Annotated in this window: 57 protein-coding genes (1 of these 57 running past the window's edge); 13 read left to right on the top strand and 44 right to left on the bottom strand. The window is 44.5% G+C overall.

Annotated elements, in window-relative coordinates; genetic code table 11:
• The 3 genes from gpmM to H595_RS0105275 all read left to right on the top strand — a co-directional run.
• A protein-coding gene (gene gpmM / locus H595_RS0105285; RefSeq protein ID WP_027670267.1) for a 2,3-bisphosphoglycerate-independent phosphoglycerate mutase crosses the window boundary here: on the top strand, window positions 1-538 show its 3' portion. Its footprint begins 1007 nt before the window's first position; the window shows 538 of its 1545 coding nt (coding positions 1008-1545); its start codon lies beyond the left edge, outside the window; the stop codon is at window positions 536-538.
• Window positions 539-1678: a murein hydrolase activator EnvC family protein gene (locus tag H595_RS0105280; RefSeq protein WP_027670266.1), complete on the top strand. Its 1140-nt coding sequence runs from the start codon at window positions 539-541 to the stop codon at window positions 1676-1678.
• A gap of 87 nt (window positions 1679-1765) precedes the next feature.
• A complete protein-coding gene (locus H595_RS0105275) occupies window positions 1766-2539 on the top strand; it encodes a divergent polysaccharide deacetylase family protein (RefSeq protein ID WP_027670265.1) in 774 nt (257 codons plus the stop codon).
• Window positions 2540-2564: 25 nt separating this feature from the next.
• Here the strand turns inward: H595_RS0105275 and H595_RS0105270 are convergent, their stop codons facing one another.
• A complete protein-coding gene (locus tag H595_RS0105270) occupies window positions 2565-4790 on the bottom strand; it encodes an EAL domain-containing response regulator (RefSeq protein ID WP_027670264.1) in 2226 nt (741 codons plus the stop codon).
• A 164-nt stretch (window positions 4791-4954) separates the two neighbouring features.
• On the opposite strand from H595_RS0105270, the gene H595_RS0105265 reads away from it, so the two are divergent.
• A complete protein-coding gene (locus tag H595_RS0105265) occupies window positions 4955-5851 on the top strand; it encodes a TIGR03899 family protein (protein ID WP_027670263.1) in 897 nt (298 codons plus the stop codon).
• Here H595_RS0105265 and H595_RS0105260 read toward each other — a convergent pair.
• The 18 genes from H595_RS0105260 to rpe form a co-directional block, all read right to left on the bottom strand.
• The gene (locus H595_RS0105260; protein WP_027670262.1) at window positions 5819-7936 is read right to left on the bottom strand and encodes a response regulator; all 2118 of its coding nucleotides are present in this window, start codon (window positions 7934-7936) and stop codon (window positions 5819-5821) included. The genes H595_RS0105265 and H595_RS0105260 overlap by 33 nt on opposite strands.
• Before the next feature lie 172 nt (window positions 7937-8108).
• Window positions 8109-8867, bottom strand: a complete 759-nt coding sequence (locus H595_RS0105255; protein WP_027670261.1) for a TIGR04219 family outer membrane beta-barrel protein — start codon at window positions 8865-8867, stop codon at window positions 8109-8111.
• 8 nt (window positions 8868-8875) lie between these two features.
• Complete coding sequence (locus H595_RS0105250) at window positions 8876-9853, bottom strand: DUF2333 family protein (protein ID WP_027670260.1); 978 nt, start codon at window positions 9851-9853, stop codon at window positions 8876-8878.
• 11 nt (window positions 9854-9864) lie between these two features.
• Entirely contained in the window at window positions 9865-10296 is a 432-nt protein-coding gene (locus H595_RS0105245) for a copper chaperone PCu(A)C (RefSeq protein WP_027670259.1), read from the bottom strand.
• A 90-nt stretch (window positions 10297-10386) separates the two neighbouring features.
• Complete coding sequence (locus H595_RS0105240) at window positions 10387-10584, bottom strand: PspC domain-containing protein (RefSeq protein WP_027670258.1); 198 nt, start codon at window positions 10582-10584, stop codon at window positions 10387-10389.
• A gap of 118 nt (window positions 10585-10702) precedes the next feature.
• A complete protein-coding gene (locus H595_RS24675; RefSeq protein WP_276202257.1) occupies window positions 10703-10828 on the bottom strand; it encodes a hypothetical protein in 126 nt (41 codons plus the stop codon).
• Window positions 10829-10831: 3 nt separating this feature from the next.
• On the bottom strand, window positions 10832-11101 hold the full coding sequence (locus tag H595_RS0105225; protein ID WP_027670257.1) for a hypothetical protein: 270 nt from the start codon (window positions 11099-11101) through the stop codon (window positions 10832-10834).
• Window positions 11102-11283: 182 nt separating this feature from the next.
• Complete coding sequence (dusA, locus tag H595_RS0105220; RefSeq protein WP_027670256.1) at window positions 11284-12279, bottom strand: tRNA dihydrouridine(20/20a) synthase DusA; 996 nt, start codon at window positions 12277-12279, stop codon at window positions 11284-11286.
• Window positions 12280-13089 carry an adenosylmethionine decarboxylase gene (gene speD / locus H595_RS0105215; RefSeq protein WP_027670255.1) on the bottom strand — a complete coding sequence of 270 codons (810 nt, stop codon included), beginning with the start codon at window positions 13087-13089 and terminating at the stop codon, window positions 12280-12282. It abuts the gene before it with no gap.
• A gap of 54 nt (window positions 13090-13143) precedes the next feature.
• Window positions 13144-13572 (bottom strand): OsmC family protein, encoded by a 429-nt coding sequence (locus H595_RS0105210; protein WP_027670254.1) that lies wholly within the window; start codon window positions 13570-13572, stop codon window positions 13144-13146.
• A gap of 83 nt (window positions 13573-13655) precedes the next feature.
• Window positions 13656-14000 (bottom strand): DUF3802 family protein, encoded by a 345-nt coding sequence (locus tag H595_RS0105205; protein WP_027670253.1) that lies wholly within the window; start codon window positions 13998-14000, stop codon window positions 13656-13658.
• A gap of 120 nt (window positions 14001-14120) precedes the next feature.
• Window positions 14121-15590 (bottom strand): succinylglutamate-semialdehyde dehydrogenase, encoded by a 1470-nt coding sequence (gene astD / locus H595_RS0105200; RefSeq protein WP_027670252.1) that lies wholly within the window; start codon window positions 15588-15590, stop codon window positions 14121-14123.
• A 30-nt stretch (window positions 15591-15620) separates the two neighbouring features.
• A complete protein-coding gene (gene astA, locus H595_RS0105195) occupies window positions 15621-16637 on the bottom strand; it encodes an arginine N-succinyltransferase (RefSeq protein WP_027670251.1) in 1017 nt (338 codons plus the stop codon).
• A gap of 86 nt (window positions 16638-16723) precedes the next feature.
• Complete coding sequence (locus H595_RS0105190) at window positions 16724-17947, bottom strand: aspartate aminotransferase family protein (RefSeq protein WP_037053738.1); 1224 nt, start codon at window positions 17945-17947, stop codon at window positions 16724-16726.
• Between the two features lie 307 nt (window positions 17948-18254).
• Window positions 18255-19385 (bottom strand): HDOD domain-containing protein, encoded by a 1131-nt coding sequence (locus tag H595_RS0105185; RefSeq protein WP_240474832.1) that lies wholly within the window; start codon window positions 19383-19385, stop codon window positions 18255-18257.
• A gap of 73 nt (window positions 19386-19458) precedes the next feature.
• Window positions 19459-20052, bottom strand: a complete 594-nt coding sequence (locus H595_RS0105180) for an anthranilate synthase component II (protein WP_027670248.1) — start codon at window positions 20050-20052, stop codon at window positions 19459-19461.
• A gap of 22 nt (window positions 20053-20074) precedes the next feature.
• Window positions 20075-21079, bottom strand: a complete 1005-nt coding sequence (gene trpS / locus H595_RS0105175) for a tryptophan--tRNA ligase (RefSeq protein WP_027670247.1) — start codon at window positions 21077-21079, stop codon at window positions 20075-20077.
• A gap of 106 nt (window positions 21080-21185) precedes the next feature.
• Window positions 21186-21860, bottom strand: coding sequence for a ribulose-phosphate 3-epimerase (gene rpe / locus H595_RS0105170; RefSeq protein WP_027670246.1), 675 nt, complete (start codon window positions 21858-21860; stop codon window positions 21186-21188).
• Window positions 21861-22094: 234 nt separating this feature from the next.
• On the opposite strand from rpe, the gene H595_RS0105160 reads away from it, so the two are divergent.
• The 3 genes from H595_RS0105160 to H595_RS0105150 all read left to right on the top strand — a co-directional run bounded on the left by H595_RS0105160 (window position 22095) and on the right by H595_RS0105150 (window position 23385).
• Window positions 22095-22775 (top strand): TorF family putative porin, encoded by a 681-nt coding sequence (locus tag H595_RS0105160; RefSeq protein WP_027670244.1) that lies wholly within the window; start codon window positions 22095-22097, stop codon window positions 22773-22775.
• Between the two features lie 158 nt (window positions 22776-22933).
• Window positions 22934-23191 carry a hypothetical protein gene (locus H595_RS0105155; protein WP_027670243.1) on the top strand — a complete coding sequence of 86 codons (258 nt, stop codon included), beginning with the start codon at window positions 22934-22936 and terminating at the stop codon, window positions 23189-23191.
• Window positions 23191-23385 carry a DUF2970 domain-containing protein gene (locus tag H595_RS0105150; protein ID WP_027670242.1) on the top strand — a complete coding sequence of 65 codons (195 nt, stop codon included), beginning with the start codon at window positions 23191-23193 and terminating at the stop codon, window positions 23383-23385. The genes H595_RS0105155 and H595_RS0105150 overlap by 1 nt, the downstream gene beginning before the upstream one ends.
• On the opposite strand, the gene H595_RS0105145 is transcribed toward H595_RS0105150, so the two are convergent.
• The 9 genes from H595_RS0105145 to H595_RS0105105 all read right to left on the bottom strand — a co-directional run bounded on the left by H595_RS0105145 (window position 23360) and on the right by H595_RS0105105 (window position 32223).
• Window positions 23360-24202 carry a Dam family site-specific DNA-(adenine-N6)-methyltransferase gene (locus H595_RS0105145; RefSeq protein ID WP_051219738.1) on the bottom strand — a complete coding sequence of 281 codons (843 nt, stop codon included), beginning with the start codon at window positions 24200-24202 and terminating at the stop codon, window positions 23360-23362. The two genes, H595_RS0105150 and H595_RS0105145, sit on opposite strands and share 26 nt — an antisense overlap.
• A complete protein-coding gene (locus H595_RS0105140; protein WP_027670240.1) occupies window positions 24202-25572 on the bottom strand; it encodes an AAA family ATPase in 1371 nt (456 codons plus the stop codon). The genes H595_RS0105145 and H595_RS0105140 overlap by 1 nt, the downstream gene beginning before the upstream one ends.
• Window positions 25572-26630, bottom strand: coding sequence for a 3-dehydroquinate synthase (gene aroB, locus H595_RS0105135; RefSeq protein ID WP_027670239.1), 1059 nt, complete (start codon window positions 26628-26630; stop codon window positions 25572-25574). Before aroB ends, H595_RS0105140 begins: the two co-directional genes overlap by 1 nt.
• Before the next feature lie 23 nt (window positions 26631-26653).
• Window positions 26654-27172, bottom strand: coding sequence for a shikimate kinase AroK (gene aroK, locus H595_RS0105130; RefSeq protein WP_027670238.1), 519 nt, complete (start codon window positions 27170-27172; stop codon window positions 26654-26656).
• 167 nt (window positions 27173-27339) lie between these two features.
• Entirely contained in the window at window positions 27340-29403 is a 2064-nt protein-coding gene (locus tag H595_RS0105125) for a type IV pilus secretin PilQ (RefSeq protein ID WP_027670237.1), read from the bottom strand.
• A gap of 18 nt (window positions 29404-29421) precedes the next feature.
• On the bottom strand, window positions 29422-29958 hold the full coding sequence (locus H595_RS0105120; protein WP_027670236.1) for a pilus assembly protein PilP: 537 nt from the start codon (window positions 29956-29958) through the stop codon (window positions 29422-29424).
• Window positions 29955-30554, bottom strand: coding sequence for a type IV pilus inner membrane component PilO (locus H595_RS0105115; RefSeq protein ID WP_027670235.1), 600 nt, complete (start codon window positions 30552-30554; stop codon window positions 29955-29957). The genes H595_RS0105120 and H595_RS0105115 overlap by 4 nt, the downstream gene beginning before the upstream one ends.
• Window positions 30551-31156, bottom strand: coding sequence for a PilN domain-containing protein (locus H595_RS0105110; RefSeq protein ID WP_027670234.1), 606 nt, complete (start codon window positions 31154-31156; stop codon window positions 30551-30553). The genes H595_RS0105115 and H595_RS0105110 overlap by 4 nt, the downstream gene beginning before the upstream one ends.
• The gene (locus tag H595_RS0105105; RefSeq protein ID WP_027670233.1) at window positions 31144-32223 is read right to left on the bottom strand and encodes a pilus assembly protein PilM; all 1080 of its coding nucleotides are present in this window, start codon (window positions 32221-32223) and stop codon (window positions 31144-31146) included. Before H595_RS0105105 ends, H595_RS0105110 begins: the two co-directional genes overlap by 13 nt.
• Before the next feature lie 291 nt (window positions 32224-32514).
• On the opposite strand from H595_RS0105105, the gene H595_RS0105100 reads away from it, so the two are divergent.
• Window positions 32515-35013: a penicillin-binding protein 1A gene (locus H595_RS0105100; protein ID WP_240474831.1), complete on the top strand. Its 2499-nt coding sequence runs from the start codon at window positions 32515-32517 to the stop codon at window positions 35011-35013.
• Between the two features lie 50 nt (window positions 35014-35063).
• Here H595_RS0105100 and argH read toward each other — a convergent pair whose 3' ends face one another.
• The 9 genes from argH to metB form a co-directional block, all read right to left on the bottom strand.
• The gene (argH, locus tag H595_RS0105095; RefSeq protein WP_027670231.1) at window positions 35064-36443 is read right to left on the bottom strand and encodes an argininosuccinate lyase; all 1380 of its coding nucleotides are present in this window, start codon (window positions 36441-36443) and stop codon (window positions 35064-35066) included.
• A 5-nt stretch (window positions 36444-36448) separates the two neighbouring features.
• The gene (locus tag H595_RS0105090) at window positions 36449-37657 is read right to left on the bottom strand and encodes an argininosuccinate synthase (RefSeq protein ID WP_027670230.1); all 1209 of its coding nucleotides are present in this window, start codon (window positions 37655-37657) and stop codon (window positions 36449-36451) included.
• A 7-nt stretch (window positions 37658-37664) separates the two neighbouring features.
• Complete coding sequence (locus H595_RS0105085; RefSeq protein ID WP_027670229.1) at window positions 37665-38579, bottom strand: ornithine carbamoyltransferase; 915 nt, start codon at window positions 38577-38579, stop codon at window positions 37665-37667.
• Between the two features lie 42 nt (window positions 38580-38621).
• Window positions 38622-39392 carry an acetylglutamate kinase gene (gene argB / locus H595_RS0105080; protein ID WP_027670228.1) on the bottom strand — a complete coding sequence of 257 codons (771 nt, stop codon included), beginning with the start codon at window positions 39390-39392 and terminating at the stop codon, window positions 38622-38624.
• Window positions 39385-40425, bottom strand: a complete 1041-nt coding sequence (argC, locus tag H595_RS0105075) for an N-acetyl-gamma-glutamyl-phosphate reductase (RefSeq protein WP_051219737.1) — start codon at window positions 40423-40425, stop codon at window positions 39385-39387. Before argC ends, argB begins: the two co-directional genes overlap by 8 nt.
• Before the next feature lie 145 nt (window positions 40426-40570).
• Window positions 40571-43564 carry a ligand-binding sensor domain-containing diguanylate cyclase gene (locus H595_RS0105070; RefSeq protein WP_084153474.1) on the bottom strand — a complete coding sequence of 998 codons (2994 nt, stop codon included), beginning with the start codon at window positions 43562-43564 and terminating at the stop codon, window positions 40571-40573.
• Between the two features lie 142 nt (window positions 43565-43706).
• Window positions 43707-44606: a methylenetetrahydrofolate reductase gene (gene metF, locus H595_RS0105065; RefSeq protein WP_027670225.1), complete on the bottom strand. Its 900-nt coding sequence runs from the start codon at window positions 44604-44606 to the stop codon at window positions 43707-43709.
• A gap of 16 nt (window positions 44607-44622) precedes the next feature.
• The gene (gene metL / locus H595_RS21640; protein WP_051219736.1) at window positions 44623-47013 is read right to left on the bottom strand and encodes a bifunctional aspartate kinase/homoserine dehydrogenase II; all 2391 of its coding nucleotides are present in this window, start codon (window positions 47011-47013) and stop codon (window positions 44623-44625) included.
• 6 nt (window positions 47014-47019) lie between these two features.
• Window positions 47020-48285 carry a cystathionine gamma-synthase gene (gene metB / locus H595_RS0105055; RefSeq protein ID WP_027670224.1) on the bottom strand — a complete coding sequence of 422 codons (1266 nt, stop codon included), beginning with the start codon at window positions 48283-48285 and terminating at the stop codon, window positions 47020-47022.
• Window positions 48286-48466: 181 nt separating this feature from the next.
• On the opposite strand from metB, the gene metJ reads away from it, so the two are divergent.
• The gene (metJ, locus tag H595_RS0105050; protein ID WP_027670223.1) at window positions 48467-48802 is read left to right on the top strand and encodes a met regulon transcriptional regulator MetJ; all 336 of its coding nucleotides are present in this window, start codon (window positions 48467-48469) and stop codon (window positions 48800-48802) included.
• A 66-nt stretch (window positions 48803-48868) separates the two neighbouring features.
• Here metJ and rpoH read toward each other — a convergent pair whose 3' ends face one another.
• The 4 genes from rpoH to ftsY all read right to left on the bottom strand — a co-directional run bounded on the left by rpoH (window position 48869) and on the right by ftsY (window position 52802).
• On the bottom strand, window positions 48869-49720 hold the full coding sequence (rpoH, locus tag H595_RS0105045; RefSeq protein WP_027670222.1) for an RNA polymerase sigma factor RpoH: 852 nt from the start codon (window positions 49718-49720) through the stop codon (window positions 48869-48871).
• Between the two features lie 123 nt (window positions 49721-49843).
• On the bottom strand, window positions 49844-50827 hold the full coding sequence (gene ftsX, locus H595_RS0105040) for a permease-like cell division protein FtsX (RefSeq protein ID WP_027670221.1): 984 nt from the start codon (window positions 50825-50827) through the stop codon (window positions 49844-49846).
• Window positions 50824-51510 (bottom strand): cell division ATP-binding protein FtsE, encoded by a 687-nt coding sequence (gene ftsE / locus H595_RS0105035; RefSeq protein ID WP_027670220.1) that lies wholly within the window; start codon window positions 51508-51510, stop codon window positions 50824-50826. The genes ftsX and ftsE overlap by 4 nt, the downstream gene beginning before the upstream one ends.
• Before the next feature lie 2 nt (window positions 51511-51512).
• Window positions 51513-52802, bottom strand: coding sequence for a signal recognition particle-docking protein FtsY (gene ftsY, locus H595_RS0105030; protein ID WP_084153473.1), 1290 nt, complete (start codon window positions 52800-52802; stop codon window positions 51513-51515).
• 82 nt (window positions 52803-52884) lie between these two features.
• Here ftsY and rsmD point away from each other — a divergent pair, with 82 nt between their 5' ends.
• On the top strand, window positions 52885-53508 hold the full coding sequence (gene rsmD / locus H595_RS0105025; protein WP_027670218.1) for a 16S rRNA (guanine(966)-N(2))-methyltransferase RsmD: 624 nt from the start codon (window positions 52885-52887) through the stop codon (window positions 53506-53508).
• A 13-nt stretch (window positions 53509-53521) separates the two neighbouring features.
• Here the strand turns inward: rsmD and H595_RS0105020 are convergent, their stop codons facing one another.
• From H595_RS0105020 to H595_RS0105010, 3 genes are read right to left on the bottom strand one after another with little or no spacing between them, the layout of a single operon-like run.
• Entirely contained in the window at window positions 53522-54136 is a 615-nt protein-coding gene (locus tag H595_RS0105020) for a YjaG family protein (RefSeq protein ID WP_027670217.1), read from the bottom strand.
• Window positions 54117-54470, bottom strand: coding sequence for a putative signal transducing protein (locus tag H595_RS0105015; RefSeq protein ID WP_027670216.1), 354 nt, complete (start codon window positions 54468-54470; stop codon window positions 54117-54119). Before H595_RS0105015 ends, H595_RS0105020 begins: the two co-directional genes overlap by 20 nt.
• 1 nt (window position 54471) lies before the next feature.
• Window positions 54472-55842 carry a coiled-coil domain-containing protein gene (locus H595_RS0105010; protein ID WP_027670215.1) on the bottom strand — a complete coding sequence of 457 codons (1371 nt, stop codon included), beginning with the start codon at window positions 55840-55842 and terminating at the stop codon, window positions 54472-54474.
• 213 nt (window positions 55843-56055) lie between these two features.
• Here H595_RS0105010 and H595_RS0105005 point away from each other — a divergent pair, with 213 nt between their 5' ends.
• The 3 genes from H595_RS0105005 to H595_RS0104995 form a co-directional block, all read left to right on the top strand.
• A complete protein-coding gene (locus H595_RS0105005) occupies window positions 56056-56445 on the top strand; it encodes a DUF2721 domain-containing protein (protein ID WP_240474830.1) in 390 nt (129 codons plus the stop codon).
• A 22-nt stretch (window positions 56446-56467) separates the two neighbouring features.
• The gene (locus H595_RS21635; protein ID WP_084153471.1) at window positions 56468-57424 is read left to right on the top strand and encodes a DUF3369 domain-containing protein; all 957 of its coding nucleotides are present in this window, start codon (window positions 56468-56470) and stop codon (window positions 57422-57424) included.
• On the top strand, window positions 57406-57671 hold a 266-nt coding region (locus tag H595_RS0104995), incomplete at its 3' end, for a transposase (protein ID WP_037053751.1). The genes H595_RS21635 and H595_RS0104995, both read left to right, overlap by 19 nt.

Raw genomic sequence — 57671 nt, 5'->3', positions numbered from 1 at the left:
AAAATATGCTCACGTCACATTCTTTTTTAGCGGGGGGCGTGAACAATTGTTTGAAGGTGAACAACGTATTTTAGTTGACTCTCCTAAAGTCGCAACTTACGACTTACAACCGGAAATGAACTCAACAGAACTGACTGATAAACTGGTTGACGCTATTCACGGCGGTAGTTTTGACGTGATTATCTGTAACTACCCTAACGGTGATATGGTTGGTCATACCGGCGTAATGAGTGCAGCCATTCGGGCAGTTGAGGCAGTAGATCATTGTATTGGTCGTGTCGTTGACGCATTACAGCAGGTAGGTGGTGAATGCCTTATTACTGCAGATCATGGCAATGCTGAAATGATGCAAGATCCTACATCAGGCCAAGCTCATACTGCACATACTAGCGGCCCTGTACCCTTGATTTATGTTGGCCGGCCGGTAACAGTAAAAGATGGCGGTATTTTAAGTGATATTGCACCAACCATGTTACATCTGATGGGATTGCCCATTCCCGATGAAATGACGGGTAAAATCTTAATGCAGTGCCAATAAATGCATCTAATATCAACTACGTCGCTGCTGGCGCTCGTTTTGGGTGCATTGCTAATGCCACTAGAGACAAATGCACAGCAGCGCGATAAAGAGTTAGCTGATATTAAGCAACAAATTCAGTTAACCGAACAACAGGTCCAAACACAAAAAAAACAGCTGCTCAAAGCAGAGCAACAACTTCAGCAATCAGACAAGGCGTTCGCTGAAGCATCAGCTAATACCCTCCGTACAGAGCAAGAGCGACAAGCGCTCACAGCTCGAGAGCAGCAATTACTTAATCAACAGAAAACACTTGAATCGCAATTATTTCAACAGCAGAAGTTACTCGGGTCGCAATTAAAAAGTGCCTACAGCCTTGGTCAGCATGATTACAGTAGAATGCTGCTCAACCAGCAAGATGCTGGCAAACTAGAGCGGGTATTAAGCTATTACCAGTACTTCAACCGAGCCAGAATGCAACAACTGACAGAGCTCAATAGTACCATCTCGCAACTGGAATTAGTGCTGGCCGAACTTTCGGATAAACAGCAGCAACTGGCCGTGCTTCTGCTGACGTTACAACAACAACAGCAACAGTTAACTGCGGCAAAGAATGAGCAAAAACTCGCCGTGTCACGCCTACAAGATACCTTGCAGCAACAAGGGCGCCAGCTCGACTACTTGCGCCAAAATGAAGCGAGCTTGCAAGCTACGCTGGACAAGCTGAAAAAATTGGCAGAAAAAACCCGAGAGTTAGCAGGGTTAGACCGACAAAAAGGCCAGTTAGCCTGGCCGGTGACCGGTAGCTTGTTACAGCGATTTGGAGAGAACCGACAAGGCGGTATTTCTTCACGCGGCATTTTGATTCAGGCAAAAGAAGGCGGAGACGTTACCGCTATTGCTGATGGTCAGGTTATCTATGCTGACTGGCTCAAAGGCTACGGTTGGGTTATCGTCCTTGACCATGGTGCAGGTTTTATGAGTTTGTATGGTCATAACCAAAACCTGCTTAAACAGCCAGGAACAACCATTACTGCGGGTGAAACAATCGCTTTGGCTGGTATGAGTGGAGGACAGGCGTCAGCCGGTTTGTATTTTGAAATCAGAAATAAAGGCGAAGCGGTAAATCCGTTACAATGGCTGGCACAGATAAAGCGTTAAAAAATTAATGTAATGCAGCGCTGTTGCGCATATAATTTTTCAATAATTTTCGAAATCCAATTTGGCACACAAGAGAATAATAATAACGTGCGACAATTACTTACACTTAGTCTTAGTCTGCTAATATTGGCTACACAAGCGATGGCAGACACACCACGCATCGCCATTATTATCGATGACATTGGCTATCAAAAAGCTGATTTAGAGCTTATAGACTTGCCATTTGCCCTTACATTTGCAGTACTACCACACACTCCTTATGGCCAACGTGCGGCCCGTCACGCGTTTCAGTTGCATAAAGATGTAATGTTACATATGCCGATGCAACCCGCCAATGACAGAAAGCCCGGACTTGGGGCATTAACTAGTGACATGTCTAAGCAACAGGTACATAAAACGCTGCAATTAGCTTTGGCAGATATTCCGTATGCGGTGGGGATAAATAATCATATGGGCAGCTTTTACACCGAGCAAGAACAACCCATGGCCTGGACGATGGAGTATTTAAGCAAAAGACATTTATTTTTCGTTGATAGCCTCACAACCGCACATAGCAAAGCGGGAAAATATGCCCGTCAATTTGGTGTGACAAATTTAAGTCGTCAAGTATTTCTAGACAACGTTCAAGATGAAACGGCTATAGCTAAGCAGTTTGACACTTTACTGCGTATCGCAAAAAAACGTCAAAGTGCTATAGCAATTGCCCACCCGTATCCGGAAACCTATAAGTTCCTACGAAAAAATCTGCCGAAGCTTAAAGAGCAAGGTATTGTGCTGGTAGGCATTACCCAATTGCTGCCGCAACATCATGATGTTGTGGCTGCAGGGTTCACAGCACCAGCGGTATCTGCACCGCAATAAAAAACCTGCCAACGGCAGGTTTTTTCTAGTCTCTTTTCTGTTGTTGCAGAAATAATAGTAGCTCATCAGGCGGCATAGGCTTGGCATACATAAAGCCTTGAACTTCATCACACCCCATCGCTTTTACTGCCTGCTCTTGCTCTTTTGTCTCAACACCTTCTGCAATAGTAGAGAGATGTAAACGCTTGCCCAGACTTATAATGGTTTCAGCAATAACTTCTCCAGCAGCCTGATTAATATCTCGTATAAACGCCCGATCAACTTTAATCCGGTCTAATGGCAGTTGTTGCAGGTAACTGAGCGATGAAAAACCAATGCCAAAATCATCTATAGCCACTTTAATACCAAAGCTTTTCAATTTTTGCAGTGCTTCAATAACAATCTTAGGTTCATCCATCACAACAGACTCTGTAATTTCCAGTTCAAGTGATGCAGGCCTGACTTGATAACGATTTACACAGTCAATTACCGACTGTACAAAGCCATGATTCCTAAACTGCGGCATGGAAACATTGACGGCAATACGAAGCTCGCTAAAACCTTGCTGTTCAAGTTTTTTAACTTGTATACAGGCTTGCTCAAGCACCCAGCTACCGATCTCAACAATCAGACCTGAGTATTCTGCAAGAGGAATAAACACTGCTGGCGAAATAAACTGCCCATTTGCTTGCGGCCATCGAAGTAAGGCTTCCATACCAACGACCTGATGATTTTTCAACGACACCTGAGGCTGATACCATAACTCAAGCCGATCATTCGAAAAATCCTGACGTAACATGCGCAGTAACGCCAAGCGCTCCGCCATCTCCTCTTCCATATCCGCTATATAATACTGATAATTAGTGCCAATCTGTTTTTTAGCCTTATTCAGTGCAATGTAAACATGCTTTAATATAGTCAGCCCCTGCGTCGCTGTGTCGATTAACCGACACAGACCAAAAGTGGCGTCCACCTGCAAAGCATGCTCTGAAGCATGAAAGGGTTGATTAAAAACGGCTTGCAAACGTTCGGGTGTAAGTTCACTTTCGGGCCCGACCAAACCAAAAACATCAGCGCCAATTCGTCCCAATTGCGCGGTAACACCAAAATGCTCTATCAGCCGAAATGTGACTGCAATCAGTAATTCATTACCCACATCTTGACCTAAACCATCGTTCACATCAGAGAAATGGTTTATATCAATCAAAACTGCGACGTTATTTTCAGCCTCATACCGTTTTGTGTCCTGCAAGATCTGAATAAACTCGTTTCTGTTAGGCGTCTTTGTCAGAGGGTCAATATAGGCTGCATGTTTAAGTTGCTGAAACAATGTAACGTTTTCATAACCTATTGAAATATTGCTGAGAAACACCTCTATTAATTGACGATCAAGCGCGTCAATTGGACGGTTTGTCTCAATATAGACCGCAGCAGAATGCGTTTCATTGCCAAGATACAACACCGTATCTTTGTCGGTAAACAAATGCTGACGTGTCGTTAAACATTTTGAAATCTGTTCAACAATACGTTCATTATCTAGCCGGTCAAGCTGGCACTTAATGTAAGGGGCATAATTACCAGCAGCACCTAATACATAAATATTCTCACTGGCACTACCATCATCCTCAATCTGAGCACATAGCACGCCTTCGGCGTGCAAGCCAATGAGTGACGATATCTGTGTTACAACGCCTTCAGAGAACTCGTGTAACGAGTGCTGCTCAAGCAGATTCGCTCCGGCATTAATAATTTTCTGTAAGCCTCTGCGGCTTTGGTTGATCGTACGGATCTGCTGATAAGACCGCAATGACGCAATAATTGAGGTCACCAACTTACTTCGGGTAAGTTCAGTTTTAGTTTTGTAATCATTAATGTCATATTCTTTGATGACATTTTCTTCCGGCGCATATCCCGGTTGGCCAGTACGTAGTACGATGCGTAACTCGTCCATCATCAGTTCGTCACGAATTCGCTGCACCACACGAAGTCCAGCATCATCTGTTTCCATCACTACATCGAGCAATACTAAGGCTGTTTCTGGGTTATGCCGCAAAAACTCGACCGCTTCCTTACCACTATATGCATGATGAAACACCAGCCGTCTGCCCAAAACAGTCAGGTCACTCAATGCCAGTTTAGTCACGGTATGAATTTCTTCATCATCGTCAACGATAAGCAAATGCCATTCACCCAGTGTCTGTTCATTTACTGGTGCAGCTGGTTCGTCTTCTGCTAAAAACAGAAAATCGTCATCTGTTTCTTTTGACACCATTATTCAGCCTTATTAAATGATTCCGCTTAAATATACATGCATCTTTTACATAAGAGTAAGTTATAACAGATTTTATTTTGAACAAAGTGTATCTGTATAACTTGCTGCAAGATTTCTGAGATGCCAAGATAGCGTTAAACTATTCTGGCGAAGTGAATATTGTCATGGTTAAAGTCAATTCATTAAGCGCGCAACAACGCTTATTGCAGCTTGCCAAAACTCAGTTTGGTGCAGGAATATCAACATCAAAAGACATTGAAAGTACCAATAACACACAAGATCAGAGCCAATTTAGCGACAAACACCAACAACTTGCTGCACGCTCGGGTGCGATTTTCAATTCTGCCAGCTTAAATATCAATCAGCGTGCAGAGCGACGCTTACAGATGCAACGTGAACGCCAACAACATAATTTGGAACGGATCATGGCGCAGGCTTTGGAGTACTGCCCTGAAAGTGTCTCCGCACAAGATGTCGATCCTGATTGGTTTCAGCAATTTTGTGATCTCATTTTAGACATATCTAATACTAACATGCAGCACCTGTGGGCCAAAATTCTTGCTGGTGAAATTGCCACTCCAGGCAAATTTTCGTTGAAAACATTACATACATTAAAACGCATGAGCTACAAAGAGGCTATGGCACTGCAACAAGCAGCGAATTTGAGTTGTCGCACACGTCAGGATCCCAGTGCCCGCATTTATTTCGGTTATATTAGCCGACCTTCACTTTGGCGCCTACTGACCGGTCGCAGTCGGGCGGTGGTTAATCTTAATCAGTTCGGACTGTCATATCCGCAAATATTAAGTTTGATGGATATTGGTCTTTTGCACAGCTCTGAAATTGAAAGTGGTACCTTGCCTGCTGGACAGCAGCTTAACTGGCAATACCAGCAACTTAGTATGAATGGCACTGTCTGCAGTAAAGATGTCGTGCTACAGTACTATAAATACACTGCCAGTGGCGCGGAGCTTCTGCCACTTTTGAATGCACAACCTAATCAGCAATATGTCGAAGCACTTAAACAGCTATTGGTTAACATCATTCGTTTTGCTCCTTGAGCACCATTCCAATATCTGTGAAAGTTTTGCCACATCCAACGGTTTTATAATTACATCGTTCATACCGGCTTGTAAAAAACTATGCATTTCCTCTTCCAAGGCATGAGCCGTAAAAGCCAGAATAGGCGTAGTTTGATACTCAGATAACTGCCGAAGCCGACGAGCAACTTCAGTGCCAGAGATATCGGGGAGTTGGATATCCAGTAAAACAACATCGAAATTACGTTGTTGACACATCTGCAAAGCAGCGGTGCCGCAACTGGCAGTGTGCAGTTCAATGGGGTGATCTTTTAACAATACCTGTACAAAAGATAAATTGGTGGTGTTGTCGTCTACTACCAGTAAACGAGGTTGCTTTTCTTCCCGAGTTGTAGAAGGTTGGATAGATCCTAAGCAGAATGGAGTTTGATACACCGTTTGTTGCAGCGCTTCGCGCCATACTGCTATTTGCGATGGCAATGCATAACAATAGAGGGGGCAGTGTTCACGTAACTCATCTAAAAGTGTACGCCACTGCATTAAATCTGCAGGTTCAGGCAGTAATACCAATGCAAAATCAAAAGCCAATTTATTATATTTCAATGAAAAATCAGCAATGTCACTGCATTTCAAAATACTACTGACTAATGGCTCAATAGCGCGAGTCCGCTCAGTCAAATCGCCGTGCTGGCTGCCAAAATATAATGCTCTTTTAACGGGTATTGGTGCATCTAGCTGAACAGTAGATATCGGCAAACTTAACGCGATAGTACAGCCAAGGCCTTCCAGAGACTGTATGCTCAACTCAGCATTAAGTAGACGTTTTGATACGATAAAAAAACCAATATCACTTTCGTGCCATTGTAACGGTCTGGTATCGTTACCCGTTAAAAGCTGCCGTGTGCGCGCTGTAATACCCTCTCCACTACCCGTTATACTAATATGTAAAGTGGCATTGAGGCCGACGACGTTGAGTTCAACTCTGAGTATCAGTTCTGTTATACCCGGGGCTCTACTAGCAATTTGCATCAGTGACTGCAGTAACAATGCCAGTGGTTGCTCCGGCACCTCAACTTGATAACGTAAATTATCCGCGCCTTCAAAAATTTGTAGCTCAATGTGTTTATCATTAGACCAAGCCGTTAATTTAGGCAACAATTCATAAACAAAATCTGTTAGTTTCAAACGGTTATTAACCACACCTTGGCTGGCAAACTCCAATTGAAATAACTCAAGCTGTGCATTTAGTGCTTGGAGATAGTCACTATACTCAAGCTCTGCCTGCTGTTGCTGCAGTTGCATAAGCACCTGCAGTCTATTTTGCACAGTTTGCTGGATGGCAACATTTTGTTGTTGCACCGAAAGATATTGCTGTTGCAACAACACATTTTCCTGTTCAGCGTTATCGATCTTCTGCTGCTGCTGCTCAGATAGCTGCTTTGCAGCAAAAACGGTATCCTGATGATAGGCGGCCAATGCGTTGATGGCAGGCTTAAGAGCTGCGAGTTCAGGTACTAAATCTTCATTAACGTTAACATTATTCTGCCCACCGCGTAACTGACTCAGCTTATGCACCAATAAACTAACGTCGGTATGCTGCCGCTGGAACAGTTGTGCCAAATTATTTTGAAACAATATCAACACAATGCCACCAAGCACGCCCATTAAAATAACTGGGATCAGCCACACACTATGTGACGTAACTTTTTCAAACAGTAACAATAAATAATATTGGTCAGGTATTGCTGACTCACCAAGATCAGGCCATTTAGTAGTATTGGAAAAGGGCTTTAATACCAGAACACCTTCATCAAAAGGTTGCATCGAAAAATCTGAGACGGGTTTTTCTGGTGAAAAATGTTTCAGGCTGTCTGGTAACTCAGTCGATAACTCTAAGCGATGCTCACGACTATAAACAGCAATTGACCGCAATGGCAAGGCACTGACAAAACGCATGAGGTTTAATTGTGCTCTAACTAAGTCAGCATCATTGTTGTTGAGTAAGGGACGAATACTCAATTGAAGCGTTGCAGTAACTTGTTCTAATTGCAAGCGTTGCTGGGCTTTACTATCAAAGTGATACCAAAGACCGGTAAACAACATCATTACGAAAAGAGTCAATAGCCAGGGCAAGATTAACGGTTTGAAAAGATTTACCAAAATAGCACCCTAGCTCAATATCATTGTAATAACTATAAAACTATTCCATTGGGGTAACAAGCTAACAACAACAGAATAACACTAGGCATGGTGCGGCAAAGCCTCACCATGCCATAGTTTAAAAATGTAATTCTATTCCAGCAAAAACACCGCTAAAATCGAGGTCGGCATAAACATCATCTATGTTATCAAGCTGCAAATTAACAGCTCTGTATCCGGTTTTTAGTCGCAGATCAACAGCAATATTATCTATTAAAGTATAAGCAATACCGGCCTGCATATCGTAAAGGCGACTACCATCGTATGACACAAAACTACCCTGAGCAAACAGATCTAACCCTGTTAGCGGCAACCCTATATGAACTGAACTGTATAACATTGGCAACAGTGTCGAAATGTCCTCTGTAGCCATAACATCGCTGGTACCCTGTTCCTTTATAGCGACAGTACCATCAAGATGTTTAGCGCTAACACCTAAATCAATGCTAATTAAATCGTTGTCCAAAACCTCGTAATACAACACATAATCTGTGCTGGTAAAATCAATGTGATTGTTTATCTGACTTCCCTGCGCAAATTGCTCACCGGCAAAACTAAAATTTACATCCAGTTGTGTCGCACCTGATGAAGTCAAATCATTCCGTTGTATGCGTATATTGGGTACTAAGGGAACAGGATGTTCAAAAGCAAGATAAAACGACGATTGTGTTTTATCCGCAAAGTTAAAATCTTGCAGTTGCTCAGTATCCGCGAAACGACCTGTTGTAGATGTGCGCCAGCCATCAGCGCCAAGATAAAGACCAAGCAGCGTATCTGCCGTGGCAACACCACTAAACAACACGCTACTTAGCGATAGCCACAGTACTGTTTTCTTCATGCGTATATTTACCCTTGTGTTAATAGTTCAGACAGGTCTATCAGTGCTGCATTCGCCCTGGATATGTAGTTCGCCATTACCAAGCTATGATTAGCCATTAGTCCAAAACCACTGCCGTTCAGTATCATTGGACTCCAAACAGCTTGTTGGGTAGCTTCAAGCTCACGAATAATCTGCCGAAGGCTTACCATTGCATTCTTGCGCTCCAGCACATCAGCAAAATCAACTTCCACGGCTTTTAAGAAATGTAACAACGCCCAGCTCGCTCCCCGCGCTTCGTAAAACTCGTCATCGAGCTTCCACCAACTGGTTTTAATCATCATATTGGCTGGCGTTAACGTAGATTGTCGAGCCGTCGCGTCGCCAGCCAAGTCAGTATTCAGCCTATCTTGACCAACACTGGCACTCAAGCGTTGAGAATAACTTCCTAGGCGCTTTTCAACTGCTTTTAACCAATCCCGCAAGTTATCCGCCCGAGCATAAAACTGGCTGTCAGGCCGCGCTGGATCCATCAACTCAGAACGGTACAAATACAACTGTGCTATAGCCTTACGGTACTCAGATTCAGCACTTGGAATAGCCCAGCTACTGTGATCAATATTAAACATCGGTTGAGCAACTTTTAAAAACTCATTTTCGGTAGACTGCGATTGTGATCGACTAAGATCTTTGCGCAGAGCAAGTGCTAAATCGCGAGACATTTCAAGTACACCCAGTTCCCAAGCAGGCATATTATCTAAGAGAACAAATGGCGGCATAACGTCATTCGATAAGTAGCCACCATTTTTATCCAGCAAGGTTTCGCTTACCCGAATCAACGCAGTTGTAGTGTTGTATCCAACAATAGCGGAATCACCCAACTGTTGTCGGCTTTGATCAATTTCATCAACCAACATTGCAGGCTCGCGACTCACCCACCAGCCAGTGAGGTAAAGTAGTATAAAGAGCACTGCAACCGCAGAACCCATCAGTCTGGTACTAAACATATTGCTATCCTTTAACGTTTTGGCATTGCAACCACTGGCAACGACAAAGCCAGTTGCTGCTCATCCGCGAAATGCAACACTACATCAACCAATTGACCAGGTTCTAATGTTGTTGTTGGCTCAAACAACATCAGATGCAGTCCACCGGGTGCCAAAGTAATACTGCCGTTTGCAGGTACGTCTATTGTGTCTATTTGTTCCATACGCATCATGCCATCTTTATGGCTATGCTGATGTAACTCAGCGCGAGAAAAGGCAGGGGAACTCACGTTGATCAGGCTGGCTGCCTGACTTGATGCATTGTATAAGGTAAAATATCCAACTGTGACCGTGCGGCCGGGCATGGGTTGACGTATTTCACCTTGCTCGATGCTGAGCATGGTATTGTCTGCAGCGTATCCTTGCGCACTTAGCAGCAACAAGGCCATAAATAAACATCGCATTTTATTTCTCCTTACAAGTCACAGCTTTATCTTACACCAGTTTACACTGGTTCACAGCCTGTAACCTTCAGCAAATGCGCCGTATGAGTATCATCGGTCAGGCAAAATCACCGCAGCAACTAAATAAGCCACAATCGTTGCCACCGGTATTGTAATCAACAGTAGCACCGCTAATGCCCTGATCAACCAGCGTGGTTGTTGATAATAACCAGCAAAACCAGCGCAAACTCCAAACACTTTGCGGTAAGCTCGAGCACAATACCAACGGTCTGTATCATAAGTAGCCATTTTTTAGTCTCCCAATAACTCTGATTTGCGATAAATTAACTTTGTTATAAGCATTTCAATGCTGAACATGCCAAATGCGATTAATTCAGTCTGCATCCATATCATCATCTTTCCCCTGCTAAACACGCCATTTATGCCAAAGTGTGGCCATTGGTGACATGGTTTGCCACAACAGCATAACGGGAATAATGCTTAACACCGGGCTTAGGTAAATCAGTAGTAACCAGTTTGAATATAAAGACATAATTTAATCAGCCATACTATTTGATGTACGAATCGTTTTCGTTGCAAATATTGCAGCGGCAACGTCTTGTTCAGCAGTCAGCATAGCGAGCAAATCAATACTACTTTTAGTCATCGCCATTTTTGTTTGTCGCTGAGTATCCTGATGCAATTCAGTCAATTGTATTTCAATATCAGCTCGTATTTGTTCCGAAACCGTCTTTGCAGCAACATCGTTACTGTAAATACCTGTCGTCAGTGTAGCAATGGCTACTACAGCGGTTAGAGTGTTCATTATCGTTTCCTTGAATGTCATTAACCTGGGTTACAGCGTTACTATTTCAAGAAATGTTTCAAGAGGTGTGCCAACCAACCAAAAATCAGTAAGTGATTGATATATAAAAACAATAAAAAAAGGCGAGCATTATCCCCAACGCTCGCCTTTAAATAAAACCAAATATTAGTGTAATTAGCTAATCAATTGGTCAATTCTGCAACGGGTTTTATTTTGGCTAAAGCCTGCAATAAAAGCTCTGGCTTGGCATCGGCAAAATGCCCTTGCTCACTGAGCAAACGTCGCCATTGTCTGGCACCAGGCAGCCCCTGAAACAAACCAAGCATATGACGCGCTATGTGCCAAAATCTTGCACCATGTGACATTTGACGCTCGATGTAAGGCAACATGTCCATCACAACCTGCTGAGGAGTTCGCCCAACATCAGGCTTACCATAAATTAGCTGATCAACGTCACTGAGTAGCATCGGGTTGGTATAGGCTTCTCGCCCTACCATAACACCATCTAGAAAGAGCAATTGTTCTTTTGCCTGTTGCAGCGTTTTCACGCCACCATTAAGGCTGATATTGAGCTGGGGAAACTCATACTTTAACTGATGCACCCTTTCATAATTTAAAGGAGGTACTTCTCGGTTTTCTTTTGGGCTTAAGCCTTTCAGCCATGCTTTGCGGGCATGTACAATAAGTTGCTGACAACCTGCATCAGCTATTGTCTGGACAAAATCCTGTAAAAACTGATAGTCATCAGAATCATCAATTCCAATACGGGTTTTCACCGTTACCGGAATACTAACCACGTCTTGCATAGCTTTAATGCAGTCAGCCACGAGTGATGGCTGCGCCATCAAGCAGGCACCGAACATACCATTTTGCACTCTATCTGACGGGCAACCTACATTAATATTAACGGCATCGTAGCCACGCAGCTGTGCCAGTTTGGCACAGTGTGCCATATCAGCAGCATTAGAGCCGCCTAGTTGCAATACCACCGGATGCTCTTCAGTATTGAAGTCAAGATAATCACCGCTACCATGAATAATAGCGCCGGTCGTCACCATTTCGGTATAGAGCACGGCATGCTGGCTAAGCAAGCGATGAAAATAGCGGCAATGCTTATCGGTCCAATCCAGCATTGGCGCAACAGAAAACTTGTGGTCAATAAACCCAGGGGTAGTCATCTATTGCTTCATATCAGGTAAATTACGGCCATAGAAGATTTCACGCATTTCACGAAACACTTTTTTGCTGATTGTTTTTTGCTCTTCGTCAGTCATAGAGTCTGTGCCCATACCAAACAAATAGTTGTTCAGATCAGCCTCTTTTAACATCATCTTTGTATGGAACAGGTTTTCCTGATACACATTTACATCGATCATCTGGAATGCACGCTTAGTGTCTGCGTCCATAAAGTTCTGAATGGAGGTAATCGGATGATCAATATAGTGTTTAGTGCCGCTGATATCGCGAGTAAACCCGCGTACGCGGTAATCGACAGTTACTATGTCTGATTCAAAGCTGTGGATCAGGAAGTTAAGTGCTTTAAGTGGCGATATAATACCGCAGGTAGAAACCTCAATATCAGCTCTAAAAGTACAGATACCATCGTGCGGGTGAATTTCCGGGTAGGTATGTACACAAATATGGCTTTTATCAAGATGAGCGACAACTGCGTCAGGCCTTGGCCCCGGATTCTCGGAATTGTCAGGGTCAACTAATACCGGCTCTTCGCTAACCAAAATAGTGACGCTGGCCCCTTGAGGGTCGTAATCCTGCCGTGCCACATTCAGAATATTGGCGCCGATAATATCGGTGACCTCGGTTAGAATGTCGGTTAAACGGTCGGCATTGTATTGCTCATCGATATATTCGATATATTCCTGACGGTGCTGCTCAGTTTTAGCATAGCAAATGTCATAAAGACTGAAACTCAGACTTTTTGTCAGGTTATTGAACCCGTGTAGTTTCAATTTTTCAAAAGGCTTAACCACTTAACATTTTCTCCGCAAAAAACCGATCACCGGTTATAAACTAAATATTCACTGTTATTCTGCTGTCGGTGATAATTCCGACGCTTTTACACTGTATGAATGCGTTACCGTTACACTGCCCGATAACATAATTGACACTGAACAGTATTTGTCAGCAGACAACTGCACAGCGCGCTCTACCTGTTTTTCATTCAGATTAAATCCCGTCACCTCAAAATGAAGATGTATTTTGGTAAATACCTTAGGGATTGTTTCTGCACGTTCGCCGCTGAGCTTTACTTCACAGTCGACGACTTGTTGACGGGATTTTTTCAGGATACTCACAACGTCTACTGAGGAGCAGGCTCCTGCTGCCATTAATACCATTTCCATGGGACTGGGTGCACAACTGCCTTCTTTATTTCCATCAAACACCACTGAGTGGCCACTGCCTGAGTGCCCGATAAAGGTGTTGTTAGCGTGCCATTTGACCTTTGCTTCCATTACAAACCCCAGCCTGAAAAATAAGGCCGTTATTCTACGTAAAAGCCACGCAGGTATCTAGCACATTTGTAGTCGAATTATGTCTAATCTAGTAAGTCCGCTATAGCGGTGTCGAACAGGTTTTTGATTAACAGAGAGATTTCGTTGATAAGTTCAGCTTGTTGCGTAGTGGCATTTTTCTCCAAAACACTGGATAGCACTTCCTGAAAATCATACATAATGCCATCTACTTCACGGATAATCATACTGCGATGGTTCATTTCTAAGGAGGTATGTTGGGTGCACAATGTAATAATCTGCTCGGCAATGGATTCTTCAAGCAACTCGCCTATGGTTTTTCCGTCTGCACTACTGGCCGTTTCAAACAACGCTAAATGTTCAGTCAGAAACTGGATCAAATGCTCGTATCCGGGTTTGTCTGTGACCATAAGTTGCTATGCACCTGAGCTGCTGGCAAAAAACACCAATAAGTTTTAGTTATTTAAGCAAAATCTGGCGTAGAAAACAAATCGGGGCCTTAGCCCCGACCATATTTATTTTCTAATTGACTAAAAACTCAAGCCAGGGGATAGCTGCTCCGGCATCACAACCTGCTCCAGTTCCACAGATGCTACAGGGTAGGCGCAATAATCAGCCGCATAGTATGCACTGGCACGATGGTTGCCACTGGCGCCAATCCCGCCAAATGGTGCTGCTGAGCTTGCACCTGTGATAGGACGGTTCCAATTTACAATGCCAGCACGGATGCGACGGAAAAAATGCTGATACAGATCAGCGCTGTCACTTAACAACCCTGCAGACAAACCAAATTGGGTGCTGTTCGCACTATCAATAGCCTGATCAAAGTCAGTGAAGCGGAATACTTTTAGCAATGGGCCAAAATGTTCATCATCCGGAAAGTTTGCAATCGCTGTACACTCAACAATACCCGGGCTAACCAAGGCTGTACTTTCATCGATATGGCGCATTTCCAGTAAGATTTCGCCACCTGATTCAGCTAATTGTTGTTGCACAGCTAACATACCTTTGGCTGCAGCAACTGAAATCATTGAGCCCATAAACGGCTGCTCGGCAGCATCATATAAACCCACTTTAATATTGCGGCTGACTTCAAGTAAGCGCGCTAAAATAGCATCGCCCTGTTCACCTGTCGGCAAATACAGTTTACGGGCACAGGTACAGCGCTGGCCTGAAGAAATAAAAGCTGACTGCACTATGTCATGCACAGTTGCATCAATATTTGCTACATCCTGCACAATCAGTGGGTTATTACCGCCCATTTCCAGCGCAAGGATTTTATCCGGCCGACCAGCAAATTGCTGATGCAGATAGTGGCCTGTACGTGAGCTACCGGTGAAGAAAATACCGTCTACGCCGTTGTGACTGGCGATCGCCTTGCCTGTTTCAACCTCGCCTTGTAATAAACTCAACACGCCAGCAGGAATACCAGCCTGTTGCCACAACTTAACCGTATCTTCTGCTACTTTGGGTGTCAATTCAGACGGTTTAAACAATACCGCATTGCCCGCTAAAAGTGCAGGAACGATATGTCCATTTGGCAAATGTCCAGGGAAGTTGTAAGGCCCAAACACCGCGACAATGCCATGAGGCTTATGTCGGATAAAAGCCCGTCCCTGTGGCATAGGATTTTCTTTGCTGCCGGTACGTTCCTGGTAAGCGCGCACAGAGATGTCAATTTTGCCAATCATTGCGCCAATTTCAGTTCGCGCTTCCCATAAAGGTTTACCCGTCTCCTCAGCTATTGACAGCGCCATAGCTTCTTTGTTTTCACTTAGCAATTCAGCAAACTTTTTTACTACAACTACACGTTGTTCAAACGTTAGACCTGACCAGTGATATTGCGCCTGACGAGCACTCGTAACCGCCAAATCTATTTGGTTAGCTGTCGCTGCGCTACCCTGCCAAATTTGCAGGTTTTTTGCCGGGTCAAGCGAGTTAAATACATTACCTTCGCCATGTAACCACTGACCATTTATAAATTGTTCCGCATGTTTCATTAAATCCCCCTGTTAAATAACTGCCCCGGCTTAAATTCGGGTTACCCTAACCCAATCACCCACACTTACTTGCAGTGCAGCGGCAACCTCGGCTGGCATGGTGACATGCTCACTTTGTTCGTTGACAGCCAGTTCTAACCAGGTAGCGCGAAAATCTGCAAGCTTGGTATTGCTGACTAAATAGGGCTGCCCTTGAATAACCGGACCAATTTGCACTTGCAGTCTTTGACTATTGCGCACTGATCGAATGTGTTCAACACGTGCTTCAACTGTCGGACCAGCATCAAAAATATCAACATATCCCCGACTGGAAAAACCTTCAGATTGCAATAACGCGAGTGCGGGTTTAGTTTTGTCATGTACATGACCAATTACTGCCTGCGCTTGTTTACTTAGCAAACTAACATAAATGGGATACTTCGGCATTAACTCCGCAATGAACACCTTTTGTCCAATGCCAGTTAAGTAGTCGGCTGTTGGAAAATCAACGTTAAAAAAATGTTCCTGCAACCATTGCCAGAATGGTGAGCTTCCATCAGCATTAGACACGCCACGCATTTCTGCTATAACTCTGTCAGAAAAACGTTGCGCGAACTCAGCTAAAAATAAAAAACGCATTTTTGACAGCAGTCGGCCATTATTTTTTTCTCGGCGTTTCTCGCGTAAAAATAACGTGCAGAGCTCACTAACACCCGTGTAATCATTACATAGTGTTAAGATATCAACCGTCTTATATACACCCAAAGAACGTGAACTATGCACCACTTTGCCCAGGTGATAGTGATAAAATGCATCATCTAGCCCCACGGCAGCTTCCAGTGCACTAGTGCCGCAAATCTCTCCGGTCTGAGTATCTTGTAAAACAAACAGATACCCCTCATCACCAGGCGCATCTACGTCCTTTGCAAAGGATTGCTCAGAACGGCTAATTTTACGCATTAACAGTTCTTCGTTCACCGGTAAAGATGTAAAACCATGACCCGACTCCACTGCAATATCATACAGCGCTGGGTAATCATCCGCTCGGATAGGGCGAATCACCATCATCGTCGCTTACTCCAGTTTTGCTTTATAGTTTTTGGGGCTAAATAGCCCCCATGCTTCATTTTATGCAGTCTTAATGCTGCTTATGCTTATTCTTTACCGGATACAACTTGTTTAATTGCTTGTTCAAAACGCTGCATACCAACCATGATATCTTCTGGCGTAATCACCAATGATGGTGCAAAGCGAATCACATCTGGTCCGGCAACAAGTGCCATTAAACCGTGGTCTGCAGCTGCCAGAAAAAAGTCACGTGAACGGCCTTTATACTGCTCATTTAATACCGCTCCTAACAGCATACCCTGACCGCGAATTTCACTAAACACATGGTATTTATCATTTAAACCAGCAAGTTGCTGTCTAAATAATTGTTCGTTGCTTAATACCTGCGCCATGACATCCGCATGGTTCACGGTATCAAAAACTGCCTCTGCCACCGCACAGGCTAAGGGATTGCCGCCGTATGTACTGCCATGCGTACCTACTTTTAAATGACTCGCGATTTCAGCTGTTGTTAACATAGCGCCAACCGGGAAACCACCGCCTAAAGATTTAGCCGTGGTTAAGATGTCCGGTGTTACACCATAGTGCATGTACGCATATAGTTTACCAGTACGACCCACGCCAGTTTGTACTTCATCCATAATAAGTAACGCATTATGTTGATTACACAATTCTCGCACGCCCTGAATAAACTCAGCCGTACCCGGGATAATGCCGCCTTCTCCCTGAATGGGTTCCAGCACCACAGCGCACGTTTTATCTGAAATCAGCGCTTTAACACTGTCCAGGTTATTAAATTCGGCATGAACTACAGCGCCTGGTTTGGGGCCAAATCCATCAGAATACGCTGCTTGTCCACCGACAGTAACGGTAAAAAACGTGCGGCCATGAAAGCTTTTACTAAATGAAATAATCTGATCTTTTTGCGCACCAAACTTATCTAATGCCCAGCGACGCGCTAACTTAAATGCAGCTTCATTTGCTTCAGCGCCAGAATTAGCAAAATAGACTTTGTCAGCGAATGTCGCATCAACCAACTTCTTCGCTAGTCTCAGCGCAGGTTCATTTGTCATTACATTGCTCAAATGCCAAATTTTTTCCGCTTGCAGTGTCAACGCTGAAACTAACGCCGGGTGACAATGACCTAAACTACTTACAGCGATACCACCAGCAAAATCAATGTATTCGCGGTCTTGTTGGTCCCATACTCTGGAACCTTTGCCTTTTACCGGTATTATGCCGGCAGGAGCATAGTTAGGTACCATTACGTCATCAAACAAAGCGCGAGTTGGCTGTATCTGGCCGGTCATATTCAGTTCCTCATCATGTTCACAGTTTTGCCGTATTATCAGCAATTAGGTAAGACCATTATTCGTTAATGTTGAGCCATTATTACAGATAAAATGTGGGTTGTCTTGCCCTAGACAACAGAGCAAAGCCAGAAAAGACAAGGGCTGCAGATAGATTTGCACATGAATTGAATAAGTAAGCAACAGAAAACGAAACACCGCCATACAACCCATCAGGCGGGCTTAATGCTGTGACAGTCCGTTATAGCACAACGATACTCGCACAAAGCCACACCTATTAATTGCATGTTTATGGCGTTATTTTTTATTAAATTTCTACACCTAACCGTTTTAGGTCGGCTTGATTCAATAAATTTATGCTCTCGGCTGTCAACTGCACACTGTTGAACCACTGATTGCATTCGCTGTCGCTAACTTGGTTATTCTGTTTCAAACTCTGCAATTGAACATAAGTTTGCGCTTGTAAAACTAAACGTGCCAGCGGACTACTACCCACAAAGCCGACACCTTCTGCAAGTTGATCTAAGGTTTGACATAAAGGTAATGATTGTAACTGCCAGCGCGAGATGATGTCAGCACTTAACACAGCCGAAAACTCTTGGATGCTCTCACATAAAAAACTACCGTCTGGTTCCAGAGAATCCAATACGTCTGTCAATTGCACATCCCGACTGTCACGAGCTTGCAATAACTGCGTATGCTTTACCTGCTGATAAGTGCGTAAATAATTTCGAGTCACGACAATATGCCCCAAGCTATGAAACAAGCCGACGCAAAATGCGGCATAGGGATACTCTGCACTATTTTCAGCTAACTTTTTGGCAGCAATAGCCACTGCTAGCGAATAATCCCATAAGCGGTTTTTCAGATTGGTAAACGGTTCTGTCGAGTGAGGCATCATTCGCTTCATAGCATACACAGGTATAATAAGCAGTATGCTCTCAACACCAATAAATCTTACCGCAGTCTTGACATCTTTAACCAACGCGCCAGAAGCAGTGCGATTACGATATTGCGGCTGATTTACTAACTTCAACAGGTCTTCTATCAACCAGGGAGTCTGAGCTATTATTGGGTCCAGCTTATTTACCGTTACAGCCTTTGAGCTTAGTGCATCAAGTAAGAGGTAAAAAGTCTCGGTTGGATCAAAAATAGATGACTTAACATGTTCAATGTTATGCATTTTTCGCACTAACTCATCGGCAACTTCATCATGCAGATGCGCTTGAGCAAATTCGGCCAGTTGCGCTTTAGCCTGAGCGCCTGCAACTCTATGCCGCTGGGCCTGAGCTTCGATAGCCAACAAGGTTCTTTCACTATGCAACTGGCCAGTGCGGATCTGATAACCCAGTCGTTTGTGTTCCGGGTTCACACCGATTAATAAATCGAAAAATCGACGCACCATTTCATCCGCTATCGGCACTGAAGTTGTTATCACGTTTAATCTATTCCAATTACTTTAGATTTTGCTAAATAAAATATTATAGCGCACTCAACCCTGCAAATTACAGTTAGTGAGGCGGTACACTGCACTGTAAAAAATTGGACAGCAGCTGTTTGCCCTGCTGACTCAAAATGGCTTCCGGGTGGAATTGTACCCCATGAATGGGTAACTCCTGATGTACCAAACCCATAATTTCATCTGGCTGCCCATCTACATCATAGGTCCATGCAGTCTGCTGCAGCACATTTGGCAACGATTCACGTTGAACCACTAAAGAGTGATAACGGGTAACGTTTAATGGGTTTTCCAACCCAACAAAAACAGAACTATTATTATGCTGCACCAGGCTATTTTTACCGTGCATAACCTGTCTTGCACGTTCTACCTTAGCACCAAATACCTGGGCAATAGCCTGGTGGCCAAGACAAACCCCCAGAATAGGTAATTTACCAGCAAAATACTCAATTGCCTGTAACGATATACCTGCATCATCTGGCGTTTTCGGACCAGGCGAAATAACCAAATACTCCGGTGCCAAAGCGCGAATTTGCACCACACTTATATCATCGTTTCGCCTAACCATAACCTGCTGGCCTAAAGCGGCAAAATACTGCATCAGGTTGTACGTAAAAGAGTCGTAATTATCTATCAGCAATAACATCTGAATTTATCAACTCATCTATTCAAGGCGCAACAAAACCTACCGCATTATTAACCTTTGCTAATGTCTTGGCCGCACGCTGACGCGCATTATCGGCTCCAGCACGCATTACCTTAGTTAACGTAGCCTGATCTGCCCGCAGCTCGGTAAACGATTTCTGTACCGGCTCCAGCAAGCTAATTACTGCATCGGCGACATCTCCCTTTAAATGACCATACATCTTGCCTTCGTATTCCGCTTCCAGCGCGTTTATGGTTTTACCCGTTACACCGCTTAAAATACTTAGCAGGTTGGCAACACCGGGTTTAGTGTCGATATCAAAACGCACGCGTGGAGGATCTTCGGAGTCAGTCATGGCTTTTTTAAACTTCTTACTGATCATTTTCGGATCTTCCAGCAAGCCTACAAAGTTCCAGGGATTCTCGTCTGATTTAGACATTTTCTTAGTGGGGTCCTGCAGGCTCATTACACGTGCAGCCACAGGAGGGATATAAGGTTCTGGTACGGTAAAGATATCACCGTGTACAGCATTAAATCGCATTGCAACATCACGTGCCAGTTCAAGATGTTGTTTTTGATCATGTCCCACTGGGATTTGATTGGCCTGATAAAGCAGTATATCTGCCGCCATTAATACCGGATAGGTAAACAAACCGGCATTAACATTATGGGTATGCCTTTCAGATTTATCTTTAAACTGTGTCATTCGGCTTAGTTCGCCAAACTGCGTGTAACAATTCAGTACCCACGCTAATTGACTATGCTCTGGCACATGAGACTGCATAAACACCGCTGAGCGATTTGGGTCAATACCGCAAGCCAGATAAAGAGCAAGACTATCCAATGACGCACTACGCAGCGCAGCAGGCTCTTGCCGGACAGTTATAGCGTGTAAGTCGACGATACAATACAAGCAATCATAATCGTCCTGCATTTTGTCCCACTGGCGAAGTGCCCCCAGATAGTTACCGATGGTAAGTTGTCCGGATGGTTGTGCACCACTTAGCACAATAGGCTTAATACTCATAGTTGTATCCACTTAAATATTGTATTGATGACGATTTGCCGGTACATAGCGACCTGAAGTGCTGCATTATAACTAAACCAATGCGCAGCAACAGTAAAAAAGCCGGTTAACCGCTTACTTTTGCCAATTGCTGGTGCATTTGCTGAATAACGTGCTTGTAATCTGGCGCATTAAATATGGCTGATCCGGCCACAAACATATCAGCACCCGCAGACGCTATTTCAGCAATGTTGTCAACATTCACCCCACCATCAATTTCCAGCCGAATTGGCAAACCGCTCTGATCAATAATGCGCCGTGCTTCAGCTAGCTTATCAAGCGTAGCCGGGATAAATTTTTGCCCGCCAAATCCAGGATTTACTGACATCAGCAAAACCACATCTACTTTATCAAGCACATAATCAAGGTAACTAAGTGGCGTTGCCGGATTAAACACCAAACCAGCCTGACAACCATGGCTTTTAATCAGTTGTAAAGTTCGGTCAATATGCCGTGATGCTTCGGGATGAAAAGTAATAATGCTAGCACCAGCATCGGCAAACTGCGGGACTAAGCTATCTACCGGTTCGACCATCAAATGCACATCTATAGGGGCAGTGATGCCGTAATTTCTTAACGCCCGACATACCATGGGGCCCATAGTCAGGTTAGGTACATAATGATTATCCATCACATCAAAATGAACAACATCCGCGCCAGCACTCAGCACCTTTGCTACGTCATCTCCCAGACGGGCAAAATCGGCTGATAATATTGACGGTGCGATTAGATAAGGTTGCATATGACTATCTCCCAGTTTGGCAAAGTGCAGACTTTACTGAATTTGCTATACAAAAGCACGGCACTAGCGTCAATAAACGTCGCACAAATATTGAGCAAAAACGCACCAATACAGCACAGCTACAAATGGACAAACAAACTACAATACGCTATACATCTGTTATTAAAGGTATATTTATAATGGCATGTATCTTGGAATGCCATTGAAAGGGAACTATGAAAAAGGGCAAATAAAATGAAAATAGCGACATCGACGACAACAATAGCGACAAGTTTGTTTTTACTCGGTCTTTCAACCAGCAGTCTGACGGTTAACGCAATAGAATTAAGTGGCGATATTACTTTTGCATCTGACTATGCGTTTAGAGGGATATCTCAAACTGAAGAAGCTCCTGCGTTACAAGGCGGCTTAACACTTACCGATACGTCAGGCTTATATGTATCCGTTTGGGGCTCGAATGTCGACTTTCTTGCAGAGGGTACGCTTGAACTAGATGTCATGCTTGGCTGGAGCGGAGATCTTAACGATGACTGGTCAACAGACGTCGGGATTATGCGTTATGGTTACCCCAATGCTGCAATAGACGGCTCTAATTTTTATGAACTCTACGGTTCACTAACCTTTAAAGACCTGACTTTCGGCTTAGCATATAGTGATGATTACTACGCCAATGCCGGCAACTATTTCTACCTACACGCAGGTTATAGTTACGCTTTAACAGATAATCTAAGTGTTGATCTTCATGTTGGCCAAAATGAATATGATGACAGCAGTGCAAGTTACTTGGATTGGAGTGTTGGCCTGAGCACTGAAGTGATGGGCTTATCATTAAGTCTGGCTTATGTCGACACGGACATTGATGCTTCATATCTTGCAGATAGCCGGGTTATATTTGCTGTATCAAAAAGTTTCTAATTAAACGTTTTAATATCTCCACCTAACTGGCTAGCATTGCCAGTTAGGTATACTAACCTCGCAACGATGCTACCAGAATGAACAATAAATAATCAGCTTGTATCGAAAAGCTGATTGTTTTATTATAAGAGCGTTTTATAAGAGCAAATGGATTTAACATGAAATTTACCAAACTGTTTAAAGCAGCATTAATTTCAACTGGCATTAGTGTCGGTGCTCTTTCTGTGGCAATTCCGACGATATTTTCAAATCACCATTGCCAGTCTTTACAAGCTACCACGGCTGTTGAAGAGTGTATCAACGTAGTTCAACAAAACTGGTACAGCTGGTTTCAAGGTAAAAGTCGCTCTACCCAATTTCACTATGTTGACTTGCTGGAATTGTTAAGTCGTATCTCTCCTACTCAAAAACCATAATGTCAGCAAAACAGCCTGGTTTTAAACAGATCATTAAAGCCGTATTTGGTGCCATGATAGGTGTGCAATCAGAGCAACAACGGCAACAAGACTTTTCTGCGAGTAGTCCGTTACCTTATATTCTTGTGGGTGTCATGTTTGCCATCATCTTTGTTGTGGTTCTTATACTTATAGTATCTTGGGTATTGGCATAGCCTGATAAACAGCAAATAGTTCAGCCACTTTACCCCGACTTGAGCCTTTTTGGCTTATAGAACGCCCTACCTGCAAACTATGTAATACTGCTTGCTGATAAATTTTTCTACTCCAGGTAGTGTCGTGGTTACTAATAACAACAGAAATACCGCGTTGTTGCGCCTGTTCAGCTAAATTAGCAAGTTGAGCCTGATCATCCAGATTAAAACCTTGGCTGGCATAACTGGTAAAGCTGGCCGTTTTACTTAGGGGGACATAAGGTGGATCACAGTAGATCACATTGCCACGTTCAGCTTGCTGTATAACTTGCTGATAGCCCAAACAACTAAATTCGGCTTTTTGAGCTTTCTCAGCAAAAAATATTAATTCCGCCTCGGGAAAATAAGGTTTCTTGTAGCTACCAAATGGGACGTTGAACTTTCCAGACAGGTTATAACGACAAAGACCGTTATAACCATGCCTATTCAGATAAAGAAATAGCAGTGCACGCTCGTAATTATCTGAACTTTGGTTAAACTGTTGGCGAAACTGCAAATACGTTTCACGCTGGTTAGTTAACGGACTGAACAAGGTTCTGGCATCTGAGATAAAACGCTGATGCTCGGTCTTGAGCAATTGATACAACCCAATCAAATCAGCATTAATGTCATTTAACTGATAACGATCGTAATCAGTGTTAAGAAAGACCGAACCGGCGCCAACAAACGGTTCTATTAATACCTCGCTTGCTGCCAGATGCTTTGACAATGGTTGGATAAGATTATATTTACCACCTGCCCACTTTAGAAATGCGCGGGTCTTTTTCCTTTCAACCATTAATGCAATTCGCTGTTCTGCTGACTGAATTGTCGAGCTCTTATCTCGGCTTGAACTGCTTGTAGCGCTTTAACAAATGGACCACTTGCTTGCAATGCTGCAGGCAGTTTTGTCATCGCCATTTTTGCATCCTGTGCATTGTCAAAAGGTGCAACCAACACAATAATCTGCATAACACCCTGCCAATTACGTTGATAGGCTAATGTAGTTAATTCCGGGTAAGAGCGCTTAAAAAGTTGTAGTGCGTTGTCACTGGACAGCACGGCTAACTGGATGGAGATATGCTGCTTATTAAAACCAAGTAAGTCGACTTCGTCATAAACATAACTTACATTTGCTGCCGAAGCGTCATCAGCTTCTGGCACAACGACCAGGCCTGAAGTGACGTCTGATTCTGATGATATATCAAGTGAGGCACCTGATTGCTCAGCCGGTTCTGGTTTAACTAATTCTTGCACGGTCATGCCCTGATTTAGTGCTGATACTTCAGCAGCATCAGTTTCGACTTCGGCATTTTCAATTGTGGCAGTTCCTTCTTGCTCGACAATAGTGGCTGGCATGTCGGTTTCAACATCAGCAAAAGCCTCTTTATCATCAATAAGCTTGTCATCTATCTGCACAGGAGCTGGGGGAATAACAACCTTAGTCTTATTAACTGGCGAACTAATCTCTGGTTTTGGCCAGAAATACACAACCAGTGTACTAAACAGAATCAATGCTGCAATAAAATACAACATCACCGACTTTGTTAAAAAAGTATTGCCAACCGAACCTCGCAACAATTCACTTTGGGGTGGCGGCAAAAGCAATAAATGAATATTACCGTTAGCGATGGCCACTCTTTGTGCTAATTCAATACTATTGAGTGACTCGTGTTGCAATAATTGCGCAGCATCGCTTGATGTTATTCGATTTAATGTAAGGCTGAAACCAGTATTAGCGTGGTTTGGCGTGGTGAAAAAAAACGCAATGCAAGGTATCGATTTCAGTTGCTGTTGCACGTCTATGGAAAGATACTCTGCATCATCAACAACTAACAATAAAGGCAACTGACTATCTGCAGCCATAACTTGTTCCGTTAAAGAAACATCAGGTATTGCAGCTGCGGCAAACCATTGTTGCATTAATCTGGCTGGTACGTCTTTCTCGCTGGTTTCCCTGTTAAGTAAAGCAATATTAAATTGTTCCGAGAATAACTCAGCAATCGCCATAACAGTAGTAGATTTACCACTACCTTGGCTACCAACGACGAAAATCTGTGAGTTCTGATTAAAAGCTAACTGAAACAATAAGCGCTCCAACCATTCTCGCTGAGACGAGAGAAGATGTGTCAACTCCGGTACCCGGCGTTGCAGCGCGTTTGTATCCATCAGGCAAAGACCTTAGTCAATTCAGCCTCAGAGATGTCATCAATCACCGACGTTTGACCAAATGCAGTAGGTAAGACAAACCTCATCTTGCCATTTTTTACTTTTTTATCTGTTTTCATGTATGGAAGAAAATCTGCAATACGCATACTATTTGGCGGGGTTATCGGTAAATTAAAAGACTGCAGTAGGTCACATATCTCTTCAACCTGTTCCACTTCCAGCCAACCTCTTGATTGCGCAAGTTGAGCAGCCATAACCATGCCAACAGCTACAGCTTCTCCATGTAACCAATTGCCATAACCCAGCCATGCTTCGATCGCGTGACCAAAGGTATGACCAAGATTAAGCAATGCCCTATCGCCTTGCTCTGTTTCGTCGCGACTGACTATATCGGCTTTCATTGAGCAACAATGACCAATAAGCTGTGCCAATACTTTTGGTTCTTGCGCAACAATCGCATCACGATACGTTGCTAACCAACGAAAAAAAGCAGCATCACTTATCAAGGCATACTTAATAACCTCTGCCATACCTGCAGAAAATTCACGAGGTGGCAGAGTACTTAGTACACTGGTGTTAATCAAAACCTGAGTAGGTTGCTTAAACGCTCCAATCATGTTTTTACCCAACGGATGATTTACTGCTGTTTTGCCACCTACAGATGAATCAACCTGTGACAATAACGTTGTCGGAATTTGCAAAAAATCGACACCTCGTTGGTAGCAAGCAGCAACAAAGCCAGTTAAATCCCCAATTACACCACCGCCTAAGGCTACCAGTAATGCATCACGGGAAATTCTCTGCTGCAATAAAAAACCAAGCACTTGTTCAAACGAACTTAGGGTTTTGTATTCTTCACCATCAGGTAATAAAAAATGTGTTACGTAAGTAGAAGAAAAAAGATTGGTCACGGCATCTAGATACAATGGTGCCACGGTGGAATTTGAAATAATGACAACCTGACTGCGATTAGCCAAAACCGAAGCAAGCCCGGCAAAGTTGTCATCAATAGAGATACTGTAGCTGCGCTCGCCAAGTTGGACTTCAACTTTTTGCATTTGCAGCTCCCTTAAACGTTAAATCAGAAACCTAATTGGTCAATAATTTGGCTGGCAACAGCGCGTGCGCTTTGTTCATCTGTCCGCACTGTAAAATCAGCAATCTCGGTATACAAAGGGTTCCGCTCAGCAGCTAGTCTTTCCAGCACCTCTTTAGGTGCTTCTTCAGTTTGCAACAACGGACGACGTTTATCACGTTGAGTACGTGCTACTTGCTTTTCAATCGGCGTTTCAAGATACACCACAATGCCCCGGGCGGATAACCGATTGCGGGTTTCTTTGCTTAATACCGAGCCGCCACCTGTGGCCAGCACGATACCCTGTAGCTCTGTCAGATCCTGAATGACATTTTCTTCCCGAACGCGAAAGCCTTCTTCACCTTCAAGATCAAATACCCAGGCAATGTCTGCACCTGTACGGCGCTCGATTTCCTGATCTGAATCGTAGAATTCTAAATGAAGCATGTCTGCTAGGTGTCTTCCAATAGTGCTTTTACCAGCACCCATTGGGCCTACAAGGAAGATATTACGTTTTTCTGCCATAAGTCGTATTACTAATCAGCTAACTCAGTGAAAAGTTGAATTCAAGGACCAAAAGGCTCCCACGAAAATTTGAAGCGCTGAATTATGTCAGGAATAGCCTTTTGTTGGCAAGCTAATTCTGAAACAGTCCACTACTACGCATATTAGCGTAGTAGTGGAAATGGGGATTAAAGACCGTCTGAAATGATTTTTGGCGTAACGAAAATCAGCAATTCGTTTTTCTCATTCACTTCACGTGTGTTTCTAAACAAAGCGCCAACATAAGGAATATCACCAAAAAGAGGAACTTTGTTTACCGTAGAAAGAATTTGTTGTTGATAAATACCACCCAACACAATGGTTTCACCATTATCAACCAGCACCTGAGTTTTAATCTGTTGTGTATCGATTGCCGTCGCTGGACCAGTAGGCGTTTGTACTGTTTCGCCTCTGGTATTTTGTGTAATGACTAAGTCCAGAATAATTTTGTTATCTGGCGTAATCTGCGGCGTTACAGTCAAGCTCAATACTGCCTTCTTAAATTCAACAGTTGTAGCACCACTGGATGCTGCCTGAACATAAGGAATCTCAACACCCTGCTCTATACTAGCTTCTTTTTGATTAGCCGTAGTAATGCGTGGGCTTGCGATAATCTCGCCTTTATTTTCTTGCTCCAGCGCTGACAACTCTAAATCAAGTAAGGTACCATCAGCTAAGCGTGCGATGTGAAAGGCGATACTACCAGCAGCATTTGATGCAGGCAAATTCACATTCCATCTATCGTCTAACGAAGGAATACTGCCATTTGCAATGTTATTTGCTCCTGTCGAATTCCCCGAAGTTCCTTGATTAGAACTGCCACTTTGCTGGTCGCTAAAGCCCCAACGAATACCTAATTCATCAGTAACATTATCACGTACGGTAACCATTCTTGATTCTATCAATACCTGACGTACAGGAATATCAAGACGCTCAATCAACTTACGAACGTTTTCAATATTAACCGCAGTGTCTTTGATTAGAATGGTGTTAGTACGTTCATCTACGTTTGCAGAACCACGAGAAGACAATAACGTAGCCTCTTTATTACTCAGCAGTTTTGTAATATCAGCAGCTTTTGCATAATTAACCGTTAGGAAATCAGAATATAGTGGCTCTAAATCGGCAACTGTTTGCTTTGCTTCCAATTCACGCGCTTCTCTAGCAGCCAGCTCATCTGTAGGTGCCACCATCAAGATGTTACCTTCCATGCGCTTATCCAAGCCTTTAACACGCAGGACTATATCCAATGCCTGATCCCAAGGCGTTCCATCCAAGCGCAATGTGATATTGCCAGTAACAGAATCACTAGTGACTAAGTTAAAACCATTATAGTCGGCAATTATTTGCAACACGGTACGTACCGAAATATCCTGGAAGTTTAACGAAATTGCGCGGCCTTTATATTCTTTACCGCCGCCCAATATGCTTCTATTAGTAGTATCACGCTCAACATTTAACGTGAAAATGTTATCTATTTGCTGATAGGTAAAAGTAAATTCAGCAGTCGTATCGATTACCAGTCGAGCAGATGCGCCTTCTTTAAAAGTTTCTATACCTTTAACAATGGTGCCAAAATCTACTACATCAAGTTGATATAGTAATTCGTCAAGGATGTCAGTGTTGTGAAACTCGACTTCGAGTTTGCCTAACCGTTCACTAACATCAACTGCAGCTGTGTTGTCACGTAAAAACACTAACACACGGCCCTCACCTTTATCACCACGGCGGAAATCAATAGCATTGACGCGGTTGATGTACGTCGGTTTAACGTCGGCAGCCTGTCCTACAGCATCTGAAGTTGGATTATCAGAGATATGCATGTAAAACACGTTACCACGTACCCGAGTACGATATATCTTCAAATAATCCAGATAGATAATAGTCTTAAAACCGTCGCCTTCAAATTCTGAAGTAACACGCTTTACACCGGCTTTATCGATCAATACTTCATTTAATCTTTCTTCGTAATCTGAGTCATTGAAAAATAACTCAATACGCGCAGGATCGTTAAATACTTGAATACTGGGGTCAGCATAAAGTTCTTCATCGAAAATAAATTCGATTTCAGTTTCGCCAGTTAGTAAAGGATTATATTTTACGTCATACAGCAACGGCACAGCCGAAGCAGGCAATGACAGTAACATAAAGGCTGCAAAGCACATTAAAGTGCGCTGGATTGTGCCAGACATTGTTTTGATTATTTTATCCATGATTTACTCGCATACCTATCAATTACTTGCTACTGATGACGCATCCGCCATCTGCAACATGGTCGTCCGTTCTTTCCAGCAACCGGCGCCATCTGGGATCAATTCAAGCAACTCTATATGAGTCGGTTCCACGTTAATTACTCTGCCATGGAATAAACCTACATAGTTGCTCAACGTGACTTTATGTAATGTTTTATCAGAAGCTTCAATCAGCGCCCAAATTTTACTAACTTCACCCAAAGTACCACGCATTTTTAAGTTATCCACTGCATATTTCTCAAGTGGCTCTTTTCTGCGTCTCGGATCTGGATGTAAACAATCCTGTACCTGTAAGAACTTATCTTGTATCGCTTCAGGTTTAGGGGCCGAAAATGGACTCCTAGCCTCCTGAGACCGATAAGCAACATGTTCAAACTCCTGCAACTCAGGAATAGGCTCAACTCTGGCTTTAGTATTTGCTTTAACATCTGCGACATAATTTTGTACTTCACTCATGTCATTAAAACAGCCATTAAGCAATACCGACATGGCAAGCACAGTTAAACGTTTTTTCATTGCTGAACCTCCTTGTAACGGTAGGTCTTAGCCACAACGTTAAAACGTAAGCGCTCATCTTTTTCTGTTTGAATAGCAAAGTCGTGCAAACTCACTATCCTCGGTAACTTGGCAACTTCACTGACAAAATTACCGAACTGATGGTAGTCACCTACCACTTCAATTTTTATCGGTAACTCAGTGTAAAAATCTTTTTCAATTTCAGGTTCCCAGTTTATCCGGATAAATGTTAATCCACTGGTAGTGCCAACATAGGTAATGTCATCAAGCAAACCTGGCGTTTCGTGTGTTGTGGGCAGCTGTTTCAATAAAAATGAAAACGTTTGCTCCATTTCAACCATTTGCTGCTTGTACAACTCCAAATTTACCGCAGTTCCATTCTTGGTACGGAAAGTTTGACGCAGCTCGGTTTCTTTTTTCTCTGCCGCAGCCAGTTCGTCAATCTTGCTGTCTACTAACAAAAAATAACTTAAAATTGATACAAGAACAGCTAATATAACGGCAAATACTAGTTTTGCTGCTACCGGCCACGATCCCATATTCTCAATATCGAGATCGTTAATATCAATTTCGGATAAATTAATATTTAGGCTCATCGTGCACCTCCGCTCGCTGGTTTCGCAGGCGTTGTTGGGGTATCTGCGCCTTGTATTGCCTCATATCCTTTAACGGTTAGGTGCATTTTAAAGTTGCTCAATAAACTTACAGAGTCTTTACCTGCTTCAATAAATTCTAGATAAGGTTCAGATAACAGTTCTGACTCCTCGGCTTCGCGCAACAAATTAGAAAGACGATTATTTGATTCACTTTTGCCAACTAACAGCAATGAAGTGCCTTTTTTCTCCAACTCAGTCAGGTAAACACCTGCAGGTACTGAGCTAGCAATCTCATCCATAATCTGGGTACCGAGGTTTCTACTCCCCTGCAATTGTGTAATCAGCGACATGCGTTGTTGCAAATTTTTCTTTGTTTCTTTTAGGGTATCAATATCTTTAATCCGCTGATCTAATACCGCTATTTCATTTATCAAATACTGATTACGTTGCAATTGTCCTTCGATTCTTGTGTCGTAAACCACGTTAATCAGAAACACCAATAGAAAACTACATATCGCTGTTGCAGTTAGGATAGTTAAGTATTGCTTTTGCCGTTCTTTACGCGCTGCATCACGCCACGGCAACAGGTTTATATATGCCATGACGAAAAGCTCCTTAATGCTAATCCACTTGCAACCATGAGTTGAGAAGCATGACGATTAAGTTGCTCACGGTCTACGGATGTCGCAACTTCCATGGTCTTAAATGGATTCGCTACCACCGTATGAATACCTAACTCATCGATAAGTAGTCTGTCTATACCTTCAATTAGTGCGGTACCACCGGATATCACGAGATAATCAACGGCATCTTTACCGCTACTGGTCAGATACATTTGAATACCACGTCTAACCTGTTGCAGTAGCATCGTTTGAAACGGCGCTAAAACTTCAAAAGTATAGTTAGGTGGTAAATCACCAGACACTTTAGCTTGCTCAGCCTCTTCGTAGCTTTTGTTATAATAAGACAAAATACTGCGGGTATATTGCTCGCCACCAAACATCTGGTCACGGGTATAAAGTGTTTTGGTATTCTCGATAATACTGAGCAAGGTCATCGTTGCGCCAATATCAACCATTGCCACAACTTTGTTCGCCGCGTCATCAGGTAATTGTTTTAGACACAATTCAGCTGCGCGACTTAACGCATAGCTCTCAATGTCAACAACTTTGGCAGCAAAGCCTCCGTTATCCAACGCAGCAACACGCGCTTCAATACTCTCAGTACGAGCAGCACTTAAAAGCACGTTTACCTTGGAAGGATCAGCATCGTTTACATCGAGCTTCTCGAAATCCAAACTAACTTCATTGAGTGGGTAGGGGATCAGTGTGTCTGCTTCAACTTCAATCTGACTTTCAAGTTCAGCATCAGTTAAGGACACATCCATAAAGATCACTTTACTGATCACGGTTGATCCGGAAACCGCAGTTGCGGCAAATTTGACGGTGCGTGGGATCTTTTTGCGGATTTTGCTCAACACATTACCAACGGCTTCGATATCCTGAATCTCACGATCGGACATCGCTCCTTTAACCATAGGTTCAACGGCAAATGCTTCGACTTTGCATACACCGTTATGTTGACTGAGTAACACAGCCTTTACGGAGTGTGCACCGACATCAATCCCCACCATCATCGGTGTTTGTTTACTGAACTGGCGATTTATCATAGCTTCCTGCGGCCAATTTATAGTTATGATTATTGTCTCATAGATAGCTTAGTCGCTAATTTTTGGCAAGAAAAAGCGTTTAAACTAATGCTAATAAATATATACTAGCAGCGTTGTAAAGGAATTGGGAGTAAAAATTGGGGTTATTCAGTGTCTTGGGTTAAAAAAGTTTTAATTCTCAGTTTGGGCATGCTGATACTCGGCTTATTAACGATCGCCGGGATCTATTTGTACCTTAAAAACGATCTTCCTGACGTAACTACTCTACAGGACGTCAGGTTGCAGACTCCAATGCAAGTATACACTGCTGATGGTGAGCTTATTTCTCAATTTGGTGAAAAACGTCGGATCCCACTTAAACTGCAAGAAATGCCTCCTTTATTAGTTCAGGCTTTCTTAGCCGTTGAAGATACAAGATTTTACGAGCATCCCGGAATAGATATCATCGGTATTTTTCGTGCAATGACAGTCGTCGCTTCTTCAGGCGATTTTAGTCAGGGTGCGAGTACCATTACGCAACAAGTAGCTCGCAACTTTTTTCTAAGCCGCGAAAAAAAGGTTATCCGCAAGGTTAAAGAAATCTTTCTGGCATTTCACATCGAACAGCTGTTATCAAAAGATCAAATTTTAGAATTATATCTGAATAAAATTGAACTTGGGCAACGTTCATTCGGTGTTGGTGCAGCGGCGCAGGTTTATTTTGGTAAAACCGTCCATGAACTCACCCTTGATGAAATTGCTATTATTGCGGGATTACCCAAAGCCCCCTCAACACTAAACCCAGTGCGATCTGCAACAAACGCCCGCGCCAGACGTAATGTAGTGCTAGGACGCATGCTTGATATTGGTGTTATAGACCATGCTGCGTACGACCAGGCATTAGCAGCCCCCATTACAAGTCGTCTGCATGGAGCACAAATTACTGCATCTGCGCCCTATATCGCAGAGATGGTGCGTCAAGAAATGATTTCCCGTTATGGCGAAGACACTGCCTATTCAGCGGGTTTACAAGTTTTTACAACTATAAACAGCAAACAACAAGCTGCGGCAAAACATGCGCTGCAGCAAAACTTGTATGATTACGACGAACGCCATGGCTATCGAGGGCCTGTAGCACAACTATGGGCGTCAGAGTTAATTGAAACCCAAGATGCTGAGGCGGTTTTTAACCAGATTGAGCCGTTGTCACGTGAAGAAGTACTCACATACTTAGACAACCAGAGCAGCCTTGAGCAGTTACAACCGGCCGTTGTCATTGAGGTTGGTGCACAAACTGCAAAAGTGCTCATGTCAGGTGGGCAGGAAGTCACACTGGATTGGGATGGCTTAAAATGGGCCAGACGCTACATTAGTGACGAACGCCAAGCCATCGCACCCAAAACTGCCAACGCTATTTTGGCGCCGGGAATGCATATTTTTGTAAGGCAACAAGATGCAGCTTGGCGCTTGGCGCAAGTGCCGCAAGCTGCTAGCGCCATAGTTGCAATAGACCCTCATGATGGTGCGATACGTTCGCTTGTTGGAGGCTACAGCTTTACCCAAAGTCAATTTAATCGGGTCACTCAGGCTAAGCGCCAGGTTGGTTCTAATATCAAACCTTTTGTCTACTCCGCTGCATTGGAGCATGGGTACACATTAGCATCGATAATCAACGACGCACCTATACATCAATGGGACGACAACGCGGGTATCGCCTGGCGCCCTAAAAATTCGCCAGCGGTATATGATGGACCAATCCGTATTCGCGAGGCCTTAGCAAAATCGAAAAACGTGGTATCGATTCGCTTATTACGTGGTGTTGGTATTGATAACACTATTAACCATTTACGCCGTTTTGGTTTTGCCCCCTCTGATTTACCTCGTAACGAGACACTGGCACTGGGTTCAGCTTCTCTTACACCACTTGAACTTGTTACAGGTTACGCCGTGTTTGCTAATGGCGGCTATTTAGTATCACCTTATGTTGTAGAACGAGTTATAAGCGACGAAGGCGAGATACTGTTTCAACATAATCCGGCACTGGCGTGCCAAACTTGTGCAGACGACAGCAACAGTCCGGATACTGGAGCGGAAGAACTTACCGAGCAAGCACTGGATGCTGAAATGCAGCTTGACCAGTTGTTTAACAGTCTGGCGCAGACTAATGAAAATAGCACTGAAGCCGATGTCAGCATTGGACCAGAAATTAAGCTTGCAGAACACGTTATTTCTGACCAGAACAGTTTTTTAATTGCTGATGCGCTAAGAAGTAGTGTTTGGGGCGGAGGTAGCTGGAATCATGGCACAGGCTGGAATGGCACGGCATGGCGTTTGCAGACTTTAAAACGCCGTGATATTTCAGCAAAAACAGGCACAACAAACGACTCAAAAGACACCTGGTTTTCCGGTTTTACGCCAGATCTGGCAGTGACGGTTTGGGTTGGGTTTGATGATGCTAACCGCAGTTTAGGCCGTGCACAGTGGCACGCTAATATGGGTCAACAACAAACTGCTGGCGGTGAGTCTGGTGCCAGAACAGCATTACCAGGTTGGTTAAATTATATGCAAACTGCATTACAAAGCTTGCCCGCGCAGCAGCCATCTTCTCCTGTTGGTCTTGCATCGGTACGAATTGATTTACAAACCGGACTGCTTAGCCGCAGAACTGACCATACCAGTGCCTTTGAGTTTTTCAAGCCGGGTACAGAACCCAGTCAGTATGCCGGTGGCGATATCCAGCAAATCAGTTTCGATAAATTAAGAGATAAAACGCCAGAGAAAGAAACAGAAGAGGAAATAGAGTTATTTTGATAAGTAGCCCGCATTGCGGGCCACTTTTACTGGTTACTTAACCAGGCATTTTACACTGCTTCAAACCACACTTTTGCCTGCGCCAATGCCGCTAACACTTGTTGCGGTGCCGTACCGCCAAGCGCAGCGCGTTTTTGCAACCCCGCCTCAAGCTGTAACGCTGGATAAACGTCATTGCTTATCAGTTGACTGAATTGTTGCATCTCAGCCAAAGGCAAGGCTTCTAACGCCAGTTGCTGTTTAGCCGCATGCACGACCAATTCACCGACAACTTCATGCGCATCACGAAATGGCATCCCTTTACTAACCAGATAATCTGCCAAATCAGTCGCATTGCTATAACCCAGTTCTGCCGCCTGACGGCATTGTGTTTTGTTCACACTGAGATGCGGTAGCACGGTTGCTAACACTAACAAAGACTGTTGCCAGGTTGACATCAGGTCAAAGAAGCCCTGTTTATCTTCCTGCATATCTTTGTTGTACGCTAAGGGCAAGCCTTTAAGTACATGCAAAATAGCCACCAAATGCCCCAACACCCGGCCTGTTTTGCCGCGCAACAATTCAAATACGTCAGGGTTTTTTTTCTGTGGCATCAACGACGAGCCAGAGCTTATTGCATCGCCTAGTTTGAAAAAGCCCGCCTCGCCTGAACAGAAAAAAATAACGTCCTCGGATAAACGCGACAAATGTGTCATGCAAATACTTGCAGCAGCTGATAACTCCACAACATAATCGCGGTCTGATACAGCATCCAGACTATTAAGCGCTGCACTGGCAAACCCCAAGCGCTGTGCTAACTGTTGCCGATCAATCGCCACGCCAGTGCCAGCTAGTGCACCGCATCCCAGCGGACACACATCCAGCCGTGTTGTTGCGTCATCCAGCCGGCTAAGATCTCGTTTAAACATTTCGATATAGGCCAAAGCCCAGTGTGCTACCAGCACAGGTTGCGCCCGCTGCAAATGAGTAAAACCAGGCATGACGGCAGTACCCGCTTGTTCGGCAAAGTTAATTAGCGCCGCGATGGCACCAAGTAACGATTGCCGCACACCCTGCGCATTTAACTTACTCCACAGCCGTAAATCGGTCGCAACCAAATCATTTCGGCTACGCCCGGTATGCAGCTTTTTCGCTACGGCACCCAATGTGGTCGTTAGTTGTGCTTCAACCCAGCTGTGAATATCTTCTTCCCGCGTTTGTAACGGCAATTTAGGGTCAGCGTCTATCGCGACTGATAAATCGGCTAGCGCAGTGTCTAACTGTGCAGCTTCATCATTGCTGATGATATTCGCTTGCGCCAATTGTTGAGCCCAGGCACGTGATGCCTGAATATCTTGTTGCGCTAACAGATAGTCAAAACTTAGCGAGTCGTTAAAATCACGAAACTCGCTTAACGTTGCTTCCTGAAAGCGTCCGCCCCACATCGCCATAATAATTACCCTTTTTGTTGCTGGTTTAATGCCCGGATACGGCTAGCAAGGCTGTATAAACGAATAAAACCAGCGGCATCTTTTTGATCGTAGACTTCATCACCTTCAAATGTGGCAAAGGCTTCTGAGTACAAAGAGTTTGGCGAACGACGCTTCGCAACCGTAACATTGCCTTTGTAGAGTTTAATGACGACATCACCGGTTAATTGTTCTGCCAAAGACGTGCCAGCAGCAAGTAAGGCATCTTTAAGCGGCGTAAACCAACGGCCATCGTAAACTAACTGCGCAAACTCAAACCCTACTTCCTCGCGGTACTTGAGAGAGCTACGGTCATAAACCAATGCCTCTAAGCCTTTTAATGCAGCCATTAAAATAGTACCGCCCGGTGTTTCGTAGCAACCTCTTGATTTCATACCCACTAAACGGTTTTCAACAATATCAATGCGTCCAATACCATGCTCAGAGCCAATTTCGTTTAACAATTCAATTGCTGCCACAGGTTCGACAGCCTGACCGTTTATCATAGTCAGCTCACCTTTTGCAAAACTCAGCTCAATATAGGCAGCTTTATCTGGGGCTTGCTCTGGTGATTTTGTCCACATCCAGACCTGCTCAGAAGGTTCACACCAGGGGTTTTCCAGCTCTCCACCTTCATGTGAAATATGCCAAAGGTTGGCATCACGGCTGTAAATTTTAGTCGCAGATGCCGTTGTCGGTACTTTTTTCTCTGCCAGATAATCCAGCAACGACTGGCGTGAATTAAACTGCCACTCACGCCATGGTGCTATAACCGTTAGCTGCGGGGCTAACGCTGCAAAGGCACCTTCAAACCGCACTTGATCATTACCTTTGCCGGTACAACCATGACACAATGCATCAGCACCAAGCTCCAACGCCAGGTTAACCTGAGCACGGGCAATAACCGGCCGCGCCATAGAGGTACCAAGTAAATACTGGCCTTCATATACCGCACCCGTTTTAAGGGTGGGGAAAATAACTTCTTTAACAAACTCTTCGCGCAGGTCGACAATATGACAAGAACTGGCGCCAGAATTAATCGCTTTTTGCTCTACACCCGCTAACTCTTCATCGCCCTGACCAACATTGGCCACAAAGGCAATAACTTCACAGTTATAATTATCTTTTAACCAAGGCACAATTGCCGAAGTGTCCAGACCGCCGGAATAAGCTAATACGACTTTTTTAATACTCATAGTGTCCTCACGCAAATAAACTGATTAATACGGCATTCTGGGCATGCATGCGGTTTTCCGCTTGCTGCAATATCAGCGAGGCATCGCTGTCTAATACATCACTGGTTACTTCATGTTCTCGATGCGCGGGTAAACAGTGCATAAAATATTTTACTGCTAAATTTTCCATCACGTTCGCATTGATTTGATACGGACGGAATGTACGTTCAATCACTGAGGGATCTGCTTTATCACCCATGGATAACCAGGTATCGGTATAGAGCGCATCAGCCCCTTCTGCGGCAGATAACGAGCTACTTAATACGAACTTTGCACCAGTTGCTGCTGAAATATTCTGAGCTTGCTCTAGCACCTGCGTTGAAGGCTCAAACCCTTTTGGTGTTACCACAGTTATCTTCATGCCTGACAACGCCGCACCAATCATTAAAGAATGACAAACATTATTTCCATCACCAACGTAGGCTAAATGCACCTTTGACAAATTGCCAAAGCGTTCTTTTAACGCTAACAAATCGGCAAGTGCCTGACACGGGTGATACCAGTCACTTAACGCGTTAATCACCGGTTTTTGACTGGCCTTAACAAGCTGATCTAAAGTTGTCTGGGAATATACTCTGGCTACAATGGCATCTGTCCAGCAAGCTAAATTGGCGCCAAAATCCGCCACCGTTTCACGCTTACCCATTGCACCATTTTGCTGATCCAAATACACGCTATGACCGCCAAGCTTATAGATACCAACATCAAAGCTAACCCGGGTGCGAAGCGACGGTTTTTCAAATATCAACGCAATACTTTTCCCGGCCAACGCTTGGCTATACTGGTGTGGTTGTTGCTTTACGCTTAGTGCTAAATTAAGCAAATCATTAAGTTCAGCCGGATTTAATTCAGCCAGGCTCAATAGTTGTTTAAGTTTACTCATTTCGATAGACCTGCCGCCATTGCGGCATCCTTGTTCAAGGGACTAACAGACGATGCGCGTACCTACTGCTTGCTGTCGCATCAAATTTAATAAATCTTCCGGGTGTTGCCAACTTGCAACGGTGATACTTCGTCGCAGTGCCTGCGCGGTATCTAGCGCGGCATCGAGCTTTACTTTCATGCCACCTTTAATCACACCTTGCTCTACCAGTTGCTGTGCTTGTGCACTGTTGAGCTCAGCAATTAATTTGCCTTCGCCGTCCAAAATACCGGGGACATCAGTCAGCAATACCAGTTGACCTTGCACCAGCTGACAAATAGCAGCCGCAGCCAAATCCGCATTGACATTGAGTAACTGAGCTTGCTCACCATGACCAATAGAGCAAAATACTGGCGTAAAACCTTCTTTTAGCAAACTTTGCAGTAAAGCGGCATCTTTGGGTTTCGCTACGCCAACTGAACCCAAAGCCGTGTTTAATTCAAAACGACAACTGTTTCCGGCCGATAATGTTAAGCCAACGGGGTTTAAGCCTTGCAAAGATGCCCGGCCAACCATATGTGCATTAACGGCACCCGCTAACGCACCCGCAATTACCGGCATCTGCTCGGCAGGTGAAATACGTTGGCCGTCCAGTTTTTCGGTGTGAAAGCCAAACTTAGCCAACCACTGATCAACTTGATCACCGCCACCGTGCACTAGCACAAGCGGATATTGCTGCTTTAATTCAGCACACACCGCCAATAAGGCATCTAACGCTTTGTCGTCTTGTAACAGGCGTCCACCCATTTTTAATACCAAAGGCGTATTATTCATGCGCGGCGCCTCCAAACAAACCCGCTGTTTCCGGTTTGCCAAATCTTACATTTGCTGCCTGCATAGCTTGTGCGGCAGCACCTTTAAGTAGATTATCAATCGCTGACACCACAACCAGTTGATCACCATCTTGCTGCCAGTAAATATCACAAAACGGCGTACCAGCAATATCAGCCACATTGGGTGAATGAGACACTAAACGCACGAGTGGTTTATTAGCATAAGCTTGATTAAAAGCCGACTTTATTGCATCAGCAGAAGTTCCCGCTGTTAGCGTGACCACACTCGTTGCCAATATGCCGCGCTTAAAGTTACCTAAATGAGGAGTAAACACCACCTTGCGGCCTAAATTCTGTTCAATCTCGGGGCGATGACGGTGTTTAAAAAAACCATATGCATTTAAACCGACTTCGCAAAAAGACGTATTAAGCGCGGCTTTACGGCCAGCACCGGATACGCCACTAGTCGCATTGATAACAGGAATACAGTTTTCAGCCACTAAACCCACTTTAATCAGTGGCAACAACGCCAACGAACACGCCGTTGGATAGCAACCAGGTACTGAAATAAGCCGTGGTAATGGCGTAGTTTGCCACTCCATCAAAGAATATACCGCCTCTTGCAGCAAATCAGGATGTTGATGCTCATAACCGTAGTACTGTGGATAAAGCTCTGGATTTTTTAAACGAAACGCGCCGGATAAATCCACTACATCAATGCCCTGAGCTAAAAGCACAGGCGTAACGGCTTCACTGGCTTCGTGCGGCAAGGCTAAAAATGCCACATCGACTTTGCCCTGTAGCGTCTTAGCTAAAGCATCTTGCCAAGGCTGCACCAAAATATCTAACTGTTGCTGGTAGCGTGGATACAAAGCAGAAAATGGCTCCGCATTGCGCCCGGCAGATGCATAAGCGCCACAAAGTTCGAAATAGGGGTTACGCGCTAAAATGACGGCCAGCTCGGCACCGCTGTAACCGGCCGCACCCAAAACGATACTGCGTACCAAAGAAGTAGATTTGTCAGTTGATAACATTAGAAACGACTCTCGACAATAAAATAACGTATAGGTATAGCACGAAACAGCGCTAGTGTAGAACGGTCGCCATGCACTTTCAAGAATTATTATTCTATTTTTGTGAATTTATATACAAAAGAAAGTATATCATGGTTGGCTAAATCTACGATGCCACCCTGTTACGACCGCCTTGCTTGGCTCGATATAATGCAGAATCTGAACGTGACAGTAATTTCTCATGCTGCTCTTCATCAGCAAAACTGGCAATACCCATACTCGCAGTAATATGCAAATCTTCGGAAAATGCAGAACAGTCAATTTTCATGACCGCATGGCGAATACGCTCACAAATATCTACTGCAGCTTTGAGTGAAGTATCAGGCAGTAAAAGGGCAAACTCTTCTCCCCCCCAACGAGCGACAGTGTCAGCTTCACGACAATGACGAAGGATAACGTCCGCAACCATTTTTAGTATTTCGTCTCCAACACTGTGGCTAAACGTATCGTTAACCCGTTTAAAGTGATCAATATCCAGTAGCACTAAACATAGCGGCATCTTTGTTCGTCTTGCTCTGGCACATTCACGCCCTAACGACTCATCAAATGCTCTGCGATTTGCCAATCCGGTTAACGCATCTCTACGCGCTTGCAGTTCAAACTCTTGCGCCTGAGATTTTATCTGTTCCAACAGCGTTGAGCGTTCTTTGTCTATTGCGCGCAGATAATCAGTCTGTTGTTGCAGCTCAAGCGTTTTCTCCGCAACTTGTCTTAGCAGTTCTTGCTCCCGTCGATGCAACACAGTTAAACGCCAACGTAACGTGAAACCCGCTAATAACAATGTCACAACAATAAAAGTTAACCAAAAACCAGGACGCTGCCAATAATACGGTGAGATAACAAAGCGGAAACTCGCCACATTTTCACTCCAGTCACCGCGTGGATATGCTGCCCGCACTAAAAAATCATATTCACCGGGGGGCAAATTCGTATACTCAGCCGTGGCATTATTGCCTCGTGTTACCCAGTCAGTATCAAAACCAATAAGTTGAGTACTGTACTGCATACGCTGCGGCATAATATAGCCCAACCCGGCAAACTGGAGCTCCAATCGTTCAGTACCCGCGGGCAAGTGCAGCCCTTGTTGTAGGGCGGTTGCCGCGCCATCAACATGCAGTCCCTCAATCACCACAGGCGGGGTATTAATAGAAAAGCGATTTAAATCAGCAGGTTTTACGATACTCAGCCCTTTTGATGTCGCAAATAACACACTGCCATCAGCAGCCATCGTGGCTGCCTGCATCGACCCGCCATTAGCCTGCGCACTTTGCATGCCGTCGCTTTCACCAAATAGCTCATAGTCAACCGTATCACGCGTGCCAGCAAGAAACTGCATGACTTGCGTCCGCTCTAACCGCAAGATACCTCTATTACTGCTTAGCCACAGATTGTGGTCGTTATCCACCACGGTTTGAAACACTTTATCAAACGGTAAGCCAGCTTTACGCCCTATTATTTGCGTTTGTCCGCTTTGCAAATCATATGCAACCAGTCCACGATCTGTTGTCATCCACAAAATATCGTCTTCGGGTGATGCAACAAAACCAAACGCATACTCTGCACCATCCAAGTTGGAAAAATCCAAGGCCGTCATGCTGCCTTCAGTTTGCATAATGGCAACACCACCGCCTGTACCAATAAATAATCTGCCATCGTGGTGTTGGTAAAGCGCCATAACAAAGGGAGTGGGTAAGCCTTCAGCTTTGCCGAAACTACGTATTCCATCAGGGCCGATAAAATTTAATCCCTGGCCAGTGCCTATCCAAATACCCTCTTTGTTATCGGGCAAAATGGCTCTGACCTCATTTGCCAACAGGCCCGTTGCTCTATCGTATTTATCTGTTATCACTCCGTTATGGTAGCGCAGTGCACCATCGGTATAAGTTCCCACCCATACCGCACCATCTTTGTCTTCAGCCAAACTTAATATGGATTGCCCACTACTGGCGGGCGCTAAGTTGATGGTCTCAAATCCAGTTTCACTGCCTTGGCTCAAGCCTTGGCTAGTGCCAACCCATACAGAACCGTCAGAATGCGCCAACACCGCACGAACATAATCACCCGCCAAACCACTTTCTGCGGTATAAGTGACAAAAGGAGCGTCGCGCAGGCGAAATAGCCCTCCGTTAGTCCCGACCCAAAGACTTTTCTCCCTATCCAGGTACAACGATAAGATACGATTGTTTGGCAAGCCACCGGTCATGCTTAATGTTTCCACACCTCGCTCACTAAAGCGCAATAAACCACGGTCAGTAGAACCAATCCAAATGTGTTTGTCTTGTACCAGAATTGCGGACACTGGCAAATTAGCTAAATCTGCAGATAACAGCTGTGCTTTTCCGTGGCTAAAAATAAACAAACCACGCTCAGTACCAATAAGTACATCATCGCCGTATTGACGTAATGCAAATACGGGTACAGCGGGTAAGCCTTCAACGTTATGGATCTTCAACGGGGCTTTGTCAGGCTTTAACCAGGCTAAACCACGTCCGGTACCAATCCACAGCCGACCCGTTTTATCTTTTAATAAACTGTGTACCACATCACTACCCAGACCTTGCTCGGTGGTAAATTGCTTGCGGCTGCCATCAGGCCGTTGCTGAAATAATCCCTGGCCTTCGCTGGCTAACCATAAAGTCGCATCATCGTCTTCAATTACCACAGCGTTTATCAGCGCACTAAAGGCTGGCCAATTGTGCCAGCCGTCGACAGTTTGCTTGCTAATACCGCCTCTGGCACCCGCGAGAACTATATTTCCCTGCGAATCCTTAGCTAAAGTTCGAATGCCGGAGTCAGGTAAACCGGTTGTTGCACCCCTGCCGAAAACTTCGAATACCCGGCCATTAAAACGAGCTGCCCCCTCCCATGTCGCCAGCCACAAATACCCATCGGCACTTTGGCTAATACTGTTTACGGTGTTGTGGGGTAAGCCATCTCTGGTAGTCCAACTTTCTTGGAAATAATGACTTAATGGTGTAGCGGAGGTGCTAGCATTACAGTTGAACAGCAGGCAGGCCAACAACACGCCAAATAACAGTTTTTTATCTGGTAACAAGCGTAACTGTTGAAACAAACAATTGCGATCCAATACTTCAAACATTGCAACGCGTCCCTGATGATTAAGCAATTGCTAAAGCAATAATACTGCTCAGATTACCCGAAATAATGCGCTGCGCCAACCCGCTCAGCTGTCAATTATCGCCCAAAAATCTGGCAATGAGCGGGCTGATAACATTGTGGGACTAAGTAGACACCTGTGGACGAACCCCGAGTAAGTGACAAATGGCATAACTCAGTTCACTGCGGTTTAGCGTATAAAAGTGAAAATGGTCGACACCTTCTCTGCTTAACACTTTCACCATCTCCATCGCGATGTTTGCCCCAACCAAATTGCGGGTTGTTGCGTCATTTTCAAGCCCAGCATAGGCTTTGTGCATCCACTGCGGTACTGCGACGTTGGTTAAACCGGCGAACTTCTGCAATTGCTGGAAGTTGGTGACCGGTAAAATACCAGGAATGATGTCAACGTCTATCCCTATCGCAGCACAACGATCGCGATAGCGCAGAAACTTTTCAATATCAAAGAAAAACTGGGTTATGGCTCGTGATGCACCGGCATCTACTTTTCGTTTCAAATTAAGGAGATCAAACTGGGCATTGGGCGCTTCAGGGTGAACCTCAGGATAGGCTGCGACCGAAATATCGAAGTCAGCAACAGAACGCAGTATCTCTACCAAGTCCGCTGCATATAAATCGGGTTTTTCCTGACTCCCGGGTGGTAAATCGCCGCGCAGTGCAACGATATGCCGGATACCGCTTTGCCAATAATCTTTTGCAATAGCGATTAAGTCTTCTTTTGCGGCATCGACACAGGTCAAATGTGGTGCAGCAATTAACCCAGTGCGTTGTTTAATTGACTTGATGATGTCATGCGTGCGGTCACGCTCTCCTGAATTAGCGCCGTAGGTAACCGACACGAAAGACGGCGCCAATGGTGCGAGCCGCTCAATCGATTGCCATAATGTTTGCTCCATCTGAGCGGTTTTCGGTGGAAAGAACTCAAAACTGACGTTAACTTTACCCTCTACATCCTGCAGATTGCGATTAATTGCGTCTAAATATTGTGCATTTGCGAATGCCATAGTAATTCTCTTTCTGTTACGTCAGTGCTGTTGCAGCAGGCAACGATGCCTTCGCGACCAACTGCTTAATCAATACGGCCAGATCAGCGTGTAAGCCGCCTGCCGTCACCACACGACCCGCACCGGGTCCTTTCAAAACTAGCGGATTATCGCTGTACCACTTTGAACGAATTACAAATACATTGTCACAAGGTGCGATGGCAGCCAATGCGTGCGCAGTGCACACGTGTTCCAATGCCACCTTTGCCACAGCTTTACCATTGTGCAATGCCAAACTTGCCACATAGCGCAACACTTTACCGTCTTGTTTTGCTTGTCTATATTGCTGCGCCATTGCGTCATCCAATTGCGTGCGATGTGACCAAAAATCTTGCCAGCTACCCTGCTCTAACCCCTGAGGAAGTAATGGTTGTAACACAATGTCATCCAGTTCAAGCGCCAGGCCCAACTCGCGCGCCAGTACCAATAACTTGCGCTGCACGTCAGTCCCCGATAAGTCATCTCGCGGATCTGGTTCGGTCAGTCCTCCAGCTTGTGCCTGCAACACGAAATCGGAAAAGCGTGTGCTGCCATCAAACTGACATAACAACCAAGACAAGGTGCCGGAAAATATGCCGCTGATTTCAATTATCTCGTCGCCTGCGTCCAACAGCTCATGTAACGTACGTTGTACCGGTATGCCAGCACCACAGGTGGTATTACTGAGCCATTGTCGCTGATGCATTGCCAATGCCTGACGGATAAGCTGATATTCAGCGCCCGGCAACGTAACGCCCTGTTTATTCGCACTAACAATGTCGCAACCTGCAGCAATCATCGTTGGGTACAATGTGGCAAAGCTGCGGCTAGGTGTAATATCAATTAATACCTTAGCGCCGGGTAATGCATTAAGGTACGTCGTCAAGATTTTATGGTCCCAACGACTACCTTTGGCCAGAGCATCAGACCAGTTGCCGATGTCAATATTGTGTTCAAGCACGGCCTGTCGGGAATTCAGCACTGCCACCAATTCCAACTGTACAACGGTGGCTAAACGTTGTTGCTGAGCGCTTAACATCGCAAGAAATTCTGCACCGACATTTCCCGTACCAGCAACAATCACTTTAAGCACAGGCCTGGCTTGCAACAACCGATGATGCACGTCCTCTAATACGTCGGCAGCTAAAGGTTCAGCTAACAGCCAAATCACCTGTTGGGCATTTTCGTAGCGGTGCAACACTCCCTGCCATTGTAATAGCGGTTCAACAACTTTGACGCTGAAATTACTGTAGGGTTTTAGATACGCCAAGGCATAGTAACGCTGGGTATCCCATACGGCGTTAATGTTTAATTCATCCAGGTAGCCCAGTGCACGCTCTGCGCACACTGTCGGCAGTAACCAACTGACGTTTTCACCCTGTTGTGGTAAAGCAACAACCGGCTGTTGTAAATCCAACGCCAGCTCAGCTGCAGAGACAGCAGCCTCCTGATGCAATGTTAACAATGTAACATCTGACAGCTCGGTTAAAAAACCCTGCTGAGGCGCGTCTTGCTGCATCACACGGCAACCAACATACTGCGGCTCATAGCTACTGCGCACAACAAGGGCTGTATTCGTGCCAGTTAGTGGTGACAATGTCCGTGCATGCAACACTGGATTACCTAACTGAGCTAACTGACACGCCTGCGACCAGCTAACATGTTGATAAGGTACAGCGCGTTTAACTTTACGCGGGTCTGCACTGTAAATGGCTTTTACATCTGTCCAAATGGTTACTGAGGCGGCATTAACTAAGGCACCAAGTAATGTAGCTGAATAATCGCTGCCATTGCGGCCAAGTGTAATGCTATGGCCGTTATCATCACGCGCAATATAGCCAGTTACAATGTAAATAGCTGCAGCTTGACTAAGTTCAGTCAGTAATTCAGCTGATGTAGGCCAATCAGGCTGATAGTGCTTGATTCGCAAAAATTCACGGGCATCAATAGCTAGAGCCGAAAATGCACGCTGCCTCAACACTTCACTTAAAAGCAATGCTGATAAACGTTCACCAATAGCCAATACATCATTAAATTTCTGCTGCGCCAGCGCGTCAGGTATCTCTGCTACCCAGTGTTGTAACTGCGTCAACACCTGCTGCGCAGCTGCAGGCCCCAAAGTGTTACTCACTAACGCCGTAAGCTGTTGTTGTAATGCCATAACGGCGCTATTGCATGCTGCAGGATGCTCAGCCTTGGCAATAATGTGAAGTAGCGCATCAGTGGTATCACCAGGAGCCGACACGACCACCCAGATTGGCTGTGTCTGATCTTGCTGAGTAATAATGTCTGCGACGGCAGAAAAGCGTTCAGCCGTAGCCAAACTACTTCCGCCAAACTTATGAACCTGTGCCAGCTGGCGCTGTTTTTGAGTGGGTTGCAATTGCATAATAATTTACCAAAAAGCGCCCAGTGCCGGATTCAACCGAAACTGCTGCTGATGTTGTTCGTTCTTCTGCTGTGAGCGGCTGGTATTTTGCTGATCCCCCCCCTGAGCGATTGCCTGACTAACCGCGTTGAACGCCTGTTGCAGATCGGTTATTAAGTCATTGACGTTTTCTATTCCCACCGACAATCTAATCAATGTGGGTCCAATACCCGCCGTTTTCTGTGCCTCAGCATCCATGGATGCATGCGTCATTGAGCCGGGGTGACATATCAGACTTTCAATACCACCTAAGGACTGTGCCAAGGTAAAAATGTTCAGCGCCGAGAAAAACACCGGTAACAGTCCCGCATCGGCGGCTAGATCGAAACTGCACATTGCACCAAAGCCAGTTTGTTGTGCCACCGCAATAGCATGACCCGGATGGTCAGCTAATCCGGGATAATATGTTTTTGCAACCAAAGGTTGTTTAGTAAGAAACTCGACTACCCGCGCGGTGTTGTCTTGCTGCAACCGGATCCGCGGCTCCAACGTGCGCAAGCCACGCAAAGTCATATAACTGTCAAACGGTGCGCCTGTAACCCCCAAACAATTGGCCCACCATTTTAATTCATCGCCTAATTGCTGCGTTTTACACACCAGCACACCGCCAACAATGTCACTATGCCCATTAATATATTTAGTCGTCGAGTGCACGACAATGTCAGCTCCCAATGCCAGCGGCTGTTGCAATACCGGCGATAAGAAAGTGTTATCAACCACGACTAACGCTTGCAGACTGCTTGCCAATGAACAAACCGCTCGCACATCGGTAATTTGTAATAGTGGGTTGGAAGGTGTTTCCAACCAAATCATTTTTGGCTTAACAGCACTGATCTGAGATTGCCAGCCCACTTGTTGAAAATTCACCACCAATAACTTAAACGCTTTTTTACGCTGCGCTAAATTGGTAAACAGCCGGTAACTGCCGCCGTAGCAATCATGAGGGATAACTAAGGTATCGTCCGGCGTTAATAACTGTAACGCCAGTAAACACGCTGACATCCCCGTACTGGTAACTATCGCTTTGGCACCGCCCTCTAGCTCAGCTAAGGTTTCAGCCAACAAGTCACGGGTGGGATTATTTGAGCGCGAATAATCATACTGTCCAGGTTGTTTAAACGCGGTTAATTCATAGGTTGAGGTTAAATACAGTGGCGGTGTCACTGCAGAAAAAGCAGGATCTTTAGCGATACCTGCCCGCGCAGCGATCGTCGCGGCATGACGCTTTGACATAATGAAACCCCATTTAGATGTTTAGACGTCTAAAATTATAGTGATAGAAATACAGATGTCAAACCATTTAGCCGTCTATAATGATTATTTGTTGCACACTATTTGACTGAGCGGCATAACAAGATAGAATTTCGCCACTTGCGCGAGCAACACAACATAATGACTAATACAAGGTAACCATATGGCTAAGTGGAATGGGGAATATATTCACCCGTACGCGGAACACGGTAAAAAATCAGAACTCGTGAAAAAGATCACCGTATCTATTCCGCTAAACGTATTAAAAGTACTGACAGACGAACGCACACGCCGTCAGGTCAATAATTTACGACACGCCACCAACAGTGAGTTGCTATGTGAAGCGTTTCTGCATGCGTTTACCGGCCAGCCACTGCCTGCTGATGAAGATTTGCGTAAAGATAATCCGCATCAAATCCCAACAGAGGTTCGGCAGATCTTAACCAGTATGGGCAAACCAATTCCGGTGATCATCGAAGCAGACAGCGACGAAGAGTAAGTTTGTTTTGGTAATAAAAAACCGCCTTTCGGCGGTTTTTTATTATTCTTATAAACTAAGCCAGCGTTAACTCATCGCCGACTGTAATTTTTTCATGGCATTTTTTTCTAACTGACGTACCCGCTCAGCAGACACTGAATAACGATCTGCCAATTCTTGTAAAGTCAGTTTGTTGTTGTCTAACCAACGGGCGCGGATAATATCCTGACTACGGTCGTCCAAGGTGCGCATCGCGGCTTGTAAGCGGTCAACTGCCGCATTATCCCACTGGTCTTCCTCAACGCGATGCGCCAAGTCTGAGGCCTTGTCTTCCAAGTAGTAAACTGGCGCTGTATAAGCCGCTTCATCGTCCTCATCAGGTGCGTCAAATGGCATATCATAATTGCTCATACGCGCTTCCATTTCACGTACTTCATGCTCAGCAACACCTAATGACTCTGCCACATTTTTCACTTCATCCTGATTAAACCAGCCTAAGTGTTTTTTGGCTTTACGCAGATTAAAAAACAACTTACGCTGCGCTTTAGTGGTCGCAATTTTTACAATACGCCAGTTTTTTAATACATATTCATGGATCTCGGCTTTAATCCAATGCACCGCAAATGAGACTAAGCGAACACCTACGTTTGGATCAAAACGTTTTACCGCTTTCATCAGGCCGATATTGCCTTCCTGGATTAAATCGCTAACAGGTAAACCATAACCGGAATAACTGCGGGCAATGTGCACTACAAAACGCAAGTGCGACATAATCAACTGCCGGGCAGCTTCTAAATCACCATTCTGGTGTAAACGTTCAGCCAGACTTCGCTCTTCATCTGCGCTAAGCATGGCAATGGAACTGACAGCATGAGTATAAGCTTCCAGACTACTGCTGGCCGCTACCGGTAATGAGATCATTTCTGCTGTATCGCTCATTTCTATATCCTGTCTTAACTAATTGTGTCGATATTAGCACTCTTTGACAGAGAGTGCTAATTTTAGTTTCCTAAGTTATAGATCTGCTTATTCTAAAAAATCAGGTGTAATAATTAATTGCTATTAAGGACCGGTAGGTTCGATGCCGCTAATATGGCGACGTACCGACAAATAGGAACCACTAAGGCCAAGTAGCATAGCCAGCAGCATCAAACTAAAGAATTCAGTGACACTCAACGCCATTAAATGAAACTCGCTTTCATACAATGACGTGACACTAACAATCGCTCCTTGCAACCACCACAGCATGGCTTCAACAATTAAAAAAGCCAGCAAACCTCCAAATACGCCATACCAAATACCACTGTACAGAAAAGGTGTTTGAATAAATGCATCCGTTGCACCAACCAATTTCATCACTTCAATTTCGTCTTTTTTATTCATAATAGACAAACGAATGGTGTTACCAATAATCAACAACACCGCACCGAGCAACAACACGGCAATGACCAATACCGCCTGGCGCAATAAACTGACTATGGCGTCAAGCCGTGTTAACCAGTCTATGTCTAACTTGCCAAATTCGACTATGCGTTCCTTTGATAATCTGGCAAGCAACTGACGGGCGCTGTCAGCGTGGGTATTTTTGGGTAAAACCAACAACACATCAGGCAACGGATTATCGGTTAAATAATTTAGTGCAGCACCAAAACCACTTACCTGAGCAAATTCAGACAGCGCTTGCTCCCGGCTAATATGGGTAACCTGGGCAATATCATTATCCGCCTGAAGAATTTTTTGCAGGCTACTAATTTGAGTAGCATTAGTCCCCTCTCGGATAAACAAGCTTATTTCAGCTGCCTGTGTGAAGCTGTCGCTGATTTGCTGCACATTTTTTACTAACAAATGCAGGGTCGCCGGTAGTGTTAAACTGACACCCAGTACACCAATAGTCAGTATTGAGGCTGACGGTGTTCGCCATAATTCACCCAAACTAAACAACGCCTGGCGAACATGATTAACCCAAAACATGATAAAGCGACGCGCGATACCCACTTTATGCGCCGACGCACCACTACTAACCCGGCCAGAAAATAAGATACTCATAACGGCGCCTCATCTAAATGCAGCAGGCCATCATTAATCATTCTTCCCTGCTTCAAAGTAAGCGTGCGGTATTTTTTCCGGGCCACTAAGCCCAGATCGTGCGTAGCGACCAACACTGACACGCCAACCTGATTAAACGCTTCAAACACACGCATAATATCTTTGGACAAATCAGGGTCAAGATTACCCGTAGGCTCATCGGCTAATAACAGCGGTGGTTTATTTACCACAGCACGTGCTATACCTACCCGCTGCTGTTCACCGCCAGACAAGGTATAAGGCAGGCATCGTACCTTATCCAACAGGCCTACTTTATCCAGTGCTGCATGCACCCGTTTAACCATATCTTTACCGCTAAAACCTTCGATTACCAAAGGCAGAGCCACATTATCAAATACCGTATGATTCATGAGTAGACGATGGTTTTGGAAGATTATGCCAATATCACGTCGCACGAAGGGTATATGCGGTCGACGAATACGGCTCAAATCAACATCATTAATAAGAACACGACCTACACTGGGGCGTTCAATCAGACTAATCAGTTTTAACAGCGTACTTTTACCTGCTCCGGAGTGTCCGGTAAGAAACGCCATTTCTCCTTTTTCCAGTTTAAAGCTAACCCGATCTAATGCGACAAAACCACCAGGGTAACTTTTACTGACCTGATCAAACTCAAGCATGCTTATTCTTCCTTGCTAAACAACGCGCGAATAAAATCCTTGCTATTAAACACACGCAAATCGTCTATGCCTTCACCTACACCAATGTATCGTAATGGCAATTTGAATTGATTAGCGATGGCAAAAATCACCCCGCCTTTGGCGGTACCATCCAACTTCGTCAGGCTGATCCCCGTCAATGGCACTGCGTCATTAAACACTTTTGCTTGGTTAATGGCATTTTGGCCAGTTCCCGCATCCAGTGTTAGCATCACTTCATGTGGCGCCGTAGCATCAATTTTTTGCAACACCCGCACAATTTTCTTCAACTCTTCCATTAAATGCGTTTTGTTTTGTAAACGTCCTGCCGTGTCGGCAATAAGTACATCGGCTTTACGCGCTTTTGCTGCCTGGTAGGCATCAAAAATAACAGAGGCACTGTCTGCTCCAGTATGTTGTGCAATGACTGGAATTTGATTGCGTTCACCCCATACCTGTAATTGTTCAACGGCAGCAGCACGGAAGGTGTCACCTGCGGCTAACATAACGGTTTTGCCTTGCTGTTTAAACTGCTGCGCCATCTTACCTATAGTGGTAGTTTTACCCACGCCATTAACACCGACCATTAAAATGACAAAAGGCCCGTTAGAATTAACCGGTTGCAACGGCTTTTCAACATCTTGCAATAAGGTCGCCATATCTTGCTGTAACTTATCAAACAACAAAGCTGAATCTTTCAAAGCCTTACGATCGGCATGCTGCTCTAACTGCCGGATTAGCTGTTGTGTGGTATCAACACCCACATCAGCCAATAACAATTGAGTTTCCAACTCTTCATACAGCTCCTCATCGATTTTTCGGCCGCTAAACAACCCAGCTAAACCTGCCCCCAGGTTCTGACTTGTTTTTGCCAATCCTTGCTTTAAGCGTGCAAAAAAACCGACTTTCTTAACCGGCATTTCTGCAGAACTGTGTTGTACCAAAGCCTCTATAGGAGGCGATTCTTGCTTGGTGGTTACTGGCTTAAACGCAGCTGCATCATCCACCGTATTAAATGACGGCTCATCTGCGGGCTCGTCACTATCTGCTAAACAAGCCGGTTCAGCCTCAGATTTTGTATCAGGCTCTGGTGTTGGCTCTGGTAGCTCAGCAGGCTTAAACTCGGGTTGCGCTGCTTCAACAGATTCAGGATCAACCAGTGCTGGCTCAACGTGTTCAACACTCGATTTTTTCGTATCGGGTATCGCAGTATCAACTGGGTCAGTATCTTTACCAAAACCCAACCAAGAGAACAGTTTATTTTTTTTGCTCATAAGCGTAAGTGTATGCAGATAAAAACTAAGGTAAACTTGGCCGATATACTAACACCTTTGCGTTAAAGGCAAAACGGATTAGATGAAACAGGTAAAAAGCCCCCCTAAAAATCGATCGAATGATCGAAAACTCCCGCCAGCCGTTAGTGGTGCGCCGGGTGAAGTAAGAGTGATCAGCGGTAAATGGCGCGGTAGAAAACTGGCGGTACTCAACGCAGACGGCTTGCGACCCACCACAGACAGAGTGAAAGAAACGCTGTTTAATTGGCTTATGCATAATATCGATGGTGCTACAGTGCTTGATTGTTTTGCCGGCAGTGGCAGTCTTGCCATAGAAGCCTTATCAAGGCATGCCAGTAAGGCCAGCCTTATTGAACGCGACAGTAAGCTGGCGCGCCACCTAGAGCAAAACTTACAAAAACTCAGTTGTGACAATGCCAATGTCGTTAATCAAGATTGCTTGTCTGTATTGTCTGGCACGGCAACACAACAATACAGCATCGTCTTTATTGACCCGCCATTTCGCAAAAATCTGGCAATTTCATGTTGCAAGCTGCTAGAAAGCAATCAATGGTTAACAAGTGAAGCACTAATCTATCTGGAAACAGAAAAAGAATTAGCTATTACTGACATACCAGCAAATTGGCGTCTGTTAAAAGAAAAAATTGCCGGCCAACTGGCTTACCGTTTATATCAGCGCGGTTAATACCTCAAAAGACTTACTCTGTGGGGTCAATTTCCATACCCAGATTGGTCAGCCCTTGTTCTTTTACCCAGTTTTGTAGCAGCTGACGTTCATCACGACCGAACTGTTTAAGCGGAGTCACTAAATCAATCAGTTCCGCTAAGCAGTCCATTTCGTATTGCATTAGCGGATGTTCACGGACAATTTTTTTAAGCTCGGCTTCAGTTGTAATGTCATCATCGATGCTGTCATGCTCAATCAATCGGGCAACAGTAGCCTGAGAAATTTTAGCGACATTAATAAACTCGCCGCTGTCTTGTTGGGCAATACCGCTTAGCATCATATCCAGCGCCGTTGCACAGTCTACGGCAGGGTAAACACCAAAGATGTCAAAATTATTGATTTCAGGCGTAATAGCGTCAAGTTCGTCAGAAAGCTTCTCGAAGTTAATTTTAGCTTTTTTAACGGTTAGCCATTCCCACACTAAGGTTAATATATGTCGCGGCAATGCTGCATCACCAGTTTGGGTCACCTCAGCAAACAGCTGATAATTCGGGAGCATGCGCTCCAACAATGCAGCTGCAATAGCGCCTTGCTGATAAAAACTTAGCTCGCGCATACTTTGAAAGTTATTGGCTTTTTGTTTCATCTTTGTCCTGAAGACATGACCAGCAGAGATCAAAACTCTGATAATTTACCTCGCCGCAGTCACACTGCCATTGCGCTGGTTCATGCTGAAGTTGTTGTAAATACTGCGTGATTATACGCTGCGCGACAGGAAATTGCTGCTGTGGAACCCAAAGTTGTACGCCAATATCATTTAGCGGCAACTCGCCGGCAGCACCAGCGAGATATTCACCACTAATCGTTACCAATATTGCCGACTGCTGCAGCAAGCCCTGAACTAAACCAGCTTCAAAACTATTTGCAGCTTTATACACCCGCTGCCATTGTGTAACGTCAGTCGGGTGCAACAGCTCCAATTTAGCTCGTAACCTTCAACTGCTTCTGCGCATATTCAAACTTAAGTTTAAACTCCATAATACGTTCTTCCATGCTCTGCACTTGCAAGTCATGTGCTTCGTTTTGGGTTTGAAGCTCAGTACGAAGGGTGCGTATAAGTTCACGGCTACTATCTGCTTCTTGCTGCTGTTTCTGTTCAGCTGCAAACTGGCGATTTTGAGAGTGCTCTAGTTGAGCCTCTAATTTTTGCAGCTTACCTTGGCTAATTTGATATTGTTCGGTCAAATTAACGTAATCTGCCTGCAACTTTGTCAGTTCGGAGTCTAAGTCACCGGTTTCATCTTGTATTGTGTGCAGTTGCTGCTGAGTCTCAGCCAATTGCTGTTGCGATTCCGTAAGCTGTTGCTGCCATTCTTGTGTTTGATGTGCTGCACTGACCAACTCAGTTTGCTGTTGTTCAATTTTTTGCTGTTGTAATTCAACAGTGTTCTTGCCGTTATGCACTTCCTGCTGCAACTGGGCAATAACTTGCAATTTTTCTTCTTGTGCAGCTTCTACTTCGCTAAAGCGTTGTTGCTCTGCCGAGAAAGCAGCGGCTTGCTCAGCCAGTTGCTGTTGCAAAGCATCTAATTGCTGCTGATGTTTGAAATGCAATTCATTGGTTTGTTGCACTTGTTTTTGTTGCTGCTCAGTCGCAAGCTTTAATTCTGTTTTGCTTTGCTGAACAATCAGCTTCATTTCGTGCACTGCCGCTTTAGCTTGTTCAGCGTCTGCTTGTGCTGTAGCTAATTGCTGCTTTAATTCACTAATGTGTTGTTGTAATTGGCTTATCTCTTGCTGAGACTGCTCGAGTTCTTGCTGAGACATGTCCAACTGTTGTTGCGACTGTTGTAGTTTACCTTCAGTTTCCAAACTGCCACTACCTGCGGCATCTTGCAACTGATTAATTTGCTGCTGTAATTGTTCAAGTTTTTGCGTTTGTTCAGCGTACTGTTTTTTATGTTCAGTCTGTTGCTGCATCGCTTGCGCAAGCTTATCATTTGCGCTATCAAGTTCTTCGGTGACGATTTTATGCTGCTGACGTAGCCTTGATAATTCTTGATTATCAGTACTGGCGACGGGCACCGCTAAATCGAGCTGTTGTTTTGTTTGCTGCCAATCTTTAAACAGTTTTTGGTAGGCCTGTTCTTGCTCAATCAAACGCTGCTGCCATTGTTTTTGGCTATCAGCCACTACAGAAGAGGCAAACTGCTGTAATTGTTGCTGCTGCAAATTTAACAACTGACTGGAAAAATCTACCAAACTGGCTTCCAACTGCTGTTGGGCCGTCTGGGTCAGTTCGGCAATAACTTGCTGCTCGATTTTATTATTGTTTTTTTTCACTGCATTCATTATCGGCTCTCACTTTACTCCGGCAGCAGTTGCACCTATTTTGCACCTGCCACGCCTTAATCACATTAGTACACCAACGTCCCTACTTTAGCAGTAATTCAGGCCGTAGCATACTATGCCATGACTTAGTGTAATATGAGTTATCAGCGATAGCTAACGCTATTACCACTTTTAGCTGTTCAACGTTAATTTTTTCATTACAGGAACTTAACCATGATGGACCTGACAACACCGGCATTGCTGTTTCCGGCAATATCCCTGTTATTGCTGGCATATACCAACCGTTTCTTGGTGCTGGCACAGTTAATTCGTGAATTAAATCAAAGAGAAGGCGACAGTGTAAGGCATTTGGCTAAACGGCAAATATCAAACTTGCGTAAGCGTATCGTCCTAATTAAAACCATGCAGGCCTTTGGTGTACTAAGTTTCGTATTGTGTACTGCTGCAATGTTTTGTTTGTTTATGTTATGGCAAGTTGCTGGCCAACTGTTATTCGTTGTAAGCCTGATTAGCTTATTAATCAGTCTGCTCTATTCTTTATATGAGATCCAAATATCCTGTGATGCCATAAATATAGAACTTGAATCATTGCAGAACGGTTAGGTGCTAAGTAGCGGACAACACTATGAGTAACGATGTGTTTTTGTTTAATGATGAGCCGCAACATGCTGAGACGGAAGTTATTATCAATAACGCTATGCCTTGGCAGGTGTTAATCGTTGATGATGACAAAAGCATTCATGAAATAACCACACTGGTGCTCAACAACTTTGAGTTTGAACATCGCCCGTTACAACTATTACATGCGTTTAGTGCTAACGAGGCACAGCAGCTTATACAACAACATCCCGACATCGCACTGGCAATAATAGATGTTGTTATGGAAACCCAGCATGCCGGCCTCGAGCTCATTAAATTCATTCGGCAACAATTAAAAAATCAACGAATGCGGCTTATTTTACGCACTGGACAGCCAGGAGAAGCTCCCGAAGAGCATGTGATTCGTGACTATGATATTAATGATTATAAAAATAAGACTGAAGTGACTGCCATTAAACTGAAAACGTTACTTTATGCCGGTTTACGGTCCTATCGCGATATTTGTTTTATTGAACAACACAAAATTGGCTTAGAAAAGATTATTGGTTGCACCACCAGCTTTTTACGCTGCACATCGTTACGCGAGTTCGCCTCGTTAATTCTGTCACAGGTGGCATTTTTGCTCGGACTTGAGCGCGAGCAGATATACTGCTGCGCCGCTATCAACAGTACTCCGCAGACACCTTTACTGCTTGACGTTATCGCTAGCAGCACGCCATCGAAGAGCAATGAATTGCCTGCTGACGTTGTTGAAAAAATTAGTCAGGTACAAATAAACAAGCAATCATATTACGCTGACGACTGTTTTATCGGCTATTTTACCACCCACAATGGCAATGAAAATTTTTTATACGTCAGTAAAGGCAGTAAACTAGGGCTTGTTGATCTTTCGAGATGGATTATTAGACAGCATGATGGGCTGGTACAATTACTTTCGCCAAAAACTAACCATGACAACCCATCATGCCAAGGACAATGTTAACAGACGAGTGCTGGTCAAAGCTAATCAGATTGATGCTTAAAACAGGCCGCATTTATGACAAACCGGAACACAGAAATACTTTCGAAGGCATTTTGTACCGGATGCGGGTCGGTTGCCCATGGCGCGATGTGCCAGAAACTTTTGGAGATTGGAGCGCCATCTACCGGCGTTTTAACTTGTGGTCTAAAAAAGGCATTCTGATGCAGCTATTCGCCGAGTTAAGGCAATTGGCTGATTTAGAATGGGA

Source organism: Rheinheimera baltica DSM 14885 (assembly GCF_000425345.1).
In the GTDB taxonomy this organism is placed as follows: domain Bacteria; phylum Pseudomonadota; class Gammaproteobacteria; order Enterobacterales; family Alteromonadaceae; genus Alishewanella; species Alishewanella baltica.
This window is presented reverse-complemented; position numbering and strand designations above follow the sequence as displayed.

Bases quoted from the DNA above. Each gene is read 5' to 3' on its own strand.
- H595_RS0105280 (WP_027670266.1), top strand. From the start codon at position 539: ATGCATCTAATATCAACTACGTCGCTGCTGGCGCTCGTTTTGGGTGCA.
- H595_RS0105270 (WP_027670264.1), bottom strand. From the start codon at position 4,790: ATGGTGTCAAAAGAAACAGATGACGATTTTCTGTTTTTAGCAGAAGAC.
- H595_RS0105265 (WP_027670263.1), top strand. From the start codon at position 4,955: ATGGTTAAAGTCAATTCATTAAGCGCGCAACAACGCTTATTGCAGCTT.
- H595_RS0105260 (WP_027670262.1), bottom strand. From the start codon at position 7,936: ATGATGTTGTTTACCGGTCTTTGGTATCACTTTGATAGTAAAGCCCAG.
- H595_RS0105255 (WP_027670261.1), bottom strand. From the start codon at position 8,867: ATGAAGAAAACAGTACTGTGGCTATCGCTAAGTAGCGTGTTGTTTAGT.
- H595_RS0105250 (WP_027670260.1), bottom strand. From the start codon at position 9,853: ATGTTTAGTACCAGACTGATGGGTTCTGCGGTTGCAGTGCTCTTTATA.
- H595_RS0105245 (WP_027670259.1), bottom strand. From the start codon at position 10,296: ATGCGATGTTTATTTATGGCCTTGTTGCTGCTAAGTGCGCAAGGATAC.
- H595_RS0105240 (WP_027670258.1), bottom strand. From the start codon at position 10,584: ATGGCTACTTATGATACAGACCGTTGGTATTGTGCTCGAGCTTACCGC.
- H595_RS24675 (WP_276202257.1), bottom strand. From the start codon at position 10,828: ATGTCTTTATATTCAAACTGGTTACTACTGATTTACCTAAGCCCGGTG.
- H595_RS0105225 (WP_027670257.1), bottom strand. From the start codon at position 11,101: ATGAACACTCTAACCGCTGTAGTAGCCATTGCTACACTGACGACAGGT.
- dusA (WP_027670256.1), bottom strand. From the start codon at position 12,279: ATGACTACCCCTGGGTTTATTGACCACAAGTTTTCTGTTGCGCCAATG.
- H595_RS0105210 (WP_027670254.1), bottom strand. From the start codon at position 13,572: ATGGAAGCAAAGGTCAAATGGCACGCTAACAACACCTTTATCGGGCAC.
- H595_RS0105205 (WP_027670253.1), bottom strand. From the start codon at position 14,000: ATGGTCACAGACAAACCCGGATACGAGCATTTGATCCAGTTTCTGACT.
- astD (WP_027670252.1), bottom strand. From the start codon at position 15,590: ATGAAACATGCGGAACAATTTATAAATGGTCAGTGGTTACATGGCGAA.
- astA (WP_027670251.1), bottom strand. From the start codon at position 16,637: ATGATGGTGATTCGCCCTATCCGAGCGGATGATTACCCAGCGCTGTAT.
- H595_RS0105190 (WP_037053738.1), bottom strand. From the start codon at position 17,947: ATGACCGGCCAGATACAGCCAACTCGCGCTTTGTTTGATGACGTAATG.
- H595_RS0105180 (WP_027670248.1), bottom strand. From the start codon at position 20,052: ATGTTATTGCTGATAGATAATTACGACTCTTTTACGTACAACCTGATG.
- trpS (WP_027670247.1), bottom strand. From the start codon at position 21,079: ATGAGTATTAAGCCTATTGTGCTAAGTGGTGCACAACCATCCGGACAA.
- rpe (WP_027670246.1), bottom strand. From the start codon at position 21,860: ATGCAACCTTATCTAATCGCACCGTCAATATTATCAGCCGATTTTGCC.
- H595_RS0105160 (WP_027670244.1), top strand. From the start codon at position 22,095: ATGAAAATAGCGACATCGACGACAACAATAGCGACAAGTTTGTTTTTA.
- H595_RS0105155 (WP_027670243.1), top strand. From the start codon at position 22,934: ATGAAATTTACCAAACTGTTTAAAGCAGCATTAATTTCAACTGGCATT.
- H595_RS0105150 (WP_027670242.1), top strand. From the start codon at position 23,191: ATGTCAGCAAAACAGCCTGGTTTTAAACAGATCATTAAAGCCGTATTT.
- H595_RS0105145 (WP_051219738.1), bottom strand. From the start codon at position 24,202: ATGGTTGAAAGGAAAAAGACCCGCGCATTTCTAAAGTGGGCAGGTGGT.
- H595_RS0105140 (WP_027670240.1), bottom strand. From the start codon at position 25,572: ATGGATACAAACGCGCTGCAACGCCGGGTACCGGAGTTGACACATCTT.
- aroB (WP_027670239.1), bottom strand. From the start codon at position 26,630: ATGCAAAAAGTTGAAGTCCAACTTGGCGAGCGCAGCTACAGTATCTCT.
- aroK (WP_027670238.1), bottom strand. From the start codon at position 27,172: ATGGCAGAAAAACGTAATATCTTCCTTGTAGGCCCAATGGGTGCTGGT.
- H595_RS0105125 (WP_027670237.1), bottom strand. From the start codon at position 29,403: ATGGATAAAATAATCAAAACAATGTCTGGCACAATCCAGCGCACTTTA.
- H595_RS0105120 (WP_027670236.1), bottom strand. From the start codon at position 29,958: ATGAAAAAACGTTTAACTGTGCTTGCCATGTCGGTATTGCTTAATGGC.
- H595_RS0105115 (WP_027670235.1), bottom strand. From the start codon at position 30,554: ATGAGCCTAAATATTAATTTATCCGAAATTGATATTAACGATCTCGAT.
- H595_RS0105110 (WP_027670234.1), bottom strand. From the start codon at position 31,156: ATGGCATATATAAACCTGTTGCCGTGGCGTGATGCAGCGCGTAAAGAA.
- H595_RS0105105 (WP_027670233.1), bottom strand. From the start codon at position 32,223: ATGATAAATCGCCAGTTCAGTAAACAAACACCGATGATGGTGGGGATT.
- H595_RS0105100 (WP_240474831.1), top strand. From the start codon at position 32,515: ATGCAAGTATACACTGCTGATGGTGAGCTTATTTCTCAATTTGGTGAA.
- argH (WP_027670231.1), bottom strand. From the start codon at position 36,443: ATGGCGATGTGGGGCGGACGCTTTCAGGAAGCAACGTTAAGCGAGTTT.
- H595_RS0105090 (WP_027670230.1), bottom strand. From the start codon at position 37,657: ATGAGTATTAAAAAAGTCGTATTAGCTTATTCCGGCGGTCTGGACACT.
- H595_RS0105085 (WP_027670229.1), bottom strand. From the start codon at position 38,579: ATGAGTAAACTTAAACAACTATTGAGCCTGGCTGAATTAAATCCGGCT.
- argB (WP_027670228.1), bottom strand. From the start codon at position 39,392: ATGAATAATACGCCTTTGGTATTAAAAATGGGTGGACGCCTGTTACAA.
- argC (WP_051219737.1), bottom strand. From the start codon at position 40,425: ATGTTATCAACTGACAAATCTACTTCTTTGGTACGCAGTATCGTTTTG.
- H595_RS0105070 (WP_084153474.1), bottom strand. From the start codon at position 43,564: ATGTTTGAAGTATTGGATCGCAATTGTTTGTTTCAACAGTTACGCTTG.
- metF (WP_027670225.1), bottom strand. From the start codon at position 44,606: ATGGCATTCGCAAATGCACAATATTTAGACGCAATTAATCGCAATCTG.
- metL (WP_051219736.1), bottom strand. From the start codon at position 47,013: ATGCAATTGCAACCCACTCAAAAACAGCGCCAGCTGGCACAGGTTCAT.
- metB (WP_027670224.1), bottom strand. From the start codon at position 48,285: ATGTCAAAGCGTCATGCCGCGACGATCGCTGCGCGGGCAGGTATCGCT.
- metJ (WP_027670223.1), top strand. From the start codon at position 48,467: ATGGCTAAGTGGAATGGGGAATATATTCACCCGTACGCGGAACACGGT.
- rpoH (WP_027670222.1), bottom strand. From the start codon at position 49,720: ATGAGCGATACAGCAGAAATGATCTCATTACCGGTAGCGGCCAGCAGT.
- ftsX (WP_027670221.1), bottom strand. From the start codon at position 50,827: ATGAGTATCTTATTTTCTGGCCGGGTTAGTAGTGGTGCGTCGGCGCAT.
- ftsE (WP_027670220.1), bottom strand. From the start codon at position 51,510: ATGCTTGAGTTTGATCAGGTCAGTAAAAGTTACCCTGGTGGTTTTGTC.
- ftsY (WP_084153473.1), bottom strand. From the start codon at position 52,802: ATGAGCAAAAAAAATAAACTGTTCTCTTGGTTGGGTTTTGGTAAAGAT.
- rsmD (WP_027670218.1), top strand. From the start codon at position 52,885: ATGAAACAGGTAAAAAGCCCCCCTAAAAATCGATCGAATGATCGAAAA.
- H595_RS0105020 (WP_027670217.1), bottom strand. From the start codon at position 54,136: ATGAAACAAAAAGCCAATAACTTTCAAAGTATGCGCGAGCTAAGTTTT.
- H595_RS0105010 (WP_027670215.1), bottom strand. From the start codon at position 55,842: ATGAATGCAGTGAAAAAAAACAATAATAAAATCGAGCAGCAAGTTATT.
- H595_RS0105005 (WP_240474830.1), top strand. From the start codon at position 56,056: ATGATGGACCTGACAACACCGGCATTGCTGTTTCCGGCAATATCCCTG.
- H595_RS21635 (WP_084153471.1), top strand. From the start codon at position 56,468: ATGAGTAACGATGTGTTTTTGTTTAATGATGAGCCGCAACATGCTGAG.